At 46.9% G+C, this 57,671-nt stretch carries 59 protein-coding genes and 1 riboswitch (2 of these 60 cut by a window edge); of the genes, 28 read left to right on the top strand and 31 right to left on the bottom strand.

The window, feature by feature from the left end:
* Together M979_RS08295 and M979_RS08290 are read left to right on the top strand one after the other, a co-directional pair.
* Nucleotides 1-1,763, top strand: partial view of a terminase ATPase subunit family protein gene (locus tag M979_RS08295; protein WP_064554424.1) — the 3' portion only. 10 nt of this gene lie to the left of the window's left edge; the window shows 1,763 of its 1,773 coding nt (coding positions 11-1,773); its start codon lies beyond the left edge, outside the window; the stop codon is at nucleotides 1,761-1,763.
* Nucleotides 1,763-2,797, top strand: a complete 1,035-nt coding sequence (locus M979_RS08290; RefSeq protein ID WP_074388634.1) for a phage portal protein — start codon at nucleotides 1,763-1,765, stop codon at nucleotides 2,795-2,797. The genes M979_RS08295 and M979_RS08290 overlap by 1 nt, the downstream gene beginning before the upstream one ends.
* A gap of 35 nt (nucleotides 2,798-2,832) precedes the next feature.
* Here the strand turns inward: M979_RS08290 and M979_RS08285 are convergent, their stop codons facing one another.
* The 10 genes from M979_RS08285 to M979_RS08240 all read right to left on the bottom strand — a co-directional run bounded on the left by M979_RS08285 (nucleotide 2,833) and on the right by M979_RS08240 (nucleotide 10,560).
* Nucleotides 2,833-5,589: an HD domain-containing protein gene (locus M979_RS08285; RefSeq protein WP_083963905.1), complete on the bottom strand. Its 2,757-nt coding sequence runs from the start codon at nucleotides 5,587-5,589 to the stop codon at nucleotides 2,833-2,835.
* Nucleotides 5,590-5,624: 35 nt separating this feature from the next.
* Nucleotides 5,625-5,762 (bottom strand): hypothetical protein, encoded by a 138-nt coding sequence (locus M979_RS23280; RefSeq protein WP_157093217.1) that lies wholly within the window; start codon nucleotides 5,760-5,762, stop codon nucleotides 5,625-5,627.
* Between the two features lie 100 nt (nucleotides 5,763-5,862).
* Nucleotides 5,863-6,048 (bottom strand): hypothetical protein, encoded by a 186-nt coding sequence (locus M979_RS08275; protein WP_064554421.1) that lies wholly within the window; start codon nucleotides 6,046-6,048, stop codon nucleotides 5,863-5,865.
* Nucleotides 6,049-6,162: 114 nt separating this feature from the next.
* Nucleotides 6,163-8,517, bottom strand: a complete 2,355-nt coding sequence (locus M979_RS08270; protein WP_064554420.1) for a replication endonuclease — start codon at nucleotides 8,515-8,517, stop codon at nucleotides 6,163-6,165.
* Nucleotides 8,514-8,741 (bottom strand): TraR/DksA C4-type zinc finger protein, encoded by a 228-nt coding sequence (locus M979_RS08265; RefSeq protein ID WP_064554419.1) that lies wholly within the window; start codon nucleotides 8,739-8,741, stop codon nucleotides 8,514-8,516. Before M979_RS08265 ends, M979_RS08270 begins: the two co-directional genes overlap by 4 nt.
* Nucleotides 8,741-8,968 carry a DUF2732 family protein gene (locus tag M979_RS08260; RefSeq protein WP_064554418.1) on the bottom strand — a complete coding sequence of 76 codons (228 nt, stop codon included), beginning with the start codon at nucleotides 8,966-8,968 and terminating at the stop codon, nucleotides 8,741-8,743. Before M979_RS08260 ends, M979_RS08265 begins: the two co-directional genes overlap by 1 nt.
* A gap of 70 nt (nucleotides 8,969-9,038) precedes the next feature.
* On the bottom strand, nucleotides 9,039-9,422 hold the full coding sequence (locus tag M979_RS08255; RefSeq protein ID WP_064554417.1) for a hypothetical protein: 384 nt from the start codon (nucleotides 9,420-9,422) through the stop codon (nucleotides 9,039-9,041).
* A complete protein-coding gene (locus M979_RS08250) occupies nucleotides 9,419-9,607 on the bottom strand; it encodes a phage filamentation protein Fil family protein (protein ID WP_083963903.1) in 189 nt (62 codons plus the stop codon). Before M979_RS08250 ends, M979_RS08255 begins: the two co-directional genes overlap by 4 nt.
* 10 nt (nucleotides 9,608-9,617) lie before the next feature.
* A complete protein-coding gene (locus M979_RS08245; RefSeq protein ID WP_064554415.1) occupies nucleotides 9,618-10,127 on the bottom strand; it encodes a phage regulatory CII family protein in 510 nt (169 codons plus the stop codon).
* Nucleotides 10,128-10,158: 31 nt separating this feature from the next.
* Complete coding sequence (locus tag M979_RS08240; protein ID WP_064554414.1) at nucleotides 10,159-10,560, bottom strand: hypothetical protein; 402 nt, start codon at nucleotides 10,558-10,560, stop codon at nucleotides 10,159-10,161.
* A 115-nt stretch (nucleotides 10,561-10,675) separates the two neighbouring features.
* Here M979_RS08240 and M979_RS08235 point away from each other — a divergent pair, with 115 nt between their 5' ends.
* The 4 genes from M979_RS08235 (at nucleotide 10,676) to M979_RS08220 (ending at nucleotide 13,968) form a co-directional block, all read left to right on the top strand.
* On the top strand, nucleotides 10,676-11,515 hold the full coding sequence (locus M979_RS08235; protein WP_064554413.1) for a phage repressor protein CI: 840 nt from the start codon (nucleotides 10,676-10,678) through the stop codon (nucleotides 11,513-11,515).
* A gap of 86 nt (nucleotides 11,516-11,601) precedes the next feature.
* Entirely contained in the window at nucleotides 11,602-12,102 is a 501-nt protein-coding gene (locus M979_RS08230; RefSeq protein ID WP_064554412.1) for a PH domain-containing protein, read from the top strand.
* A 77-nt stretch (nucleotides 12,103-12,179) separates the two neighbouring features.
* Nucleotides 12,180-13,121 carry an HNH endonuclease gene (locus M979_RS08225; protein ID WP_245164689.1) on the top strand — a complete coding sequence of 314 codons (942 nt, stop codon included), beginning with the start codon at nucleotides 12,180-12,182 and terminating at the stop codon, nucleotides 13,119-13,121.
* 25 nt (nucleotides 13,122-13,146) lie between these two features.
* Entirely contained in the window at nucleotides 13,147-13,968 is an 822-nt protein-coding gene (locus M979_RS08220; protein WP_064554410.1) for a hypothetical protein, read from the top strand.
* Between the two features lie 471 nt (nucleotides 13,969-14,439).
* Here the strand turns inward: M979_RS08220 and M979_RS08215 are convergent, their stop codons facing one another.
* Both M979_RS08215 and M979_RS08210 read right to left on the bottom strand, forming a co-directional pair.
* Nucleotides 14,440-15,000, bottom strand: a complete 561-nt coding sequence (locus tag M979_RS08215) for a serine acetyltransferase (protein ID WP_064554409.1) — start codon at nucleotides 14,998-15,000, stop codon at nucleotides 14,440-14,442.
* Between the two features lie 2 nt (nucleotides 15,001-15,002).
* A complete protein-coding gene (locus M979_RS08210; RefSeq protein WP_074388633.1) occupies nucleotides 15,003-15,917 on the bottom strand; it encodes a transporter substrate-binding domain-containing protein in 915 nt (304 codons plus the stop codon).
* 309 nt (nucleotides 15,918-16,226) lie between these two features.
* Between M979_RS08210 and M979_RS08205 the strand changes: the two genes are divergently transcribed.
* The 3 genes from M979_RS08205 (at nucleotide 16,227) to M979_RS08195 (ending at nucleotide 19,371) form a co-directional block, all read left to right on the top strand.
* On the top strand, nucleotides 16,227-17,717 hold the full coding sequence (locus M979_RS08205) for a SulP family inorganic anion transporter (protein WP_064554407.1): 1,491 nt from the start codon (nucleotides 16,227-16,229) through the stop codon (nucleotides 17,715-17,717).
* A 426-nt stretch (nucleotides 17,718-18,143) separates the two neighbouring features.
* Nucleotides 18,144-18,671: a GNAT family N-acetyltransferase gene (locus tag M979_RS08200; RefSeq protein WP_064554406.1), complete on the top strand. Its 528-nt coding sequence runs from the start codon at nucleotides 18,144-18,146 to the stop codon at nucleotides 18,669-18,671.
* A gap of 55 nt (nucleotides 18,672-18,726) precedes the next feature.
* Entirely contained in the window at nucleotides 18,727-19,371 is a 645-nt protein-coding gene (locus M979_RS08195) for a metallophosphoesterase (protein WP_064554405.1), read from the top strand.
* Between the two features lie 2 nt (nucleotides 19,372-19,373).
* Here M979_RS08195 and M979_RS08190 read toward each other — a convergent pair whose 3' ends face one another.
* From M979_RS08190 to yebS, 5 genes are all read right to left on the bottom strand, one after another.
* On the bottom strand, nucleotides 19,374-19,565 hold the full coding sequence (locus tag M979_RS08190; RefSeq protein ID WP_064554404.1) for a YdfD/YebW family protein: 192 nt from the start codon (nucleotides 19,563-19,565) through the stop codon (nucleotides 19,374-19,376).
* 105 nt (nucleotides 19,566-19,670) lie between these two features.
* The gene (locus M979_RS08185) at nucleotides 19,671-19,910 is read right to left on the bottom strand and encodes a YebV family protein (RefSeq protein ID WP_034455162.1); all 240 of its coding nucleotides are present in this window, start codon (nucleotides 19,908-19,910) and stop codon (nucleotides 19,671-19,673) included.
* A gap of 111 nt (nucleotides 19,911-20,021) precedes the next feature.
* On the bottom strand, nucleotides 20,022-21,464 hold the full coding sequence (gene rsmF / locus M979_RS08180) for a 16S rRNA (cytosine(1407)-C(5))-methyltransferase RsmF (protein WP_064554403.1): 1,443 nt from the start codon (nucleotides 21,462-21,464) through the stop codon (nucleotides 20,022-20,024).
* A gap of 72 nt (nucleotides 21,465-21,536) precedes the next feature.
* Nucleotides 21,537-24,170, bottom strand: coding sequence for a PqiB family protein (locus M979_RS08175; RefSeq protein WP_064554402.1), 2,634 nt, complete (start codon nucleotides 24,168-24,170; stop codon nucleotides 21,537-21,539).
* Complete coding sequence (gene yebS, locus M979_RS08170; protein WP_064554401.1) at nucleotides 24,139-25,383, bottom strand: membrane integrity lipid transport subunit YebS; 1,245 nt, start codon at nucleotides 25,381-25,383, stop codon at nucleotides 24,139-24,141. The genes M979_RS08175 and yebS overlap by 32 nt, the downstream gene beginning before the upstream one ends.
* Before the next feature lie 171 nt (nucleotides 25,384-25,554).
* On the opposite strand from yebS, the gene M979_RS08165 reads away from it, so the two are divergent.
* The 4 genes from M979_RS08165 to htpX all read left to right on the top strand — a co-directional run bounded on the left by M979_RS08165 (nucleotide 25,555) and on the right by htpX (nucleotide 29,973).
* Nucleotides 25,555-26,043: a GAF domain-containing protein gene (locus M979_RS08165; RefSeq protein ID WP_034455169.1), complete on the top strand. Its 489-nt coding sequence runs from the start codon at nucleotides 25,555-25,557 to the stop codon at nucleotides 26,041-26,043.
* Between the two features lie 104 nt (nucleotides 26,044-26,147).
* Complete coding sequence (gene proQ, locus M979_RS08160; RefSeq protein ID WP_064554400.1) at nucleotides 26,148-26,828, top strand: RNA chaperone ProQ; 681 nt, start codon at nucleotides 26,148-26,150, stop codon at nucleotides 26,826-26,828.
* A gap of 20 nt (nucleotides 26,829-26,848) precedes the next feature.
* Complete coding sequence (prc, locus tag M979_RS08155; protein ID WP_064554399.1) at nucleotides 26,849-28,897, top strand: carboxy terminal-processing peptidase; 2,049 nt, start codon at nucleotides 26,849-26,851, stop codon at nucleotides 28,895-28,897.
* A 194-nt stretch (nucleotides 28,898-29,091) separates the two neighbouring features.
* On the top strand, nucleotides 29,092-29,973 hold the full coding sequence (gene htpX, locus M979_RS08150; protein ID WP_034457026.1) for a protease HtpX: 882 nt from the start codon (nucleotides 29,092-29,094) through the stop codon (nucleotides 29,971-29,973).
* A gap of 45 nt (nucleotides 29,974-30,018) precedes the next feature.
* Here the strand turns inward: htpX and M979_RS08145 are convergent, their stop codons facing one another.
* On the bottom strand, nucleotides 30,019-31,395 hold the full coding sequence (locus M979_RS08145; RefSeq protein ID WP_064554398.1) for an MFS transporter: 1,377 nt from the start codon (nucleotides 31,393-31,395) through the stop codon (nucleotides 30,019-30,021).
* A gap of 179 nt (nucleotides 31,396-31,574) precedes the next feature.
* Here M979_RS08145 and kdgR point away from each other — a divergent pair, with 179 nt between their 5' ends.
* A complete protein-coding gene (gene kdgR, locus M979_RS08140) occupies nucleotides 31,575-32,366 on the top strand; it encodes a DNA-binding transcriptional regulator KdgR (protein WP_034455177.1) in 792 nt (263 codons plus the stop codon).
* Nucleotides 32,367-32,412: 46 nt separating this feature from the next.
* Here the strand turns inward: kdgR and M979_RS08135 are convergent, their stop codons facing one another.
* The gene (locus M979_RS08135) at nucleotides 32,413-32,655 is read right to left on the bottom strand and encodes a YobH family protein (RefSeq protein WP_034455179.1); all 243 of its coding nucleotides are present in this window, start codon (nucleotides 32,653-32,655) and stop codon (nucleotides 32,413-32,415) included.
* Nucleotides 32,656-32,812: 157 nt separating this feature from the next.
* Here M979_RS08135 and mgrB point away from each other — a divergent pair, with 157 nt between their 5' ends.
* The 7 genes from mgrB to rlmA all read left to right on the top strand — a co-directional run bounded on the left by mgrB (nucleotide 32,813) and on the right by rlmA (nucleotide 38,108).
* Complete coding sequence (mgrB, locus tag M979_RS22440; protein WP_072009397.1) at nucleotides 32,813-32,956, top strand: PhoP/PhoQ regulatory lipoprotein MgrB; 144 nt, start codon at nucleotides 32,813-32,815, stop codon at nucleotides 32,954-32,956.
* A 74-nt stretch (nucleotides 32,957-33,030) separates the two neighbouring features.
* Nucleotides 33,031-33,318, top strand: coding sequence for a YebO family protein (locus M979_RS08130; protein ID WP_064554397.1), 288 nt, complete (start codon nucleotides 33,031-33,033; stop codon nucleotides 33,316-33,318).
* Nucleotides 33,319-33,354: 36 nt separating this feature from the next.
* Nucleotides 33,355-34,356, top strand: a complete 1,002-nt coding sequence (locus M979_RS08125) for an MBL fold metallo-hydrolase (RefSeq protein WP_064554396.1) — start codon at nucleotides 33,355-33,357, stop codon at nucleotides 34,354-34,356.
* 531 nt (nucleotides 34,357-34,887) lie between these two features.
* Nucleotides 34,888-35,031: a DUF2627 domain-containing protein gene (locus M979_RS22435; RefSeq protein WP_072009398.1), complete on the top strand. Its 144-nt coding sequence runs from the start codon at nucleotides 34,888-34,890 to the stop codon at nucleotides 35,029-35,031.
* A 13-nt stretch (nucleotides 35,032-35,044) separates the two neighbouring features.
* A complete protein-coding gene (cspE, locus tag M979_RS08120) occupies nucleotides 35,045-35,254 on the top strand; it encodes a transcription antiterminator/RNA stability regulator CspE (RefSeq protein ID WP_001062678.1) in 210 nt (69 codons plus the stop codon).
* A gap of 233 nt (nucleotides 35,255-35,487) precedes the next feature.
* The gene (gene ftsI / locus M979_RS08115; protein ID WP_034455187.1) at nucleotides 35,488-37,233 is read left to right on the top strand and encodes a peptidoglycan glycosyltransferase FtsI; all 1,746 of its coding nucleotides are present in this window, start codon (nucleotides 35,488-35,490) and stop codon (nucleotides 37,231-37,233) included.
* 62 nt (nucleotides 37,234-37,295) lie between these two features.
* Nucleotides 37,296-38,108 (top strand): 23S rRNA (guanine(745)-N(1))-methyltransferase, encoded by an 813-nt coding sequence (rlmA, locus tag M979_RS08110; protein WP_064554395.1) that lies wholly within the window; start codon nucleotides 37,296-37,298, stop codon nucleotides 38,106-38,108.
* Here rlmA and mntP read toward each other — a convergent pair.
* The 5 genes from mntP to manX form a co-directional block, all read right to left on the bottom strand.
* Nucleotides 38,100-38,672: a manganese efflux pump MntP gene (mntP, locus tag M979_RS08105; protein ID WP_034455192.1), complete on the bottom strand. Its 573-nt coding sequence runs from the start codon at nucleotides 38,670-38,672 to the stop codon at nucleotides 38,100-38,102. The genes rlmA and mntP overlap by 9 nt on opposite strands.
* Before the next feature lie 2 nt (nucleotides 38,673-38,674).
* Nucleotides 38,675-38,870: riboswitch (yybP-ykoY riboswitch) on the bottom strand.
* Nucleotides 38,871-39,068: 198 nt separating this feature from the next.
* Nucleotides 39,069-39,527: a DUF986 family protein gene (locus M979_RS08100; protein WP_064554394.1), complete on the bottom strand. Its 459-nt coding sequence runs from the start codon at nucleotides 39,525-39,527 to the stop codon at nucleotides 39,069-39,071.
* A gap of 65 nt (nucleotides 39,528-39,592) precedes the next feature.
* Entirely contained in the window at nucleotides 39,593-40,447 is an 855-nt protein-coding gene (locus tag M979_RS08095; RefSeq protein ID WP_034455196.1) for a PTS mannose transporter subunit IID, read from the bottom strand.
* Between the two features lie 12 nt (nucleotides 40,448-40,459).
* Entirely contained in the window at nucleotides 40,460-41,260 is an 801-nt protein-coding gene (locus M979_RS08090) for a PTS mannose/fructose/sorbose transporter subunit IIC (RefSeq protein ID WP_034455198.1), read from the bottom strand.
* A 75-nt stretch (nucleotides 41,261-41,335) separates the two neighbouring features.
* Nucleotides 41,336-42,304: a PTS mannose transporter subunit IIAB gene (manX, locus tag M979_RS08085; protein WP_034455201.1), complete on the bottom strand. Its 969-nt coding sequence runs from the start codon at nucleotides 42,302-42,304 to the stop codon at nucleotides 41,336-41,338.
* Between the two features lie 593 nt (nucleotides 42,305-42,897).
* On the opposite strand from manX, the gene yoaE reads away from it, so the two are divergent.
* A complete protein-coding gene (yoaE, locus tag M979_RS08080) occupies nucleotides 42,898-44,457 on the top strand; it encodes a CNNM family cation transport protein YoaE (protein ID WP_064554393.1) in 1,560 nt (519 codons plus the stop codon).
* Between the two features lies 1 nt (nucleotide 44,458).
* Here the strand turns inward: yoaE and M979_RS08075 are convergent, their stop codons facing one another.
* From M979_RS08075 to pabB, 4 genes are all read right to left on the bottom strand, one after another.
* Nucleotides 44,459-46,054, bottom strand: coding sequence for an EAL domain-containing protein (locus tag M979_RS08075; RefSeq protein WP_064554392.1), 1,596 nt, complete (start codon nucleotides 46,052-46,054; stop codon nucleotides 44,459-44,461).
* Between the two features lie 148 nt (nucleotides 46,055-46,202).
* On the bottom strand, nucleotides 46,203-47,567 hold the full coding sequence (gene sdaA / locus M979_RS08070) for an L-serine ammonia-lyase (protein ID WP_034455206.1): 1,365 nt from the start codon (nucleotides 47,565-47,567) through the stop codon (nucleotides 46,203-46,205).
* 274 nt (nucleotides 47,568-47,841) lie between these two features.
* Nucleotides 47,842-48,420, bottom strand: a complete 579-nt coding sequence (locus M979_RS08065) for a CoA pyrophosphatase (RefSeq protein WP_064554391.1) — start codon at nucleotides 48,418-48,420, stop codon at nucleotides 47,842-47,844.
* Nucleotides 48,421-48,423: 3 nt separating this feature from the next.
* Nucleotides 48,424-49,779, bottom strand: coding sequence for an aminodeoxychorismate synthase component 1 (gene pabB / locus M979_RS08060; RefSeq protein WP_245164687.1), 1,356 nt, complete (start codon nucleotides 49,777-49,779; stop codon nucleotides 48,424-48,426).
* A 114-nt stretch (nucleotides 49,780-49,893) separates the two neighbouring features.
* Here pabB and M979_RS08055 point away from each other — a divergent pair, with 114 nt between their 5' ends.
* On the top strand, nucleotides 49,894-50,160 hold the full coding sequence (locus M979_RS08055; RefSeq protein WP_034455212.1) for a YoaH family protein: 267 nt from the start codon (nucleotides 49,894-49,896) through the stop codon (nucleotides 50,158-50,160).
* 24 nt (nucleotides 50,161-50,184) lie between these two features.
* Here the strand turns inward: M979_RS08055 and M979_RS08050 are convergent, their stop codons facing one another.
* Complete coding sequence (locus M979_RS08050) at nucleotides 50,185-50,529, bottom strand: RidA family protein (RefSeq protein WP_064554389.1); 345 nt, start codon at nucleotides 50,527-50,529, stop codon at nucleotides 50,185-50,187.
* A gap of 127 nt (nucleotides 50,530-50,656) precedes the next feature.
* On the opposite strand from M979_RS08050, the gene yoaA reads away from it, so the two are divergent.
* The 5 genes from yoaA to rnd all read left to right on the top strand — a co-directional run bounded on the left by yoaA (nucleotide 50,657) and on the right by rnd (nucleotide 57,064).
* Nucleotides 50,657-52,567, top strand: a complete 1,911-nt coding sequence (gene yoaA / locus M979_RS08045) for a DNA repair helicase YoaA (protein ID WP_064554388.1) — start codon at nucleotides 50,657-50,659, stop codon at nucleotides 52,565-52,567.
* 71 nt (nucleotides 52,568-52,638) lie between these two features.
* On the top strand, nucleotides 52,639-53,334 hold the full coding sequence (tsaB, locus tag M979_RS08040) for a tRNA (adenosine(37)-N6)-threonylcarbamoyltransferase complex dimerization subunit type 1 TsaB (RefSeq protein WP_064554387.1): 696 nt from the start codon (nucleotides 52,639-52,641) through the stop codon (nucleotides 53,332-53,334).
* Between the two features lie 45 nt (nucleotides 53,335-53,379).
* Entirely contained in the window at nucleotides 53,380-53,982 is a 603-nt protein-coding gene (locus M979_RS08035; protein ID WP_064554386.1) for a Slp family lipoprotein, read from the top strand.
* A 203-nt stretch (nucleotides 53,983-54,185) separates the two neighbouring features.
* Nucleotides 54,186-55,871, top strand: coding sequence for a long-chain-fatty-acid--CoA ligase FadD (gene fadD / locus M979_RS08030; RefSeq protein WP_122973974.1), 1,686 nt, complete (start codon nucleotides 54,186-54,188; stop codon nucleotides 55,869-55,871).
* A gap of 71 nt (nucleotides 55,872-55,942) precedes the next feature.
* On the top strand, nucleotides 55,943-57,064 hold the full coding sequence (gene rnd, locus M979_RS08025; protein WP_198528559.1) for a ribonuclease D: 1,122 nt from the start codon (nucleotides 55,943-55,945) through the stop codon (nucleotides 57,062-57,064).
* Between the two features lie 158 nt (nucleotides 57,065-57,222).
* Here rnd and minE read toward each other — a convergent pair whose 3' ends face one another.
* Nucleotides 57,223-57,501 carry a cell division topological specificity factor MinE gene (gene minE, locus M979_RS08020; RefSeq protein WP_034455225.1) on the bottom strand — a complete coding sequence of 93 codons (279 nt, stop codon included), beginning with the start codon at nucleotides 57,499-57,501 and terminating at the stop codon, nucleotides 57,223-57,225.
* A gap of 3 nt (nucleotides 57,502-57,504) precedes the next feature.
* Nucleotides 57,505-57,671: the final stretch of a septum site-determining protein MinD gene (gene minD / locus M979_RS08015; protein ID WP_034455226.1), read on the bottom strand. It continues 646 nt past the right edge of the window; only the last 167 of its 813 coding nucleotides appear in the window; its start codon lies beyond the right edge, outside the window; the stop codon is at nucleotides 57,505-57,507.

Below are 57,671 nucleotides of genomic sequence, written 5' to 3'. Positions count from 1 at the left end.
CCACCGACACCTCCCTGATGCTTGACCCACGTCGACAGGCGTCACTGCTTTACTGGCAGGGGTTTTCCGTGCCGCAGATTGCTGAGATGCTCGGCCAGAAACGCCCGACCGTGCAGAGCTGGAAGCAGCGCGACGGCTGGGACGGCATTGCGCCGATCACCCGCGTCGAAAACAGCCTCGAAGCGCGCTTAATTCAACTCATCATCAAGACCAAAAAAGACGGCGGCGACTTCAAAGAAATTGACCTGTTAGGCCGACAGATTGAGCGCCTGGCGCGGGTGAACCGCTACAACCAGACCGGCAGTGAAGCCGATTTAAATCCCAATGTGGCGAACCGCAATAAAGGCGAGCGCAAGAAGCCGAAAAAGAACTATTTCAGCGATGAGGCTATTGAGAAACTCGAGGAGATATTCTTTGCGGAATCCTTTGAATATCAGCTCGGCTGGCATCAGGCAGGACTGCAACACCGTATCCGCAATATTCTTAAATCCCGCCAGATTGGCGCGACGTTTTATTTCTCGCGCGAGTCGCTGCTGCGCGCCCTGAAAACCGGCCATAACCAGATTTTTCTCTCGGCCAGCAAGACGCAGGCGTATGTGTTCCGCGAATACATTATCCAGTTCGCGCGCCTGGTCGATGTTGACCTCACCGGCGACCCGATTGTCATTGGCAACAACGGGGCAAAACTGATTTTTCTCGGCACCAATTCCAACACCGCGCAGAGCCACAACGGCGACCTGCTGGTCGATGAGATTTTCTGGATCCCCAATTTTCAGAAGCTGCGCAAAGTGGCATCGGGCATGGCGTCACAGCAGCACCTGCGCTCGACCTATTTCTCGACACCGTCGACGCTGGCGCATGGGGCTTACCCGTTCTGGTCAGGCGAGTTGTTTAACAAGGGCCGCGCGGATAAAAGCGAGTGTGTGGATCTGGATATCAGCCACGCGGCACTCAAAAACGGCATGGCCTGCGCCGACGGGCAGTGGCGGCAGATTGTGAATATCGAAGATGCGCTCGCCGGGGGCTGCGACCTGTTTAATCTCGACACGCTGAAACGCGAAAACAGCGCCGATGATTTCCGCAATTTATTCATGTGCGAATTTGTCGACGATAAAGCCTCGGTGTTTCCGTTCGAGGAGCTGCAACGCTGCATGGTCGACAGCATGGAAGCCTGGGCGGATGACTGGCAGCCGTTCGCCACGCGCCCGTTTGGCTATCGCCCGGTATGGATTGGTTATGACCCGTCACACACCGGTGACAGTGCCGGTTGCGTGGTACTGGCACCGCCGGTGGTGGCCGGGGGGATATTCCGCATTCTGGAGCGCCACCAGTGGAAGGGGATGGACTTTGCCACACAGGCCGAGTCCATCAAAAAGCTCACTGAAAAATACCACGTCGAGTACATCGGTATCGATGCGACCGGCATCGGCCAGGGTGTCTACCAGCTCGTGCGCGCGTTCTACCCGGCAGCGCGAGAAATCCGCTATAGCCCCGAGGTAAAAACCGCGATGGTGCTCAAAGCCAAAGACACCATTGGCCGTGGTTGCCTGGAATATGACGTGAGTTATACCGACATCACCGCCTCGTTTATGGCTATCCGCAAAACCATGACCAGCAGCGGGCGCAGCGCCACTTACGACGCCAGCCGCAGTGAAGAAGCCAGCCACGCCGATGTCGCGTGGGCGACCATGCACGCGCTGTTAAATGAGCCATTAACCGCCGGTAGCGGTCAGGCATCCACCTCAATTCTGGAGTTCAACTAATGGCGAAGAAACGCAAACATCACGCAGCAAAAAACACCCTCACACCACCGGCTGCGGCACCGCAAAAAATGGAAGCGTTCACCTTTGGCGAACCGTCGCCGGTGCTCGACCGCCGTGACATTCTGGATTACACCGAGTGCGTCGGTAACGGCAAATGGTTTGAGCCGCCGGTAAGCTTTACCGGCCTTGCCAAAACGTTGCGCGCAGCCGTTCACCACAGCTCGCCGATTTATGTGAAGCGCAATATTCTGGCCTCGACATTCATTCCGCATCCGTTACTTTCACAGCAGGATTTCAGCCGCTTTGCGCTGGATTTTCTGGTGTTCGGTAATGCGTTTTTAGAAAAGCGCATGAGCGTGACCGGCAAGCTGTTAAGGCTGGAAACCTCACCGGCCAAATACACCCGCAAGGGCACCGGCGAGGATGCGTACTGGTTTGTGCAGTCGTTTGTCACCCCGCATGAGTTCGCGCCGGGTTCGGTGTTTCATCTGCTGGAGCCGGATATTAATCAGGAGTTGTACGGCCTGCCGGAATACCTCAGCGCGCTTAATTCGGCCTGGCTGAATGAGTCGGCCACGCTGTTTCGCCGCAAGTATTACCAGAACGGCGCGCACGCCGGTTATATCATGTATGTCACTGACGCCGCGCAGAGCAGCACCGACGTGGAAGCGCTGCGCGAGGCGATGCGCAGCTCAAAAGGCCTGGGGAATTTTAAGAACCTGTTTTTCTACGCACCCAACGGCAAACCGGACGGCATCAAGATTGTGCCACTCAGTGAAGTGGCGACCAAAGACGATTTCTTTAACATCAAGAAAGCCAGTGCCGAAGACTTGATGAGTGCGCATCGCGTGCCGCCGCAAATGATGGGCGTCATTCCCAACAATACCGGTGGTTTCGGTGACGTGGTGAAAGCCGCACAGGTGTTTGTGCGTAACGAGCTGACGCCTTTGCAGGAGCGGATTAAAGAGGTTAATGAGTGGATTGGTGCCGAGGTTGTGCTTTTTAAAAATTATACTCTAGGCGCTGACTTTTAATTAAATAAAGGGCGATATATTATCGCCCTTTATTATTACAAACCCAAGTCTTCCCACATGGAAATGTATTTTTTTGTGAATAGATCCACATCTAAGCTGGTAAGACCTCTCTCTTTGTAATACCCATAAATAGCTCTTGCATCATCTGATCTATTTGAGGATGAGTTGTGAGGCATTACTAGGTAATTTTCGAACTCCCAAGGATAGAATAGCTTGAACACCCATGGGGGAGTATCAATAGCACTAAATGAAATGTCGAGATATTTTTTATCAAAGCATGGTGCAAGATATCGATATTCTTTAGATTTTAAACCATATAATCGTTGGATTATGATTTTGTCTATATATTTATCCGTTGGGTATTCATTAATAATCTTGACATTGAAAGAGAAGTATTTATTTTTAAAAGGAGTGTTGTCTTCGAAGTCCCCTTCAAAAGAAAAATATGCTTTCAAATTATGATTTCGTACAAGCTTTGATAAGCAGTAAGTTATTGGGTTCTGCGTGAACTCAATAGATGAATGTTTTATGGTTGTGCTTCCAGCATAAAACTCAATTACATTGCTACCATCAATGTAATCTTTAATGGCTATATTATTAATCATATAATTTTCCCACAACTTATTGCTAATATCATTAAATTGTGAATGAAAGTAAAAAGAAGCCTCGTTTTTATTTTCTGTATTTTGTGTGATGGCATCTTTATGCTTTTGGATTATTGCATCCAGCAAAAAGGCCAAGTCATCATTTTTGTTTTGTTTTAGTTGAGTTCTGTTTATAGTTACCCATTCACCAGCATTTCCAGAAAATATATCTATAAACCCTGCCACTCCCATCATTCCAAATGAGATGCCTTTTGTTTCAAGCTTGCTATTTTTATAATAAACAGATATGGAGTAATTTCGGGCTAGGTCAACTCGAAGATTAAAATCCACACCATTATCAAAGTCTGTTGAGGTGCTTGGTGTTGCTATAGAATCTTCTTCAATGAAAGGAATGTTATTTATTACATTTTCGTTGTTAAAAAGAACTTTTATTGGAGATGTTATAAATGTTTTGGCAAGTGTTTCTTTAATAATTGATGGGGCGATTTCAAATTTATCGTGATGAAAAGGATCAAATTTTCTCATGGCTTCAGTTGCTGAAAATGGCACCGATCGAGGAATTTTTAGTTCACTAATAGTGAGTTTAACCTCCGTCCCGTGGAAAAATTCATCCTCAAATTTCTTAATTATGAAATCTGGATTAGAATTTGTTTGAATAATGGTTATTTGATAGCCAGTGCCATATGGGCAACGTGTTTTGATAGAAACATCGTGACACATTGTAAAGACACTTTGAAGGCCAATTCCGAAAAAGCCTGTTGGTTTTGCCCAATCAGGCATTTTTTCTAGCATTCGCTTTCGTTTAGATCCTGTAGGAGAGCCAACCTTAAGTACTTTTTTAATATCTTCTATTGACATACCTGTGGCGTAATCGCGCACTCGAAAAATGTAGTTAATATATTCATTATCGGACGTTAAAGGTTCTAAATGAATCTCTATCTGCTCTTGAATGAGATGGTTTTCGAACTCACAACGAAGATCGTGCTTATTACAATCATTGATTTCTCCATTTTTCTTATACAATAAATCTCCCCAGCATTTATACATGGTTGCATCAATTGCATTTTGAACAATCTCTCTTATAAAAGGATATTTCTCATTGTAAATAGCAGAGCTAGTTATATATTCATAAACCCTTTTTTCATCCAATGTTATTTTTGGTGGTAAATTATCAATTCCAATATGGTCAATTAACTGGCAGTCTAACTTTGATATAATTGGTAGAGATGAGTGCTTGTTATTCGGGCAAATTTCAAGCCAGTGGTTTTTTTGAAATTCAAACTCCTCTCTTATATAATCAAACCAAGATATTTGCGCATTGTAACTACCATACTCTGAGCATATCGCTTCAATTTCTATAATATCATTGTTAATGAGGAGACTTGTAATGGATGAATGTTTTTTCTTATGATCATGAGATGTTTTTGGGATATCTCCAATAGAAGCGAGAAGTGTTTCACAAAATCGCCCATCATCGATATCTAATAAATCTCCAAGCCTTAAAAGAGCCGCTACATAACGTGGGTGTGCATAATCATTCGCATCCATCCCATCATTGCAATGAGGTAATTTTATTATTTCATCACGCTCTTGACCATGGCAAGCAACGATTTTTGATAATATCCCAAACAATCTGCTTGGGATTAAATAGTTTCTAGGTGAGTTTATATTTGCCATCTGAGGATTACTCACATATCTCCCAGATAATTCAGGATGTTTTTTTCTGAAAAAATCAGCAATTATAAAGGTCATTGAGTCCGATAACGCAATTATTTCAACATAATTATCGATGATATTCTTATCTTTAATGTCAATTGCATGCTTTATCAAATCCGAGTCTGACTCTATATGCTCATCTAAGAAACGTCTAAATTCGGGGCTCTTTACTAATTCCAGCTTTTGCTCTTTAGTAATAATCATACCTGCATCATGCCAGTAGCATGATTCCAGCAGCAACCAACAATCAGTAGCGGATAAACTATCTATGTCAGGTAAGATTATTTTCTCAATTTGTGTCAAAATTGTTGAGGAATGGGATGAGTCATGAAGGCTATAATGTGGGAATGTTGTTGCAACAGAGTTCAGTGCCCGATGTATGAGTTTTTTATCAAATTCCCATTGGGATAATAATAAAGAATAATTTGAGTTTGTTTGCGCAAGCAATCTAAGTCGATCTTCGATGCTCATTTTTTGTTCTCTCTATTTAATGTATTATGAATCACTCAGGATAAACATATCAGCGAGTTGCGCGCAATGCTATCCCCGCCACGCCTGCCCGCTTCATGGGTCGGTTTTAATGCAGGTGCAACAGAGACAACAAAGCCCGCCAGAGCTGGCAGGCTTTGATAAAAACGATCCATTTACGATCATGCGTTTCCATGCACTATATGCATGCACGCGTTTTAGCACGTTAAATGGGGTTTTCTGCAAAAAATGGATGCAAGATTTTCAGCAAAAAAATCACTTCGCTTCGTAGTAAACATCATCGCTTTCCTGATTCACATTTTCACTGTTCGCCAGGTCAGCTATCAGCGAAAGCGCCAGCTTTAAATCTGATGGTTTGCAATTCGCTATCAGTGATACCTCAGCGATAAATTGTACGCACGCCCACTTATGTTGGGTACGCCTGGTCTCTTCCATCAGCATGAGTTCCTCTCGATAAATTCACTGTATGAATATACAGTATCATGTGCTGTTAACATTTGTGAAGGAAATTATCATTCCTTGACTGCATTTATAGTCATGAAAACAATAGACAAATTACTGCGGTCTGAAAGTTGTGCAAATTCGTAGCCTCATTTCATCAGTTCCGAAAAGACGATCCCACGCTAGAGGGTCGGCTTTCTTGAGCATCTGCGCATATTGGCCAAATGGGTCATGAATGACCTTACCTGTATCAACGTTGTGCATTTCGTTCATACTTTTCCAAAGCTTTTTAACCCTCAATGCTGTGGTATCTGGTTTTGTAGCGATTAATTCCCCATTGGATGAGCCTCGATACCAATTGCCATCGATAGATATTTTACTGCCAGCGATAAGATGCAGAGCTGTGCCACGATTTATGGTTTCACCCGTTTGTTTCTTAGCGTTCTCAATGAGTAAGTTCACCGCCTTATCGTTAGATACGTCAGGATAAGGTGATAAATGATGTCGTTTTGGTTTCTTCTCTGTTATTCGCTCCGTTAATTTTCGTCTGGCCGACCGGCTCAGCGGTTTACTGAGGTCTATTTCTGGTGGGGAAGGGGGAGCACCGACATTCTCCCCCGTACAGTTATTGACAGAACTCCGAGAGGGCGAAGGATCGCCCTTAAGGTCAACGTCCAAATCAACGGCACGTTTTGGGACAATCTTCCACTGTATGAGGCGGGTTAAAATCGGAGTATCAATGCCAACGGTGGCATCAAAAACACCTTTAATTCGCGTGCATTCCTCACCGTATTCGTTGAGGGTTTCGCTTTGTTCATACCAGGTGCGCACCTGCAACTCATCACGGCGCACAAACGGGCCACCCTGTGCGTTGACGTATTCCGCCCACTTACCCGCATCAGCCGCATCATGTACGGCGGCAAACTCAATACTGAGCGCGTGGGCTGTCTCGCTGTCAGCCATTTTTCGCAGTTCGCGATAAACCGTTACAGGCGCACCGCCCACAAACTGAAACTGACGGATACGCCAGCGAGCCGCCCAGGCTGCAACTGCCGGAGCCGTTTCTTTTAACAGCTCACCGCTTTCGTCATCGCGTTCACCGTCCAGCGCAAAACCATCAATGTTTTTACTGATGTATTTCGCCACATAGCCGGTGGCGCTACCTTTTTCCGGGTCGATAGCTTCGGCATGAAAGCGAGCTTTGCGGGCTTTATCACTCACCAGCTCTGCGGCATCTTCCTGATGTGCATATTTCAGCATAACGGCACGCACGCGAGATACATCCTCCGGGCGCATGAATATCAGCATGTGCCAGTGTGGTGTTCCATCGTGATGAGGCTCTGCAACCCGGATACCAAAAATGCGCAATTCAGCTCGGTGGAGTTTGGCGCGAATACGCGACCAGACGGAGGTTAAATAACTCTGCGTTTCTGCGGGGCTGGCACCGTTCCACTTGCTGTTGCGATAGCCTGCTTTCGTTGTGGCGTGGTATTTCGACGGCGCGGTCAGGGTGTAAAACTCTCCCACATAACCCAGTTCAGTTGAGATCTTTTCAAACCCGCTGATACGCGTCATTAATTCGCCGCGACGAATGGCCGGATTAGCCACACTGCCATCGTATTTATCGATAAGGCTGATGCGGTTTCCTTCTTCGTCCTCAAGATCCATGCCCTTGAGAAATTCACGCGTGCGCCGTCTTTGTTCGCGCCATTCCGCAACACAGGATTTACTGGCATACGGGGTGTGTTTTTTACTGACATTGCCCAGGGCAATTTGCAGGTGTTCACGCCATTCAGAGGCGACACGGCGCAAGCGGCCACGCCACCATTTTTCATTGACCATGCGCAGCACGGCAGGGCCGATATCATCAAGGGAAACTAACTTAGTAGTGACGCGCTCCCACAGTGGCGGCTGGCATTTAAAATGACGGGCTATCTGTGCCGCTCGCATGTAAATCGCGTGCAATATTTTTAGCCTGCTGACATCGCCGTCTATGGTTCCAATCTCGCCATTAATGTAATTGGCAATATCAGCGGCCAGCAGTTCAATATCGGCTTTGGACATATCCTGGAGACGGTTATATCGGGCGGTCAGATTCACAAGTTTTGAGGCAAGAAAGCGGATATCTGGCGCATCAAAATGACCGCCAAACAACTGATGTGAAAGATGACTGTCGATGCCGGTGATTTGATAAATACCGGCGACCTGTTCAAGCCGTGGCAATGCCCGCCTGACAAACGTGACGAGGTGAGCATTGGCTCGTTGAACACCAAAATTACGCTCTAAATAATCAACCCGGCGATTAATATCGTAACGCACGCAATCCGGCTGTTTCGCCAGTGCATCACGCGCACGCAGCAACGCCGCAATCTCTCGATCACGGCGGTGCTGTTCTTTATAGGTCTGATATGGGCTGGCAATCGCCTGCCGTGGTGCGTTCCACGGCCAGGCGAATTTAATCCCGTTCATATCGCATTCTTGTAATGCTGATTTTTCAGCTCTGCGATTTCCTGACAGGTAATGCAGTGCGTGACACCCGGCACGACAGCACGACGCGCCTGAGGGATAGCAGTGTCACATTCTTCGCAAAAGAATGCGCTGGCGGCACGCTGAGGCTGTCGGCGGGCCTGCTTGATATTACGCGCCAGTTCTTCATCCACGCGCAGTTGTACTAAATCCATTGAGTCAGCCATTAGTGCAACTCCTGAGATTCGTTTTCATAGCGCAGTGCTTCGCGGCGCAACAGTTCAGCAGCTTCTTTCCCGTCCATACCTTCGCGCGTGATGTGTACAGCCAGAGCCTCAAGGCGCAATGAGACAGCCAGGGCGCGGTCTTTTCGTTCTTCGTTTTTTGCTTTATTCAGCAGAGAAACCAACGCGGTGTTGTCAGTTTCAAAATTGTGGTTTTCGATGTTTCGCATATCTCTGTTTCCTTATTTTGGGCAAAAGAATGCCCGGCGGGTTTACGCCTGATTTTTGGGAATGAATTAATTACTCGGTTAAATAACAGTCGTGCTTTGAAAACCGCGCCGGGAGCAGTGTTCCCCAACGGGTAATTTCATTCATTGAGCGGATAATCAGTAAGCGGCGCGCCTGTTCGAAATATTCAAATGGCTTGCCGATTTCATCGGGTTTAAATGATGAAGGCTCCAGGCGGTTAGCCAGGGTCAGAACAACGAATTTAAAGTTGTTGTCGAGCTTATTAAAATTACGCAGCGCCGTGTTGTTGGTGGCTTTTAATTGCTGGCGAAAACGAGCGAGACATTCGTCACCGGTCATTTTTATCGGGCCATCAATACGCGCGTGAATTAAGTACACATTGTTAAATGTCGCTTGTGGTGCCTTTACGGATTTTGCCAGAGCAGCACTTTTCATTTTGTCTTCCAGCGGTTAATCAACCTGGTAACGAGTGATGGCTTGTGAGCACTCAGTCCATTTAACAATGCAGACTGGTCGCGGCTCGGGTGCCAGCGATGATTGTTTTCACCCATAATCCAACCGTGGCCGTAGCTCATGGACGGGCTTTGACGTTTCAGTAATGAAGCGAATGACGGTTCCATGTGCATCACCTCAAATCAGACCGAATGAAGCACTTAACCCACTGACTGTATCAACCACGCTATTCATGGCAGGGTTGGTCTGTAAGCGTGCATGCATCGTTAGTGCGGCAAGAGATAAATATCGAATGCCTGAATTGACACTCTCAACCATTGAGTGCTTTCGGCTCGCGGTCAGCTTTTCCTCAGATACCGCACCCGCAGCAATCTGACCAACTTCGGCAGTGGCTTTCAGCGCGTATAACTGGAGTTTGTCATCGGCTAATTCGTTAGTCGGCACACAGGGCAAGCAATGCAATTGCGCCAGAAACCCGTCAACTAACGATGGATCTTCGGTCACATCAGTGAGAGCCATCAGCTCAGGAATATTCAACTGATGAGGTTGCTCTGGATTGAGCTTGTTGCGCAGCACCTGAGGGCGCATGCCGAGTTTTTCCGCCAGTTCAGCCAGATTGTGCTTAGTTGCGAAATTACGGCATGCATCTTCGTAGTGGGGCTGTTTAGAAACTTGATAATCAAACATGGTTGCTCATCCTTAAACTTGCATAATCAAGTTATCGTTTGATGTAGCGACAATTAACCGCATGTTGGCGATTCTTTTCACGCCATGCAGCAACGTTAATCAATGCGTTACCATGTTTTTCCATCACGTCTTTACGTGATTTACCGGTCTCTTTGCAGGTAATAGTTCTTGTGACTGTCGAGGTTGGCGTAGGAGCGAGAAGCACCACGCCATTTGCAATCCACTTTTCCAATACAGAACTACTGATGCCATTGGCAGCGCAGAAGTTTTCTTTAGACATGGTAGGGGAGTTAGCCAGTGCAGCGGCTTTTTCCAGAGCCTGATCAAGAGCAGTATTGATGGCTGGAACTAACTGAGCTGCAATACTTGCAATGAAGTCAGGGGAGGCCAGCATCTGAGATGTGAGCTGAGAATTTGCATTTTCAGTATGCATAACGCAGTATCTCCGTATTAATGGTTCTGTTCTATGGTGTTACATGTGGTGTGAAACATCATAGATCAACAAATGAATTTATGTAAACAACAATTGTTTATTTATTTGGTGGTTTATGGACTTTAGCGAAGGCACTGCCCTAGAAATTGTCGAGCGTTTATGCTCTGCGTATGGGGTTACAACACAGAAAGCATTAGCTGAAAGCATTGGTGTTCCAGCCGCTAACGTAAGTAATTGGGTACAGCGTGATAGCGTTCCTGGCAGTGCCTTTGTGAAATGTGCACTTGATACCGGTAGTGATCTTTATTGGCTAACCACTGGAAAGTTTGCAAATGCAAGTTTAAAAGAAATGAGCGTTTCCGTGCAGGGCAAAGCTCTCTACGATGAGATCATGTCAAACGGCGGTAAGCCTGTGTTACGCCGGATAATGGAGGCGTATGGCTTTACATTGCAAAAACAGTTATGCGACCTGCTAGATATTTCTTCCGGTACAGTAAGTACTTGGGTACGTAGAGGCTATTTTCCTGGCGATGTAGTTGTGGCTTGTGCTCTCGATACTGGAGTGTCATTACAGTGGTTAGCTACGGGTAAAGGGCTGCAACATCAAGATATAATGATTAGCAATAATTTTTATATTCCTAGAAAAAAATTAATTGCAGGTGTTCTAGAGGATTCAGGAACCTGGAATATTGATTTAAGTTTCCTCCCTCATAAAATTATCGAGCCTGTATTTATTGTTAGCAATGCTATTTCATGGGTAATCGATGCTAGTGTGAATGAAATCAGTAATGGACGTTGGTTACTTGGTGTAGATGATAAATACGATATCTATGATGTTGCTCTTTTACCAGGGCGAAAAATCACTGTTACAAGTAAAGCCTCCGCTTTCACTTGCGGAGCTGATGAAGTAAAGGTTTCAGGTAAGGTAGTGCTTACCATGCAAGATGATTTTTAGATGTAAATTAATTATATTTCAATGTTGATAAGTTGTGTTTAAAAGAAAAATATGGATTGCGAAAATACTTATAAGGGATGTTTCAAATGAAAACAAATAAGCATGTAGATAAATTCAAAAATAGCCATTTACAAAGTGGTGAGTCGATTGTTTCATGGGGCGAAGGGTATATCGGTAAAATGATGGGTAAGGGAAAAGATACCCAGCATAACGGTGTATTACTCGTCACTGATGTAAGAGTTACTTTTTATAGAAAGGGCTTCATTGGAGAAGTAATCGAAAGTATCCCTTTGAAATCCATTACGTCTATTGAACGAAAATCTACTATGGGACATCGTTCGCTTAGAATTCATACTAGCCATGATGATCTGGAATTCAAAACATTTAGCAAGGATACCGAAATATCTCTAATTAATGCAATAGAATCGGGTAGAAATTTAAAACCTGAAGATAGTATTAGCATGATTTCTCAAATAAATAGCGACCCATTCGAACAGTTAAAGAAGCTTGCAGAACTGAAAAATGCAGGTGTGCTATCAGAAGAAGAATTCCAATCGAAGAAAAATAAGCTAATGGAACTAATTTGAGTAGTCAGCAGGCTAGATAATTAAATCGCCCTTGAAAATAGGGCGAGTAAAATAATGGACTTTAAGGATGTGTACTGATGCAGCAAGCATGGTCTTTTAAAACAATCAAGCATGATGATTTAAGGTATCATGGAAATGACGGATATGATGATGATTACTCTAAGCATTATAGATATAATAACTTCGTCGCTAATCACAAAAATGTGAAGGTTGGGGATGTTGTAATAATTACAGATAGAAATGCAGTGTTAGGGGTTTCTTTGATAACCCAATTAACAACTCGCGGTGTAGAGAAAAGTAGTAATAAATGTCCGTATCCTGAATGTAATGCAAAGAAATTATTGATTCGAAAAACACTTCAACCAAAATGGCGTTGCAGCAATAATCATACATTTGATAGCCCCCTAATTATTTCTGGACCTGCTACGGAATTTACAGCTGAGTATGGTGATAATTATAGGCAGGTTAATTCTATTAATATGGCTCAGCTCAAAGAAAAAACCCTCCGTTATAACGTTCAGAGCTCTATACAAGAAGTTGATTTAAATTGGGTTTCTTCAGTATTTGGCTTGGCATCATTCTTAGGGCCAACAATCAATATACATGATGCTGATGAAGATGTTGAAAGAAGTTCATCGGATGAAAGAAAAATTGTTGAACGCTCAATAAAACAAAGAAGAGGGCAAAGAAGTTTCAGGAATTGCTTGATCACCAAAAATGCAAAATGTGCCATCACAGGTTGTGAATTAGTTGATATTCTCGAGGCTGCGCATATTGATGCATATAGAAATGACAGCCATAATAATGTTAGAAATGGTATCCTATTAAGGAGCGATATACATACACTTTTTGATTTAAACCTTATGGCAATTCATCCACATCATCTTACGATTCATTTCTCTAAACTAGTCAAAGAAAAATATTACCTAGAATTTGAAGGTAAGAAAATATCTATAAATCATTCGTTGTCTATTGAAGCTTTGAAAGATAGGTGGACATTATTTGATGCCTGTTTTTAGTTACTTTTAATGATAGGTTTATTTTATGCGCTCAGAGTCCTTTAAAATACGTAATGGGATTGCTTCTGTTGTCAGAATAATTCATGATTTTCGTGAGAGATTAGATGTTCGACAAAAGCTATATTTTAATCTTCTGTTACTGTTACTACTTCTGCCAATTTTTGGGTTTTTATTTGGCTCATTTATAAAGAAAGGTCTTTTATTAATATTTATATTTTATTGGAGTGCCGTGGTCATTTATGACCTAACTAGAGCTTATAATATCATATATTCTCATCTTGTTGGGAAAGCATTGTTATTATTAGGGTTTACACTATGTACTAACGTGGCTTTATCAATAGCTGGTATTGTCGTAAATGATATTACGACTGTATCACCTTCTAATTTCCCACATGCAGTAATACTAATATCTATAGGTGTTATACCTATGATTATTGCTATTGTTATGCTGCTTATGTACTTCGCAATTTTGGTTACATCATCACTATGGGCATTATTTGTACTGCTTTATGATCATGGATTTAAAACATTTATTTTCCCGGAGTATGATGTAAGGAAGAAAAAATTCCTTCATAAAACAACACGGTTAGTACAAATACTTTCAATATCTTTATATTGTGTGTATGTATATTCATTCTTTCAAAATACCCTTAATGAGTACTCTAATTTTCTATATAAGAATTCAAAAAGTTTCATTTATACGTTTGAAATGTATTCAAAGTCTCCTTGCAAGGATATCCCTGAGGGGAAAGTGGCATTTATAGGGGATGATAAAATATTACATGCTAAACGGAATGGGGAAATTATGACATTTAAAATATATACTTGTGATTATAAAACCAACTAAAAGAATAATGGCTTCAAGGCACTAGGTTGTAGCAACCATATGGCATGTAGACAATTTTGCGCCAAGATGCCATTTAACATATTGATTTATAATAAATAGTTTAGTATTCGGTCTTTTTTTATCTGCCTTTCTATACAAAGACTTAGCTCGGCTTGTCTGAACGTTCCCGAAAAAATTTCAACTTTCCTTATTGGATCTTGCGTGAACGCCGTAACAGACTCATAACAACATAAACTTCTTTTGGGCTGAATCCAAATACTTTTCGGGCGTTTTCTTGATGAAGGCAGGAGATTTTGAGTCAATAAATCCCAAAACACTCTTGGAAGTTCCTGTTCACCCAATGTCAGAATAAATTAATATATTGAGTTTTATAAGAAATATAACTTCATTGAAAACAGTCTCAGAAAAACCTGCAATGAATTTTCATCAATATTTAGAAAAGCTATACTTTTCCTCGATGAGCAGGCCAATTTACTTTAATCTCATTATTTGTGTTTTCTCAGTATAGACAACAGTATCATCAGGGATATCTTTATTAATAAATGACATGGCGCCAATGGTAACATTATTTCCAATAGATAATTCATGCCCAAGAATACAGCAGCATGCACCGATTTCAACATTGTTGCCGATAGATATTGTTGGCGAGTTGAATTTTTCACCCACGCTGCCACCAAGACCAATTGTGGTGTTTTGCCGGATTTTGAAATTAGAACCAATGGTTGAGCAACCATTAATCACAACGGATAAAAAATGTGTAACGTTCAGGCCAGGCCCGATTGTTGCGGACAATTGAATTTCGGTATTGTATTTTTTGATCAGGTTTCTGTTGATTTTTCTGGCAATGATTTTATTGAGATTTTTTTCCGTCTTATAAAGATATGATGCAATTCGCCACCAAAAATTGAATCGTCTCTCTGGGCATTTAAACGCTTTATGGATCACTCTTGACCATGAAAATGGCTTATTAGTCATCATTACTTCTTTATGCAAACACTCTTGTAGGTGTTCTTTTAAAATTCCTCTTTTCATTTTTAGTTTCCGACAAGAGTTTTTGGTGTAGGTAGATAGCTATTTTTTTCTTTGATGAGTTCTTTTGACATGGGCTGTCGCATGTTTTCACCACTAGGGGAGATAGGGGACATAAACCATTTATTATATAACTCATCAAATTTCTGTGAGATAAATAGATATTTTAATTCATCATTGATGATGGACTCTATTTCACCTGCGTCTTTAGCTACCACCATTCCATAGGGTATTACGTCACCAAATCCTTCGGTGCTCATTTGATAGTCATCTCTGTCAGTCATTTCAGATAATTTGCTATGTATGATAATGTCATCAGTAACGAATGCTGAGATGTGCCCTTGTTCTAGTAAATCAAATCCTTCATCCAAACTTCTCATCAGCTTAACTGAGATCGAATAGTTAATGTTTTGATTCATTGCAGATAGTAATAATGCAGATGTTCCGCCACTAATGGCACCTACGGTCCGCCCCGAAAGCATCTCGAAGCTATTTATATGCTGCGATTTTTTAGCCAGAAAATTTGTTCGGGTAAAAAACCATGGCTTTGAAAAAGTCACGAATTTATTACGTTGCGCTGTATTTCCGGCAATGGCGCAGAGAATATCTGCTTTATGGTGAGATATATATTCAAAGCGAGCAGCTGAGGCAACTTCTACCCATTGTATATTTATATTTGTGTTGTAGCGTTTTTTTATACTATCGACAACACCCTGGCAGATATCCACCGCCATACCGGTCGGTTTTCCATTTAGCTCCCAGGAAATAGGTTTAGCACTACCCACCCAGGCTAATGTAATACTATGTGTGCTAAGTATTTTATTAAGCACAGGATCGGCAACAGCATTGTTGCAAAAGAATATCATTGAAGCTAACAGAAAAGAACCAATCGTTTTACAATGAGTCAAATGACTAAACAAAAGCAAGCCTCCATTAATGAAAATGGCTAAAGTATAATTATATAATTAGAAAGTCTCAGTGGTATTGTAATTGCTTTTGTGTAGGTTTACTAATTATTGTCTTTCCAGTAATAGCCATTAATATCTATATTCCTGGCATGTCTCAATATACCTCTCCCTGAAATCATCCACTTGAAACCAGCAAAAGCTCAGAGGATAGATCTGCGATAGGGATCACATTAATTAGCATCCTTACTATCCTCTCTGTACAATCACGCCCGGCCTGAAGGTCGCCCCAACTAATAACGATAAACCTGCAAAGACAAAACTATGACCACAACTCAAACTGAAACACATCGTCGGGAAAACTCTCTCGCATCGGTTCTGCGTAGCCCTCGCTTGCTTGCTCGCGAATCCCTTGCGGGAGTGGTAACGGCGTTGGCACTCGTACCTGAAATCATTTCATTCTCAGTAATCGCTGGAGTTGACCCGAAAGTCAGCCTCGTCGCCTCTATTGTTCTTTGTTTATCAATGTCACTGCTCGGTGGACGTCCTGCAATGGTGACCGCTGCTGCCGGCTCAGTAGCATTAGTTATCGGTCCGATGGTTCATCTACATGGAGTTGAATATATTTTCCCTGCGGTGTTGCTGGCAGGGCTAATCCAGATCTTGTTCGGCGTCGTAGGGCTTGCACGTATGATGCGCTATATACCATTGTCGGTGATGACTGGGTTTGTGAACGCGTTGGGCATTCTCATTTTCTTTGCCCAGGTACCCCATATTTGGGGGGATAACCCGTTGGTTTGGGGACTGTTTGCGCTCACCCTGGCAATTGTGCTGTTTCTCCCGCGGGTATTTAAAATGGTTCCGTCGCCGTTGGTGGCGATTATTGTGATTACCGCCGCATGCAGTGGGATGGGGTTATCCGTACCAACAGTCGGTGAGGCGGGACCAATGGCTGCTGGATTACCTGGACTGACAGAGTTGTTGGTACCCTTGAATCTGGATACTTTACGAATTATCTGGCCATGTGCTTTGAGCATTGCCTTTGTTGGTTTAATGGAGTCGTTGTTAACCGCCAAACTGGTTGATGACCTGACTGACACACCTTCGAGTAAACGTCGTGAATGTTGGGGATTGGGAATATCTAATATCTTTGCAGGTTTCTATGGCGGAATTGCAGGTTGCGCCATGATTGGCCAGACCATGGTAAATGTGGAATTAGGCAAAGGGCGCACTCGCATTTCAACAATTGCTGCTGGTTTGGTGTTGTTGCTTTTGGTAACAGGCTTAAGTGACCTAATGTCAAAAATTCCAATGGTCGTTTTAGCGGGAATTATGGTGATTGTGGCGGTGAAAACACTTAACTGGCACAGTATCAAACCTGCGACGTTAAAGAGAATACCGCTTCCCGAAACGCTGGTGATGGTGACGACCGTTGTTGTCACAGTTGCGACGGGCAACCTGGCCTTGGGAGTGGTCGGTGGGGTTATTTTCGCGATGATTTTGTTTGCTCGTCGTCTTGCACACGTGGTGATTGCAGAAAGGACATTAGCTGATGACGGGCGATCCGTAATATATAAAGTGACTGGGCCGTTGTTTTTTGCCAGCAGCAACGACTTGGTTGAGCATTTCCAGTATGCCGACGATCCGCAAAACGTGATTATTGATTTGTCTGAGGCTCAGATTTGGGATGTATCGACAGTTGCCGTGCTTGATGCTATTGAAACCCGCTATCAACGCTATGAAAGTAAGGTGCAAATTGTCGGTCTTGATTTACGCAGCAGCGATTTCCATGAGCGCCTTAGCGGCAAGGTCTGAACAACGCTTTCGATAATAAATTGGCGTGTTTGAATTCCAGATGACAAAACTGTGAATCTGCCGTTACTTTTGAAGTTTCAAGAGTGCTAGATTTCCAGTAGTTCCAGAGTGAAACGGAGGTGCCAGAGAAATTTGAAACTGTTCCTCGATAGTAAACTGGTGGGGTGCGTGGTAGGACTAATGACCACGATACTCTTTGGTATAAGCCATATTGAAACGCTTGAAGAAGCGGAAAAATTTGCCAGATAACTCGTATCACATCTTCTAAAGGCTGCATATTTGCAGCCTTTTCTATTTTATCGTATCCACTTTTCATATTTGTAACCTATCTGATGGTTTCCTCTCGTGGTGTTTATTGTGTCGTGGTCCTTGAGACGGCAGAATGGTTAAAAAATCATTTACATGACTACATCGAAGGATATGAGCATGGTTAATGCAGCACCTCGTCTGGAAACTGAACGTCTAATTCTCCGCCATTTTACACTGGATGATTTTCCGGCATTAGCTGCCTGTTGGGCGGATCCCGAAATGGTGAAGTTTATTGGTGGTGGACAACCGCAAGGCCCTGAAATGACCTGGGGAAGATTGCTGCGTTATATCGGTCACTGGCAGGCGCTGGGTTATGGCTATTGGGCTGTCTTTGAAAAAGATACCGAGAGTTATATTGGTTCGTTCGGTTTTCAGGACGCCCACCGTGAGTTAACTCCGGCGCTTGAACTTCCGGAGGCAGGATGGTCACTGATTCCGGCTGTGCACGGTAAAGGCTACGCCAGTGAAGCGCTAAACGCTATCCTGCAATGGGCTGACCGTGAGTTTGCGACACCAGTTTGTTGCATTATTGATGATGATAACCTGCGTTCTATCTATCTTGCTGAACGGTTTGGTTTTCAGTTTCAGCACTTTGTTGAATACCACGGCAAGCAAATCAAAATGTTCATTCGTCCTGTCCGCTAACCATTGCCGCCCACTGGTTTATAATTGAGCAATAAATAAACAAAGTGGGGTCGGTATGTATCAGCGAATAGACGGAGAGGAGTGGCGGCATGTGTTTATTGTTGGTGATTTACACGGCTGCCTCTCTGAATTAATTAGCCAGCTTAAACTTCATCATTTTGACTACCATCAGGATTTACTTATCTCGGTGGGTGATCTTATCGATCGCGGAGCAAACAGCCCGGGATGCCTGGCTCTACTCGGCAATAAGTGGTTCAAAGCAGTGAAGGGCAACCATGAAGCGATGGCTTTAGAAGCGCTCGATGAAGGTGAGGGGATCCTCTGGCAGATGAATGGCGGAGAGTGGTATCGAGAGTTGCCAGAACAGCGTCAACATGATGTGCGGCTAGCTTTATTGCAGTGCCGCAATTTGCCGTTAGTTATTGAACTTCATACACATGACAAGACGCTGGTTATTGCTCATGCAGACTACCCTTCAGCGCATTACAGCTGGAATCAGCCCGTTGATGAACATTTACTGGTCTGGAGTCGGGAGCGGCTCAATAAGAATTTACAGGGGCGAGGCGAAGATATTGACGGAGCTGATGAGTTCTACTTCGGTCATACACCGCTCAAAGAAGTGAATCATTTTCATAATCAATTCTATATTGATACCGGTGCGGTGTTTGGTAATAAGCTGACTATGGTGCAGGTTCAGTAACACTATAAAGAGCTGTATTCTTGCGCCGGGCGCCAAAAACTATCAATAAAATCTTCAACCGGGAAACAGCCACCGGAGCGTATCCGCTGCTCATCCATAGCGAACAGGCACTGCTGTTCAGTATTAAAGACATCTACTACGATATCTTCACAGCCGCCGTCCAGATAGCAAACAAATAAAACCAACGCAAACATGATTGCCTTTAAGTTGCACCGTTTGGCTTAATTGTAGGGTAAGTCACGAGAAGAGGGTAATAAGGGGCAATTAATTAACCCGTCTGGGCGACGGGTCACTTTGAGTTATGCAAGGCGCATGACCCAGGCATCAGATTTTTGGTCGTAATGTTGACGGTAGAGGACTGAATGTTCGCCATCGAGGACGGCGGGAATGCTTGTTTCATCATCCCAGGCATCAAGTTGCATGCACAGGTCCGGGTCGGATTTACAAGGGATGCTCAATGTGCGGTCCCCTTGCTGCTCGCCATGTAATTCAGCATCATCAATTTCGAAGATGCCTATTCGTACGCTAGTTTTCGTCATCTCGCTCTCCTTGGGTCTGAGTACGTGTGGTATGACCAGTAAGGTCTCCCACAGTAGAGCGTAGACAAACGTACAAAAACTGCAAACTACATGGTGACTATTTTTTACACATCAGCCCCTGGCTGCAAACAGTTTTCCGTCGCGAACCAATTCACGCGGGTAGCTATTTTTCAGGCGAGAGCCCACCTTTCTTGCCAGACCAAGAGGTTGACCCTGGTATGTCACGACAACCTCATTTAGCGCGGGGGGCAATTCGGGGTAAATATCGCGACCGTGATACCACTCGTCCGCTTCAAATTCAGTAAGTGCAAATCCTAGCGGTGAATCGCCAGGCACCAGGGCTATGACGGCCTCATGCTGCCAGCGGTAACCTTTGTTGTATTGCTCTGCAAGGCGCAAACCAATGCGTGAGAAACGAACCTGGCCGAACAAAGAAACGATCTCTTTCGGGAATAACCAAATTTCTTTGTCTCGTTGCCAAAGCTGTTGGTCATCCTGCCAGATTATTCCCGATTGTTTTGCTGCCGCGCGGACTTCCGCAGCTTGCTTCCCATGCATGGGTACAAACGGGAATTTCCCCACTTTATAACCGGGGGCCGGGAGCGCTTCTACGGACGCAGTTTTACGCAGACGCGCAACGAAGAATCCTTCGCAATCGTAAATTTGCGGGAAAACATGCAAGTAGCCTTCGGCAGTAATAGCTTTATTCGCCTCCGGGAACAGATCGTTAAGCGGGGCGATTTCAACTGCATCAGGCCACTCATCCAGTAACCACTGGCAAATCTGCTGATTCTCTTCACGGTTTAAAGTGCAGGTGGAATAGATCAATGTACCCCCGGGGCGCAACGCATGGAAAGCACTGGCAATCAGTTCACGCTGCGTATCGGCAATACTGGAGGTGCTTTCTGGTGTCCAGTTTCGCAGGGCGTCAGGGTCTTTACGTACCACACCTTCACCTGAGCAGGGCGCATCCAGCAAAATTGCATCGAAACACTCCGGGAGCGCAGCACCAAACACGCGGCCATCGAAATGCGTCAAAGCGACGTTGCTGATACCACAGCGGCTGATGTTAGCGTGCAGCACTTTCACCCGGCTGGCGGAATATTCATTGGCTAGAATCGCGCCATGATTGTTCATACGCGCTGCAATTTGTGTAGTTTTGGAGCCAGGAGCCGCGGCGACATCCATAATCCGATCCGGTTGATTACCGTCAGCAAACAACGCCGCAACGGGCAACATTGAGCTTGCTTCCTGGATGTAAAATAAGCCACTCAAATGTTCGGCAGTACTACCCAGTGGCAGGCTTTCTTCATCATCACGTTCAATCCAGAACCCTTCTGCGCACCACGGAATGGGTGTCAGATGCCAGTCATAAGAGGCGACCAGCGCAAGAAAATCGCTGACCGAAATCTTGAGGGTATTAACACGCAAGCTGCGACGCAGCGGGCGCTGGCAATACTCAATAAAGCTCTCGAGCGTTTGATCTGCCGGGAGTGCGTCGCGAATAACATCAAGAAAAGCTTGCGGGAGAAAGGCGGTGTGAGAGTGAGCCACTAAGGAAGTCCAGAAAAAAATGAAGGAGGGATTGTAACACAAACGCCCCGGTGAGACACCGGGGCGAAGGTATTAGCGAGGCAGTGCGGTGCCCCATTGACGCCACTCTTTAGGTTCACTTTCCTCTAAAAGGAAGTGTTTACCCGTTTCCGCTTTCGGTGCCAGTGGTATACCCGGCGGTGTGGCGAATGCGATACCACCGCGGATGAACTGGTTGAAGGTACCGGTTTTCACTACACCACCCGTCAGACCGAAATCGAGACTATAACCAGAGGCCAGCCAGAATACGGAGCTATCACGCACCAGATGCTGGAAGCGTTTGCTGATACGCAGGCCGACCATCACACGGTCAGAAAGATTGCCGAGAGTTAATCCGGTTACCGTACCGACTTCGATGCCACGGAACAGTACTGGCGTGCCGATGTTTAGTGCGCCTGCTTCAGTCACTTCGACAACGATATTCAGACCGTCTGAATAGCGGGAGTCAGTAATAGAGGCTTCCTGCAATTCGAAGTCACGGCGTGCTGCGCCGCGACCTGGTTCAACGTTTATGTACGGCTGGAGAATAGTATCGAGATTATCCACGCCGGAGGCCGAAATTTTCGGAGTGACAACAGAGAAGCGGGTGCCGCTGCGAGCAAATGTCTCTACAAACTCAGGGTAGAGCACCGCTTTGGCTTCTACTTCACTGCGAGAAGCTGTCAGGTTCAGCGACTCAAGCTGCCCAATATTTATGCCTAGATAACGGATTGGCATACCGGCAGAAAGTTTACCGGCATCGAAAGTGTGCAGCGTGATCTGACTCCCTACCGCACGGGCGGCAGTTTCAGAGGCGTACAGCATTCGTTTGTCGCCTTTTTTCAGGCCGACGCTGGCGCCACTTAAGTTGTCGAAACTGATAGCCCCTTTTAAGGCACGCGAAAGCGGGGAGGCCTGGACGGTCAGACCGCTGCCATTGAGCTGCACACGAGCACCACCTTCAGCCCAGAACACGCTATTGGAGGTCAGCAAGCTGCGGTATTCCGGTTTGATGTTTACATCAATGTCAAAACTGTTAGCCCGGGGACGTACGCTGATGATTTCCCCAACCTGGAATTTACGGTACAACACCACGGAGCCGGTCTGAATATCAGGTAGGCTGGCCGCCGTTAACGTCAACGTGGTTGTTGGTAGGTCGCTCAGGCTGTTTTCCACCGCCTTTTCAAGGTTGGCATAGAGCGGATAGCTCTCTTTCATAGCGCCTTTGTTACCTGGAATGACTCTGACACCGCCGTTGATCCACTCGCTGGCACTGGCACCTAAAAGTTCAACGCCATCGATACCCATTTTCACATCAATACGGCTGTTGACGACGAATTTGCTGTCGCCCTGAATCAAATGCCGATATTCAGGATCAATGGCTGCAGAGAAGGTTACGCCTTTGGCCGATAATGTGCACTCAAGAATCTGCCCCACCTGCACGCCATGCAAAATAATCGGCTGACCTGCATCTATGCCATAGCTTTCCGGTGCCGTCAGGTTGAGAGTCAGAACATCAGGCTGCTGCAAGAGCGTTTTATCGCTTGGGAAAACCACAAAATGGTTTTGTGGTTCACCTTCACCGGGCACCAATTCAAAGGTACTTCCCGTTAACAGGCTGCTGATATTCGGGTTGCTGAGGGAAATCTTAGGGCTGCGTAACTCAATGCGTGTTCCGCTCCGCATCAGATTGACCACGCTTGGGTCTACCGTCATTTGGCCGGTTACCGTGCTGCCTGGATTGAGGTTTAGTTTGGTCAGCGTTCCGACTTCAAGTCCTTGATACATCAGAGCAGTTGAACCCGCGTTTAAGCCTTGTCCGCTTGGCAAATCAAGATCGATGATTACGCCGCGCTGGCTATGCGCCAAATCTTCATACAGACCAAACTCATCATCCGCTTTGGCTACGGCTGAGTTTTCCGGTGAGTCGAAGGCGATAGCGCCGTTGACCAATGCCGCCAGGCTTTCTAGCTGAACCTGCGCACCGGAAAGGCTTACGTTAGCTTTTACGCCGGATACATTCCAGAAACGGCTGCCTTTTTTCACCAGTTGGGTGAAGCGGCGTTCAATAAGCACATCAATGGTAACTCCCTGCTTATTGTTATTAATGGTGTAGTCATACACACGGCCTACCGGGATTTTGCGGTAATAAACTAGCGATCCACTGTTAAGCGAACCTAAGTCAGGAGCATGAAGATGAATCATCAACTCGCCGTTATTCAGGCGATATTTCGGTTGGGTATCGAGCGCGGAAAAATGCTCCTGCGGCTCGCCTTTACCTGGCATCATGCCAATATAATTCCCGCCTACTAACGCATCTAGCCCAGAAACCCCGGCCAGCGAAGCTTTCGGTGTCACCAGCCAAAATTGCGTATCTTCACGTAGCGCGTCTTTCATATCGCTTTTGACGCTAATTTTAACTTCTATTTTGCGCAGATCTTTACTTAGGCTGACGCTTTGCACCGTGCCCACTTCAACACCCTGGTAGCGTACAGGGGTGCGCCCGGCGACAATGCCGTCGGCTGAAATAAAATCAATGGTCGCCGTGGTACCTCGCTCTTCCCAGGTTGTCCAGATGAGCCAACTGGCAATCATCAGGGCGATAATTGGCAGTAACCAGAAGGGCGAAATTCGGCGTTTTGTTTTAATTCGCGCTTCAGTCGGTGAAGCGGGCATTTCCTGACTCATGTGCGTCCCAAAGTAGTCGGCTATCCAGCCATTCGACTGCAAGAATAGTTAAAATAACCGCTGCGCCAAAATAAAACGCAGCAGGTCCCATAGTAAATGCCAGTAATTGATCGCGGTTAACCAGCGACATCGTTAGCGAAATAACAAAGAGGTCTAAAATTGACCAGCGGCCAATCCAGGTAATAAAGCGTAGCAGTAAAATTCGTGTTCTAAGTCCTCGCTCGCATTTGAAATGAATGCTTACCAGCAATGAAATCAGTACGATGACCTTAGTGAAAGGCACCAGAATACTGGCAATGAAAACTACTGCGGCAACGGCAACATTACTGCTGGCGAGGGAGATAATACCGGAAAGGATCGTATCTTCCTGACGTGAACCATTGACGTAAAGAATCGAAATTGGCAGCAAGTTGGCAGGCAGTAGGAAAATTAACGAACCAATTAATGCTGCCCAGGATTTTTGTAAGCTGTGGCGACGGCGAGCTCTTAACGGTACATGGCAACGCGGGCAGCGCCCACGGTTGTCAGGCACTCCTGTGAAATGGCATCCCAGGCAAACTCGTAATTGGGGACTCCATGCTCGAGGAGGTCGCTGGGGATAAAAGCGAGCCCATAACTGTTCTACATTCAGGTGAATTAGCGTCAATAGGCTCAGCACCACTAATGCGATAAATGCCACAAGACCCACGCCTGGTTGAATAAATGCAAACTCTCTGACTTTGATGCAGGCCACACCGATAGCGACCAGATAAATATCTAACATTACCCATTCTTTGAGCTTATCAAGCATGAGTAATACCGGGCGTAAATTCATCCCAAGAATATTACCAAAGTAGAGGTAAACGATAGCGGCAACTAATGTTGCAGGCGCACCCACCGCACAGAACAACACCATTGCGGCTGTGAGGGGATCACCCTGGCTAGTCATCTGCCATATGCCCTGAAATAAGTTGGCATCTATTCGCGTCCCCAATAAATAGATGCGTACCAGAGGCTCGGAAAAAGCGACAGGCATCAGCAATAGCATGGCAATTGCCATAGCGGCCAGACGAGTAAGTGACCAATCGCGCCCATGGTAAACTTTGGCATCGCAGCGCGGGCAATACGCGCTCTGCGAGGATTTAACCGACGGTAACGAGAAAAGTGTATCGCATTGGGGGCAACGCTGATAACGTGCCTGCGGTACAGCATGGCTAATGGCGTGTATTTTCATGTGTCATCGTAAACAGGGAAAACCGCTGGTGCATGGGGTATCTCAATGAGTTATGAAATATTCGTTAAGCGTATAGTAATTCATTGAATGATACACCTTGTGGCATAAGGCATTTAATGCTTATTTTACTATGCTATGCAGTTGAGTAAGACAACATACTATGGTTAATCAATGAACAAAGAACAATTTTACGCGGACTTGAACCGCGATTTCAGTGCATTAATGGCAGGTGAAACAAGCTTTTTGGCGACGTTGGCAAATACCAGCGCGTTGCTGTTCGAACGTCTCGAAGGCGTTAACTGGGCAGGTTTTTATCTATTAGAAGGCGAGACTCTGGTTCTGGGACCTTTCCAGGGCAAGATTGCTTGCGTCCGTATCCCGGTAGGAAAAGGTGTTTGCGGTACAGCGGTTTCCACTAAAAGCATCCAGCGCATCGAAGATGTGCATGCTTTTGATGGTCACATCGCTTGTGACGCTGCCAGCAACTCCGAAATTGTCCTGCCACTGACGGTAAATGGCGAGTTAATAGGTGTTCTGGACATTGATAGCACGGAGTTCGGGCGCTTCACACCTGAAGACCAACTCGGCTTATCTCAACTGGTAACGCAGCTTTCGCTGACGCTTGCCGATACGGATTTTAAAAAATTCTTCACTCGTTAGCATGATAAACAACGGATAACGTGGCATTTGCCGATAGCGTCATTATAATGTCGCCTGTTCATGCCTGCGGATTGTTGGCAACTCCGTTGTAATCAGGAAATTTCATGGAAAATCAACCTAAGTTGAATAGTAGCAAAGAAGTCATCGCCTTTTTGGCAGAGCGTTTCCCACAGTGCTTTAGCGCTGAAGGTGAAGCCCGCCCCCTGAAGATTGGTATCTTCCAGGATTTGGTCGCGCGCGTTGAAGGGGAGATGAGTCTCAGTAAAACTCAACTTCGTTCCGCGTTACGTCTTTACACTTCAAGCTGGCGTTACCTGTACGGTATCAAAGTCGGCGCAATCCGTGTTGATCTCGACGGTAACCCTTGTGGTGAACTCGATGAGCAGCACGTTGAGCATGCTCGTAAGCAGCTTGAAGAAGCAAAAGCTCGTGTTCAGGCACAGCGTGCAGAGCAGCAAGCGAAAAAACGTGAAGCGGCTATTGCTAAGGGCGAAACCGTTACTGATAAGCCTCGCCGCGAACGCAAGCCTCGTCCTGCTCCGCGTCGTCCAGAAGCTACAGAACGTAAACCTCGTGTAGAAAAACCGGCGCCGCAAGCTCCGCGTGAAGAAAAACGCACTCCGGTTACAGACATTTCTGCTTTGCAGGTGGGTCAGGCAATCAAAGTCAAAGCGGGTAATAACGCGATGGATGCCACCGTACTGGAAATTACCAAAGATGGCGTCCGTGTACAGCTGACTTCTGGTATGGCAATGATCGTACGCGCAGAACACTTGCAGTTCTGAAACGGAGGCCAGACCCGGGCATGAACAAATTCTTTAAGCGTACGGCTGTCGCTAGTCTGTTGTTTCTTGCAGGTAGCGCACTGGCCGTCGAAAACATCACGCAAGTTTCTCAAATCCCGCAGTTAAAGGAAGAGACACAGCATGCAACAGTGAGTGAGCGTGTAACTTCACGCTTCACCCGCTCGCATTATCGTCAGTTTGACCTGGATGAAAATTTTTCCGCAAAAATTTTCGATCGCTACCTAAACCTCCTCGACTATAGCCACAACGTGCTGCTTGCCAGTGACGTTGAGCAGTTTATGTCGCGGAAAAAACAGATTGGCGATGAATTGCGCACTGGGAAACTGGACGTATTTTACGATCTCTACAATCTGGCCCAACAACGTCGTTTTGAACGTTATCAATACGCGTTAAAGGTGCTGGAAAAACCAATGAATTTCACGGGTAACGATACCTTTAACGTCGACCGCAGCAAATCGCCGTGGCCTGCAAACGTTACAGAGTTAAATTCCCTGTGGGATAGCAAAGTTAAGTTTGACGAGCTGAGCCTGAAACTGACCGGCAAAACCGATCAGGAAATTCGCGAAACGCTGACCAAGCGTTATCAGTTCGCCATTCGCCGTCTGGCTCAATCCAATAGCGAAGATGTTTTCTCGCTTGCGATGACCGCCTTTGCCCACGAAATCGACCCGCATACCAATTACTTATCGCCACGTAATACAGAACAATTCAATACCGAAATGAGTTTATCTCTGGAAGGTATTGGTGCCGTGCTGCAAATGGACGATGACTACACGGTTATCAACTCGATGGTAGCGGGTGGCCCTGCTGCGAAAAGCAAAACGATTACCGTTGGTGACCGTATTGTTGGCGTCGGCCAAACAGGCAAACCTATGGTTGATGTGATCGGCTGGCGTCTTGATGATGTTGTTGCGCTGATCAAAGGGCCAAAAGGTAGCAAGGTTCGCCTGGAAATCTTACCTGCAGGTAAGGGGACTAAAACACGTGTAGTTACGTTAACTCGTGAACGCATTCGCCTTGAAGATCGCGCCGTCAAATTGACGATAAAAACGGTTGGTAAAGATAAAGTGGGTGTGTTGGATATTCCGGGCTTCTACGTTGGTCTGACAGATGATGTCAAAGTCCAGCTTCAGAAGATGGAAAAACAGAACGTGAAGGGCGTGATCATCGATTTACGCTCTAACGGCGGCGGTGCATTAACCGAAGCTGTCTCACTTTCTGGCCTGTTTATCCCAAGTGGCCCAGTTGTTCAGGTACGTGATAACAACGGTAAAGTGCGTGAAGATAGCGATACTGACGGCGTTGTCTACTACAAAGGTCCGCTGGTTGTAATGGTTGACCGTTTCAGTGCTTCAGCTTCTGAAATCTTCGCAGCAGCAATGCAAGACTATGGTCGTGCGCTGATTGTAGGTGAGCCTACCTTCGGTAAAGGCACTGTTCAACAGTACCGTTCTTTGAATCGTATTTATGACCAGATGCTGCGTCCGGAATGGCCTGCGCTTGGTTCTGTGCAATACACTATCCAGAAGTTCTACCGTATTAATGGCGGAAGTACTCAGCGTAAAGGTGTAACGCCGGACATCATGATGCCTACCGGTACTGAAGAGACTGAGACTGGTGAGAAGTTTGAAGATAATGCGCTCCCCTGGGATAGCATTAACGCCGCTACCTACGTTAAGTCAGGCGATCTGACTCAGTTTGAGCCGCAGTTGCTTAAACTGCACCAGGATAGAATAGCAGCCGATCCTGAGTTCCAGTACATCATGAAGGATATTGCTCGCTTCAATGCCCTGAAAGATAAACGTAATATTGTTTCCCTGAATCTTGCTCAGCGCGAGAAAGAGAATCAGGAAGATGATGCTACGCGCCTGGAGCGGATTAATGACCGCTATAAACGAGAAGGAAAAGCGCCGTTGAAGAAACTCGACGACCTGCCGAAGGACTATCAGGAACCTGATCCTTATCTCGATGAAACGGTTCATATCGCGCTGGATTTTGCAAAAATGCAGCAAGATAAACCAGCTGAGCAACCCGCTCCTGCTAAGTAACTCCTCCAACGGGCACAAAATTTTGTGCCCGTTTTTTTTATCTCCATCAAGCCGCGTAAATCAACCTCTTCTTAAATGTAAAGTTATGTATTATTAACTACTTGGCAACGATGAATGCTTGAAAATAGCAAGCTTGCCCCTACGATGTGGGGTAACGCAGAATGCGTATTTTTAACCGAGGTAAAAAGAAAATTATGATGCGTATCGGGCTTTTCCTGTTGACCAACCTGGCAGTCATGGTCGTTTTCGGGCTAGTGCTAAGCCTGACGGGGATCCAGTCGAGCAGCGTACAGGGTCTGATGATCATGGCGGTGTTGTTTGGCTTTGGTGGTTCAATCATCTCCTTACTGATGTCCAAATGGATGGCATTGCGTTCAGTGGGCGGGGAAGTGATTGAGCAACCACGTAATGAAACAGAGCGCTGGCTGATGGAAACAGTGCGCCAACAGTCTCAGCAAGCGGGTATCGCGATGCCGCAGGTGGCTATTTACCATGCGCCAGATATTAATGCGTTTGCCACTGGCGCTCGTCGTAATGCATCGCTTGTTGCAGTGAGCACCGGCCTTCTGCAGAACATGAGCCGTGATGAAGCAGAAGCGGTTATCGCACACGAAATCAGCCATATCGCGAATGGCGACATGGTAACCATGACGCTTATTCAGGGCGTGGTGAACACCTTCGTAATCTTTATTTCTCGTATCATCGCGCAAGTCGCTTCTGGCTTCTTGTCTGGTAATCGGGATGAAGGTGAGAGCAACAACGGCAACCCGTTTGTCTATTTTGCTATTGCGACCGTACTGGAACTGGTATTTGGTATTCTGGCGAGCATCATCACAATGTGGTTCTCACGTCATCGTGAATTCCATGCTGATGCCGGATCTGCAAAGTTGGTCGGTCGTGAAAAAATGATTGCCGCACTGCAGCGCCTGAAAACCAGCTATGAACCGCAAGAAGCCAGCAGCATGATGGCGTTTTGTATCAATGGTAAGGCGAAGTCTATGAGTGAATTGTTCATGACTCACCCGCCGCTGGATAAGCGTATTGAAGCGCTGCGTAACGGCGAATATTTGAAGTAGTCGTAAGTCGCAATGAAAAAGCGTGCCATCGCTGGCACGCTTTTTTTATGCCTGTGATGGCGTAGGTTGGGACATGCGTAAACTGCTGACAATAGCCGCGATGGTTGCAAAGCTCCCTGCCAGTAACAGCGAGGCATGCGTTCCGTGAGTCGCGAAAAGGTTGAACATCAGAGCCACCAGAGCTGCACCGCAACTCTGGCCTAACAATCGAGCCGTGCCTAACATGCCACTGGCACCGCCGCTGCGGTTACGCGGTGCTGAAGAAATAATGGTGTGGTTATTCGGTGACTGGAACAAACCGAAACCAGCGCCACACAAAAGCATGCGCCAGATGATATCGATATCGGTAGGGTTGTGCGGTAACAACGCCAAAGCAAATAAACCGAATGCCATAACAACAAGCCCGAGTCCACCCAGCAGCCCTGCATGTACTCGTCCAATCAAATGACCAGCAACAGGTGCCATTATCATTGTTGCAATTGGCCATGGTGTGAGAAGCAGACCCGTTTCTACTTCGCTGCGTCCTAACGTTGATTGCAAGAAAAAGGGAAGCGAAACCATCGCTAACATTTGAGCGGCGAAGGAACATACGGACGTTCCTATAGATAATGAAAATACTGGAATACGCAATAAATCTACGGGTAACAGAGGGAAGGGGAGTTTCAATTGGCGGCGAATAAAGAAGAAGCCAATCACACTTAATGCAACGAGTTCTGAAATGATCAGCCAGCCTGACTGCCCTTGGGCAAAACCACTAATTGCCGAGATCAACAGGCCGAACGTCAAGGCATTCATAATCGCGCTGGGAATATCGAAGCGTTGGCCCTGTGATTTTTGTTGATTGGGAGGCAGAAAACGAATTGCTAACAATAGCGCGAGAATGCCAATTGGCACATTAATCAAAAACAGCCATTTCCAAGACGCAACAGAAAGAATAGCTGCGGCAATAGTTGGCCCGGCAGCTGAGGATACGGCGACAATAAACGAGTTTATCCCCATTCCACGACCGAGATATTTTTGCGGATAGATAAGCCTAATCAGAGCAGTATTGACGCTCATTAATGCGGCACCGCCAAAGCCCTGAAGCACACGAGCGAATGTTAACATGGGCAATGAATTCGACAGCGCACAAAATAGTGAAGTCATGCAGAACAAAACTAGCCCGCATTGATATATCCGGCGATAGCCAAAAATGTCACCTAAGAAAGACATCGACAGTAACGAAACAATTATTGCGATTTGATAGCTATTCACTATCCAGATTGATTCTGCCGGGCTGGCGTTTAGTTCTCGGGCAATAGTTGGAAGTGCTACGTTTGCGATCACGCCATCCAGAACTGCCATTGTGATACCCAACGCAATGGCCAAAATAGCACCATAGCGCTGTGGTATTGGAAGCCCATCAGCAAGGGTTTTATCCATAAGGGAAATTTAAATTCATGGGTGATTTATTCGAAGAGCAATAATAATAGCACTAAATTTAAGGGATATGTCGCAGATTTGTAACGAAATAGAATAGATTCATTGCGATGACATGGTAGTCAACTTATACTAAAAACCAGTTCTGATTTTTATAAAACAAATGCGATCGAGGTGATTTAATGGCTATCGCAGATCTGGATAAACAACCTGATTCTGTCTCTTCTGTCCTGAAAGTTTTTGGCATTTTACAGGCGCTTGGCGAAGAACGCGAAATTGGTATTACTGAATTATCGCAACGCGTAATGATGTCAAAAAGCACCGTCTATCGCTTTTTGCAGACTATGAAATCCCTGGGTTATGTCGCTCAGGAAGGCGAATCTGAAAAATACTCGCTTACCCTAAAGCTGTTTGAGCTTGGTGCGCGTGCATTGCAGAACGTTGATTTAATTCGTAGCGCAGACATTCAAATGCGAGAGTTATCGCGTCTGACGAAAGAAACCATCCACTTGGGTGCGTTGGATGAAGACAGTATTGTCTATATCCATAAGATTGACTCTATGTACAACCTGCGCATGTACTCGCGCATCGGTCGTCGTAACCCGTTGTACAGCACCGCGATTGGTAAGGTGCTTCTGGCGTGGCGCGATCGCAATGAAGTGCGTGAAATCCTTGCTGATGTGGAATATAACCGCAGCACTGAGCGCACTATCATGAGCACTGACGAATTGTTGGACGTTCTGGATACCGTGCGTGAGCAGGGCTACGGTGAAGATAACCAAGAACAGGAAGAAGGTTTACGCTGCATCGGCGTCCCTGTTTTTGACCGATTTGGTGTCGTTATTGCTGGTTTGAGTATTTCATTCCCGACACTTCGTTTTTCTGAAGACAGGCTCCATGAATATGTAGCGATGCTTCATGACGCAGCCCGAACTATTTCTGAACAAATGGGTTATCACGAGTACCCATTTTGATGAAATAGAAAACGCCGCTATTTAGCGGCGTTTTCTTTATACATTCCTAGTTACCTGTATCGATAACTTCATCACTTTTACGCAATACTGGGCAATCGCTAAGTCCGATAATTCCACTACTGGTATGAACAAATTGTGCTGTGGTGACATTTCGAGCGGTCAGGTATTTGCATTGAAGCCCCATACCAGCAGCATTTTCATGACTTCCAATCAAAACTCCATATCCCGAGAGGAGCAAACCGATCCACAAAAGCGCTATTACAATAATAGTGCGGATCACAATACGCATAGATACCTCTTATTATTAAGTAATTAGACTTCTAAGCGTAGCGGATTGCACTGTAGTAGCAATATGATGATTCTTAAATAATATGAGTGAGAGTTATGTGTGGTTTAGGCTGTATATGTAAGACTTTACAATAAATAGGAAAGAGGTGGAGAGTGTAGTGAGAAAGTACAGATGGCTTATACTGATTGCGGTTTTTTTCGTCTGTTTGCTGCTGTGGACCCAAATGGTCAATGTAATGTGCGATCAGGATGTACAATTTTTCAGCGGCATTTGTACCATTAATAAATTTATTCCCTGGTAGTGTGTTTTTATCCACATAGTGCTTACCTTAAGGCCCGGCAGGTGTAGAATAGCGCGTTTTGCTGAGGTGGTAATATGAACGAATTAAGTGTTGGCGCGTTGAATATCGTGTCCCTGACAGTTTCCCTGGTGGTACTGGTTATTGGCCTCGTAATGTGGTTCTTTGTTAACCGTGCGAGTAGCCGCACCAATGAACAGATCGAGCTTCTTGAAGAGTTGCTGGATCAGCAAAAGCGCCAGACTGCTCTGTTACGACGTTTGTGTGAAGCGAACGAGCCTGAAGTCGTTAAGGAAGAACCAGACGTAGCAAAGGAAGATGAAGAAGTGGAAGACGATTTTATTCGTCTGGTCGCTGAGCGCTAATCCTGATTAACCTGTTTGTGTTGCTGTGGAGTAACCATGCGGTGGAAAAATCCCTGGTTTGATCCTCTAAAATCTCATCACCAAATCGACGGTTTTCGTAATCTGGAGTCAAGCCTACGAAAACCGGGTGATGTTGAACGCTGGCGAAAAGAGCGAAAAGCACAGGGGTTACCTCATCCTCCGAGCGATGGTTATGCCGCTTTTACGGAGCGGTGGTGTCAGAAGGTTGAGCTTAAAGGACAGGATGACCGGTTATGGTGGCTAGGACATGCAACAGTATTATTGCGTATTAATGGCAAATATTTACTGACAGACCCTGTATTGTCCCGACGGGCTTCACCTTTATCATTTGCTGGCCCCATACGTAAGACTCCGACCCCAATTCATATCAATGAGTTGCATCAGCTTGATGCGGTTTTGATTTCACATAATCATTACGATCATCTGGATCACTCCACGATTCGACAGATTTCCCGTCATTTCCCCGACACTCATTTCTTTGTCCCATTGGGCTTAAAACCATGGTTTACCCGTCGGGGCATTCACCATGTCACAGAGCTTGATTGGTGGCAGAGCTTTAGCTGGCAGGAAATGATTTTTACTTCGGTACCGGCGCAGCACTGGAGCATGCGCTCATTCTGGGATCGTAACCGGAGTTTGTGGTGCGGATGGATTATCGAAAGTAGCCATTTACGGATATGGTTTAGCGGTGATACGGGTTATACAGCAGGCCTTGCTGATATTGCTTTGTTCAGAGGCCCCCTGGATGCTGCATTGATACCAATAGGTGCTTATTCTCCACGCTGGTTCATGAGTAGCCACCATATGGATCCGCAGCAGGCCGTTAAGCTTTGGCAGCAGTTGGGCAGGCCTTTTACGGTTCCTATCCATTGGGGGGTCTTTGAACTGGCTGATGAATCTCTGGATATGCCACCGCAAGAGCTACAAACCGCACTTGCTGATGAAGGTGAGGAAAGTCGGCTCTTTTCGCCGTTGTGTATTGGTCAAAGTTCACACTTAATTAAAATTAAGACCTAAACATTATTGAAAAATTTTAAGACAGTATTATGCGCTATCTTTTGGTTACTTTATTACATCGAAAATATAGCGAAACGTTTTTATTGCCTCATCATGAAGCATGGGTTGATTAAACTTTCATTTTTTTGGTGCAATATAAACAAACAATTGCTCAAGCTTTATTCATTTTACTATTCTCGTTATTTCTTATACCAATTACATTGTTTTCATAGCAATGTGAGATTGTTCATTTTTTGCATAGCTATGCTAAAAAAATCATAAGCATAATGCGGATGATATCGACTTTTTTGCACTTAACCTGGACGAATAGATATCTTTGGGCTATGGTAAAAACGTTGTCCGTGGTCGTCATGTAAATGTACGGAATCATCTTTGTTCACTGTTAATCTATGCACAAATTGTGCATTTCATTTTCGTGACAATATGAGTTTCGGAATTTGTGCGGCAGATCGATACATGCCGAAAAATGGCTTGCCATTGATTGCGTTGTATGTGATAACACGTTGGGTTAAACGAGGTACAGTTCTGTTTATGTGTGGCATTTTCAGTAAAGAAGTTCTGAGTAAACACGTTGTCGTTGAATACCGCTTCTCTGCCGAGCCTTATATTAGTGCCTCATGCAGTAATGTCTCTGTTTTAGCTAAGTTATGCCTTCGGGCAAAGAAAACAATCTAAGGAATTTTGCAAAATGGCAAAGATTAAAGGTCAAGTTAAGTGGTTCAACGAGTCTAAAGGTTTTGGCTTCATTACTCCTGCTGACGGCAGCAAAGACGTGTTCGTTCACTTCTCTGCAATCCAGGGTAACGGCTTCAAAACTCTGGCTGAAGGCCAGAACGTTGAGTTCGAAATCCAGGACGGCCAGAAAGGCCCTGCAGCAGTTAACGTAACTGCTATCTAATTCGTCTGAATTAGACCTGGCGCGAATAACGCCAAATTTTGATGAAAGCCTCGCTCTTGTAGCGGGGCTTTTTCATGTCTGAATTTTGACCATGATTTTTCTATGTGTTTCTGAAAAGCCCTCCCAGTTATGTCTTGTAGCAAAGCAGCGCATCTTGTAGCACTGTTCCTGTCCGGTTAACTTCCTCATTATGTTTAAATTTTCAATCGCTTAGTTGTGGTTAAGGATTGAATGTGAGAAAAATTGCCCCTGGAATCGTGGGTAACTTTATTCAGTGGCGTTTTGCTCTTCTTTGCATCGCTATCTTCATGTGTCTGGTGTTTTTGCTGGGCCGTGTTGCCTGGTTGCAAATCATCTCGCCCGAAAATCTGGTTAAGCAGGAAGACATGCGTTCTTTACGTGAAGAACCCATCGTCGTACCCCGCGGAATGATAGAAGATCGCAATGGCAGACCTTTGGCGGTTAGCGTCCCGGTAAAAGCAATCTGGGCTGACCCGAAAACAGTAATGGAAAAAGGTGGCGTGCAAATCAGTAGCCGCTGGCAGGCTCTGGCAACAACCTTACACATGCCACTGAATGAAATTGCCGCCCGTATTCGCCGTAATCCAACCGATCGCTTCATTTACCTCGCCCGTCAACTTGATCCACAACAAGCGCAGTACATCGAGAGCCTGAAACTGCCAGGAATTTCATTGCGTGATGAATCACGTCGGTTTTATCCCGCCGGCCATGTTGCTGCGAACTTGCTCGGTTTTACCAACATTGATGATCAGGGAATTGAAGGTATTGAGAAGAGCTTCAATCGCCAGTTGACGGGTAAGGCGGGTGAGAGACTGGTCCGTAAAGACAGACACGGGCATGTCATAGAAAATATCACGGAAACGGCTGCAAACCCTGCTCATAATCTCATGCTAAGTATTGATGAACGGCTGCAAACGGTGACGGAAGATGCACTGAGTAATGCTGTCTCCTGGAACAAAGCTGAATCTGCCGCCGCAGTTATCCTTGATGTGAATACTGGCGAAGTGTTAGCAATGGCGAGTTGCCCGACATTTAACCCAAATAATCGTGATGGTGCTACGCTGAACGATTTCCGCAATCGGGCAATCAGTGACACTTTTGAGCCAGGTTCAACTGTTAAACCGATGGTCGTCATGACCGCTCTGCAACAGGGAATTGTTCAACCTGATAGCGTGGTGGATACCCGTCCTTACACCATTGATGGTCACCGTATACGCGACGTGGGTTACTACCCGCAACTTACGTTGACCGGAATCCTGCAAAAATCGAGTGATACAGGGGTTTCACGCCTTTCACTGGCGATGCCCATCCAAAAATTGTTGGATACCTATAAGAACTTCGGTTTTGGCATGCCAACAGGATTGGGGCTGACAGGGGAGAGCAGCGGGCTGTTACCACACCGTAAGTTCTGGGGAGAGTTGGATCGCGCCACGTTTTCCTTTGGTTATGGTTTGATGGTTACACCTCTGCAACTGGCACATGTTTATGCCACCATCGGCAGCTACGGTATTACCCGCCCACTTTCGATAACCCGTGTTGATCCACCAGTCGTCGGGCAAAGGGTGATGTCTGAAACCATTGCCCATCAGGTTGAACATATGATGGAAAGTGTGGCACTGCCGGGCGGCGGCGGGATTAAAGCCGCGGTCCGTGGCTATCGAGTTGCCATTAAAACCGGAACGGCCAAGAAAATTGGTGATGATGGCAAATACATCGATAAATATATTGCCTACACCGCAGGTGTCGCTCCGGCAAGTAATCCACGCTTTGCGCTGGTGGTGGTAATTAACGATCCGGAAAATGGCGCTTATTACGGTGGTGCAGTTTCGGCGCCGGTCTTCAGCCAGATAATGAGCGATGTGTTGCGCCTGGAGAATATTGAACCTGATGGTTTGCCACAGGGGGATACCAATTTAACGGTGTTAAATAAAGCTGTTGTAGAGGGTCCTGCAGGTTAGTGGCTTTTCGAAGCGGGGAGTAAGCGGTACACTTGCGCCCTTTACGATTGCCTGGAGTTCTTATGTCTTATCTTTGCCCGCTTTGTCATGCACCGCTTGATCCCAAAGGGAAGAGCTTTGTTTGCCCGCAAGGCCACCAATTTGATAAGGCAAAAGAGGGATATGTGAATTTGCTGCCGGTTCAGCATAAGCGTTCAAAAGACCCCGGTGATAGCAGCGAAATGATGCAGGCCCGCAGAACATTCCTTGATGCCGGGCACTATCAGCCGCTGCGTGATGCTATCTGCCTGATCTTAGAACAAACCGCGCCGGTTACGTTGCTGGATATAGGCTGTGGGGAAGGGTATTACACGGCTGGTTTTGCACAGATTGTTGCAAAACATGAAGGAATGACCTGGGGATTAGATGTTGCAAAAGTAGCGATTCGCTATGGGGCAAAGCGCTATCCGCAGGTGCAGTTCTGTGTGGCATCAAGCCACCGTTTGCCATTTGATGATAATAGTCTGGATGCCGTAGTGCGTATTTTTGCTCCATGCAAAGCGGAAGAGCTTGCGCGGGTGGTTAAACCTGGCGGCATCGTCATCACTGCCACGCCGGGCCCACGCCATTTAATGCAGCTGAAAGGTTTAATTTATGACAATGTGGTACTGCATAGCACGGAGTCTGAATCCTTACCCGGTTTTATTGCAGAACAGACGCAGAGCATTGGCTGGCCAATGACGTTACAGGGAAATGAAGCGGCTGCGCTATTGCAAATGACGCCGTTCGCCTGGCGTGCCCGCCCGGAAGTGTGGCAGGCTTTGACGGCTGAAACGGCATTTGTTTGTGAGACAGATTTTGTGATCCGCGTCTGGCGACGCGAAGCATCAGTTTAGTGCGCTGAAGTGGCTATAAAGAATCTGACAACCAATCCCAATTAATACCACTCCGCCGAGGATCTCGGCGCGCTTACCGAGCAGCGGGCCGATAAAGCGGCCCAGCATCATACCCAGCGTGGACATAATCATGGTCGCGCAACCAATGGCCAAAGCGGTTTCAATGATATTGACTTGCAGGAATGCGAGGCCGACACCAACTGCCATAGCATCAAGACTCGTGGCGATAGCCGTGGTGACTAATAGCCAAAATCCATGACGTTGTAGCTTTGGCGCTTCTTCATCATCATTGCCGCGCACACCTTCATAAATCATACGAATGCCGAGAAATACGAGCAGGATGAATGCAACCCAATGATTCCATTCCAGTACAACCTGGCTTGCCAGAAGACCGAGGCACCAGCCGATAAGCGGGGTGATAGTTTCGATTACACCAAAGATAAGCCCGGTTCGTAAGGCTTCGGAAAACTTAGGTTTATGGAGAGAGGCACCTTTCCCGATTGACGCAGCAAAAGCATCCATCGACATGCCAAAAGCGAGAATAATAGTAGCGGAGAGATTCATGCAAACGCCTCAGTTGGGAATATCCATATACACGTCAACCATCCCCAACTTAAATGATGGTTACGTGCCTATGGTCTCGCCTACTCAGTATTTGAGTCGTACATGCCACGTTATAATTCTTGCTTAAACAAGTAACGAGTATGTTGACATGTACATTTTCGCAATCGCGAAAATCGGCTACTCCCCAACGACGGGCGCAACCTTAACATATTCTTTAAAGATAAAACAATAATTGAAGTTGTTATTCTTAATGTTTAAATGATAACGATTTTCATTTGCCTTAATTGATGAGCGAATTGTTATAATAAGAGCACACTAATTGTGCGAAATAGCAGTGGCTATATTTTATACGTCGTTCAATAAATATATGAATATAGACTTTGCTATGTTGGTAACTTATTGAGTAACCACCATAAACTTATAAATCTTCTCCAGGTCATCAATGTTTTTCACCCGGACAAGCAAGCGGCGTTGTTCTAATTGCAATACCAGAACACCATCCTCAGATAAATTAATTTCTTTAATTCGGGAATATAAAACCCACACATTCGCGAAGAAGAAGCCTTCAGCTTTAAACAGTAATTTAGGTTGTCTAATCCACGAAATATAAATAGCAATGAGTGCCAGCGCAGATAATAACCATGTAGTGACCGGAGCGCCGCCAGAGGTGACGTTGTTGTAGATGAGGATAGCAACCAACCCGAAGAAAATGGTTCCGTCGATACGGTTACGGCGCAGAAGGGGCACTTTAAGTAGAGTCTTGCCTTTGAGTTTATCCATGATGAACTCATCGTAAACCGCCCAGGCAAGCAACAGCACAATAAATACCAGCAGAACTACATCCGTCAAAGTCATAACACTACCTTCACTCTAAACAATAAAAAACCGGGGCAAAGGCCCCGGTTCGTATAAAAAACTAATTAAAGACCTAGCAGGCCGATAGCATAACCGACAATACCGATAACGAAGAAGCCCATGATGATCCACAGCGCGTTGACTTTCTTACGCAGCAACCACATACAAGCGAACGTTAACAGCAGTGGCACAAGGCCCGGCATCAACTGATCAAGAATAGTTTGAACAGTGGTCACTTTCACCGCGCCAGTCTGGTCGGTAATCTTCGACACGACTAGCGGTATATTAACGTGTGTCCACTTGTTAACCAGCGCCCCCATGACAAACAGGCCGAGAATTGACGCCCCCTCAGTCAGTTTTTGCAGGAAGCCGCCACCCATATCCTTAACGATATCGATCCCTTTGCGGTACCCGTAAGCGACGCCGTAATAACGAGTCAGCAAACGCACGGCGTTAAACAGGATGAAGAACAACAGTGGGCCAAGTAGGCTACCGCTCATTGCGATACCAGCACCAAGTGCTGCAAACACTGGACGTACAGTGCCCCAGAAAATTGGGTCACCTACACCAGCCAGAGGCCCCATCAGACCCACTTTGATACCGTTAATGGCACCATCGTCAATCTCTGCACCGTTTGCACGTTGTTCTTCCATCGCAAGCGTAACGCCCAATACAGGAGCCGCAACGTATGGATGGGTGTTAAAGAACTCCAGGTGACGTTTAATCGCTTGTTTACGGGCATCGTTATTTTCAGGATACAGGCGTTTAATTGCCGGAATCATGGAGAAGCAGAAGCCCAACGCTTGCATACGTTCGAAGTTCCAGGAACCCTGGAAAAGGTTTGAACGCAGGAACACGCCACGAATATCACTTGGGGTGAGTTTCTTCTCGGTAGTCGTTGTTTTGGTGGTATCAACCATTTCGCTCACCTATTAATCTAATTCGTTATCGAGATCGTTAGCACCGGCAGCAGGCGCTGGAGCACCGGCAGAACGGTTGTATTTCGGGCTCAACTGGATGTACAAAATTGCCATCACAGCACCAATCACACCCAGTGCAACCAGGTTGAAGTTGGTGAAAGCCGCGGTAACGAAGCCCAGATAGAAGAATGGCATCAGGTAGCCTGCGCGCATCATGTTGATGACCATCGCATAACCCACCACAACAATCATGCCACCGGCGATGTTCAGGCCACTAGTTACCACTTCAGGAATGGCATTGAGCATGTTCTGTACTTCGCTAGTACCGACGGAAACTGCGACGATAACGGCAGGAATTGCGATACGCATTGCTTGCAAGAACAGGGAGGAAACGTGAATCCAGGAGAGCGCCGATAGGTTGCCATTTTCGGCGGCCTTATCTGCTGCGTGCTGGAAGCCCACGGTGATAGTACGAACGATAATGGTCAGAACCTGGCCTGCTGCAGCCAGTGGAATGGCCAGAGCAATACCAGAACCGATGCCCTGATGCCCGGCTATAACCAGTATGGTTGAGATAATTGACGCTAGTGCTGCATCGGGAGCAACTGCCGCACCGATGTTCATCCAACCCAACGCGATCATTTCAAGCGTACCACCGATAATAATACCGGTTTTCATATCACCGAGTACCAGACCAATTAAGGTACAAGCGACCAGCGGACGGTGGAACTGAAATTCATCGAGCACCGACTCCATACCGGCAATACAGGCTACGACAAACACCAGCACAATCTGAAGAGTGGTAATCTCCATTGTACTTCTCCTTAAACGTATGGCTTATGTGTGAAAACTGAGCAAAACGTAGAATTAAGCAAATCACATCAGTAATTAGCTTTTCACCTTCGCGATCAGATCCATCATTTTCAATTTTTGATCGGTTGAAACTTTACGGGCTTCGAGCTCAATGCCGCGCTCGTTAAGTTTCTTGAAGGCTTCAATATCTTTTTCATCGACAGAAATCGCGTTGTTAACCTGGGTTTTACCCTGGCGGAACGCCATACCACCGATGTTAACTGACTTAATGTCCACTCCACCTTCCACAACGCGTTCAACATCGGTTGGGTTGGTGAACAGCAGCATCACACGGTCGCCTGCATATTTCGGGTTATTCCACACGCGGATCATTTTAGCGACGTCAACGACGTGAGCCGTCACACCCGGAGGAGCAACTTGCGTCAACAGTGTTTTACGCACGGTATCGGCTGCCACTTCATCACTGACAACAATAATGCGTGATACGTTGGTTTCTTTGGTCCAGCGGGTAGCGACTTGGCCATGAATTAAACGGTCATCGATACGCGCAAGACCGATATTCATATAGTCATTTGGACCCATTGGCTTGAGCGGTGCTGCGGCTTTAGGTGCAGCAACAGGCGCAACAGGAACATCTTTTTCAACAGGTTTAGCTTTCAGGGCTTTAACCCCTTCACGGCCTGTTTCAACAGCAATTGCCACTAACTCATCAAATGAAGGGTTATCATCACGAGCCATCAAGGTTTCAACCAGCATCGGAATATTGACCCCGGCGACGACCTCGTAATGCTCTTTATCGACGACAATACGGCTGGCTGCATTAAACGGGCTACCACCCCAAGTATCGACGAGAAACAGCACACCTTTGTCGGTGTTCAGGTTTGCCAGTTGAGCGTTGTATTTTTCAATCAGAGTTTCGGCGTTTTCACCAGGAACGAAATCTATCCAGCCAACGTTTTCTTGTTCGCCTAATAGCATTTCAGCGGTTTTCAGCAATTGTTCTGCTGCCCAGCCATGCGTGCCTATGACAATAGCAATGGTCACTTGCTACCTCCTGTGTTGGTATACCCGTCATACTTCAAGTTGCCTGTGCTTTGACTTTTCTCGCTTATCCCTGTCATCTACTTGACGGGGGATTCACTGTGTCGCCGCCTTCATGCAACTCGAACTATTTTGGCTATTAACTACACCCTTAAATGGGTGTTTTGTAGATTATCCGTTTCATGAGCGAATCGATTCAGATAACGGTATGAGTAAAGATGTGCAACTTGAGACGGATTTATTTTAGACAGTGAAAAAATTATTTTATGTGATGAAGATCCGTAATTTAGCTTTGTTACAAACATATTGTTTCGCGGTGCAAATTATAGGCGAGGTCAATGACAGTAAAATTGCAAAATCAGGTAAATCTTTGCAAAAGGGTATTTTGCTCTGATATTGTTTGCGTCTCGTTTAATTGCTCAGGAGTAAAGGGCAGTAGCCCACCGTATGGACCGTCACCGACGTCTTTTCAATTTCAGGTCTGAAAATTCAGTCCTTCACACTGGCGTTTCACGCCCCTTTAATACCTCAATTTGCCTCTTTGCGTCCGCATTGCGCGCGATGCCGATGAGTTATTCCCAAAGCAGGAGCCTGTCATGGAACTCTTAATGGATCCCCAAATATGGGTGGGTTTATTGACGCTGATTGTGCTGGAAATAGTGCTGGGTATTGATAACCTGGTCTTTATTGCCATTCTTGCGGATAAACTTCCACCAAAACAACGAGATAAAGCCCGACTTATCGGTTTATCCTTGGCTTTGGTAATGCGACTGGGCTTATTGTCGTTAATTTCATGGATGGTGACACTAACGCAACCGCTGTTCAGCGTTGGCGAAATGACGTTCTCCGGGCGTGATCTCATTATGCTATTTGGTGGCCTGTTCTTGCTGTTTAAGGCAACGACAGAGCTGCATGAGCGGCTGGAAAACCGCCAGCATGATGATGGACATGGCAAAGGCTATGCCAGTTTCTGGGTTGTGGTATTGCAGATTGTGGTACTTGATGCAGTGTTCTCACTTGATGCGGTTATTACCGCGGTGGGGATGGTAAATCATCTGCCAGTGATGATGGCGGCGGTAGTCATTGCGATGGGTGTGATGTTGTTGGCATCGAAACCGTTAACGAATTTTGTTAACCAACATCCTACGGTCGTTGTGCTGTGCCTGAGCTTCTTGCTAATGATTGGTCTGAGCCTGGTAGCAGAAGGCTTTGGTTTCCATATTCCGAAAGGTTACCTGTATGCGGCAATCGGTTTCTCGATAATCATCGAGTTTTTCAACCAAATTGCGCGTCGTAACTTTATTCGCCATCAGTCAAATGTACCGTTACGTGCCCGTACTGCTGATGCGATTTTGCGTTTGATGAATGGCAAACGCCAACAGCGTTCTTCAAATGAAGACAACAAAACCATCACACCAATTGAAGCTGAATCTTTTGCTGAAGAAGAGCGTTATATGATTAACGGTGTGCTGACTTTAGCATCTCGTTCGCTCCGCAGCATTATGACGCCTCGTGGTGAAATATCATGGGTGGATGCTGATAAAACCACTGCTGAAATTCGCGAGCAACTGCTGGAATCTCCGCATAGTTTGTTCCCGGTTTGTCACGGTGAGCTTGATGAAATCATCGGAGTCGTGCGTGCCAAAGAGTTGCTGGTAGCACTAGAAAATGGTGGCGATGTGGTTTCTATTGCTGCTCGGTCACCTGCGATTGTGGTTCCGGAAACGTTGGACCCGATTAACTTGCTGGGTGTGCTTCGCCGTGCTCGCGGTAGTTTCGTTATCGTTAATAACGAATTTGGTGTGGTTCAAGGCCTGGTCACGCCGCTGGATGTTCTGGAAGCTATCGCTGGTGAATTCCCTGATGCCGACGAAACGCCAGAAATCGTACGTGATGGCGATGGTTGGTTAGTTAAAGGCTCAACCGATCTGCACGCGATTCAGCAGCATCTTGATATCAACACTCTGGTTAACGATGAGGAAGATATTGCCTCTATCGCCGGTTTAGTTATCGCGGTGAATGGCCAAATCCCTAAAGTGGGTGATGTCATTGAGATGGCTCCGCTTCGAATCCAGATTGTGAAGGCTAACGATTACCGTGTGGACTTGGTTCGTGTGGTAAAAGAACGCTCTGAACATGAAGATGAAGAAGAGTAAATTAGCGTAGCGGGACAATGGGAATAACATGACCATTCCGCCGCGGGGGCGGCGTGCTGCCCCCTAACCATCGTGGAAACTCCTTCAAAGGCATTGGCCGCGCATACAAAAATCCTTGTAGTACATTTACGCCGTGGCTACGCAGATACGCTGCTTGCTGCGGCGTTTCCACTCCTTCAGCCACTAAACCAATATCCAGCCGCTGCGCCAGCGCAATAATAATGTCAGTGACTGTCGAATTGACTGCGTCGGTCCCAATCGCTGCGGTAAAAGATTTATCGATTTTCAGCACGTTTGGATTTAACGTTTCAAGATAAGCCAGCGAGCTCTGACCTGTACCGAAATCATCAATAGCCAAATCAACCCCCATGCGATGTAAATCTCGTATCACCCGCAGATCGACATCCGGTAAAGCATCACGTTCCGTAAGTTCAAGAGTCAGTTTCTGGATAGGGTGGGCAGGAAACCAGTGGTGGCGTAAATCTTCGATAATCTCCCCATTGTGGAAGTGAATAGCCGCGATATTGATTCCGATATTGAAATCAGGGGATTTCGGAAAGATATCAATATTACGTACTGTTTCCGCTAGCACAAAACGTGTTAATGGTGCTATCAAATTTTGCTGTTCAGCAAGCGGGATAAAGACCTCGGGTGAAATCCAGCCCTGGCGGGGATTATTCCACCGCAAAAGTAGCTCCACACCAACACATTGAAGATTGCGTGAGCTGACGAGTGGCTGGCAAAAAACTTCGAACTCATTCAGGGCAAGCCCAAGATTAATTTCCCAGGAAAAACTCATTCGGTTTGCTGTGGCAAGCCATGTTATATAGCCGAGCAACATGCTGAGAATAAGTGCCAGGGGCAGTTGTGTTGGCATATTTTGTAATGCCAGTTGACTGGAGGATGGGCCAATTATAGTGACGGAAAAAGGAAAAACATCGGATGCCAGCTCATGACTGACTTGCCCTTGGTCAACCGTTATTCGGGGTAGTAGGCCTTTACCATATTCATAATGCGAATCAGCGATATTTAGCATCGCGCGGGATACCCAGGGACGTCTGGGTTCAAGCATAAATCCCGCTAGCAATTCAATATTAATAATTTGCAGGACTCCGTCGTGCTGACTATTGCGCACAGGATGCCAGGACAGAAGAATCGGCGTGCCTTTAAGTAACGTATGGTCTATCGAGAGAAATAAGAGTGGTAATGGTGATGGCAAGCGGGGTTGCACCAGGTCAACCGGTATTGAACGCGGGCCGAAAATACTTGAACAATAAAAGATATCATCCTTAATTAGACCAATATCTCGTACTGTTTGCATACGCGCCACTAATTCACGCATCTTCAGTTGTGCGGCTTCACATGACAACCCCATTAACTGCATAGCATCTTTGCTTGCCAGATCAAGCGGTATCAGGACGTTTTCAAGTGAACTGACTGCTCTTTGGTTAAATGCGTGCATGCGTTGTTCATTCGAATCACGATCGGCAATATAGCGCGCACTGAGTGTCAGCAGCAGGGCTAATACGGCTAACGCAACGCAGACAATTAAACGTCTGCGGCGATAATCTCTTAATATGCGTTGTGCCGTCTGCATCCGCGATCACCTTGTTTAGAACCGTGACCGAAATCGGCACACAGAACATTCCAAGTGTAGTGGGGGATTGGATACACGATGGTAAAATCATACTTTAAGATGAATGCCGGTGAGTAGGTTAGCCCTCTTTGCAGAGGGCCAGAAAGGATTAGTCACACTGTACTTTGATAGCCAGACCACCACGTGAAGTTTCACGATATTTGGCGTTCATGTCTTTGCCTGTCTCGTACATGGTTTCGATAACCTTATCGAGTGAGACACGCGGTTCACTGGTACGGCGCATCGCCATACGGGTAGCATTAATCGCTTTTACCGAGGCAATGGCGTTACGTTCGATACAAGGTACCTGAACCTGACCTGCAACCGGGTCGCAGGTTAAACCCAGGTTATGTTCCATACCGATTTCCGCTGCAACACAAACCTGCTCCGGGCTTGCGCCTAAAATTTCAGCAAGACCTGCGGCAGCCATAGAACAGGCCACGCCCACTTCACCCTGACAGCCGACTTCTGCACCAGAAATAGACGCATTCATCTTGTAGAGCGCACCAATTGCACCTGATGCGAGGAAGTAGCGGATATAGGTATCCGGGCTGACTGACTCGATAAAGTGGTCATAGTACGCAAGCACAGCAGGAACGATACCGCACGCACCGTTAGTAGGCGCAGTTACCACACGCCCACCTGCAGCGTTTTCTTCGTTAACTGCCAGCGCAAACATGTTCACCCAATCGACCACGTTCATTGGGTCGTTGGAGAGTTTGTCGCTAGAAACCAGCATACGGCGCAATGCAGAAGCACGGCGTGGCACACGCAATGGTCCAGGCAGAACGCCTTCGGTGTTCACTCCACGGTCAATACAGGCACGCATGGTCTGCCATACGTTGGCAAAATACTCTTCAATCTCTTTACGACTATGCAAAGCCAGCTCGTTCTGCATGATCACGCCAGACAAGGACATCCCCGTCTCTTTACAGTGCTTAAGCATCTCTTCGGCAGAATTGAACGAGTAAGGCACAACAATTTCGTTGGCTGCTTCTTTACCGAAATTTTCTTCATCAACGATAAAACCACCGCCGATGGAATAGTACGTTTTGGTGTAGATCTCTTGATCGCCACTGAACGCATGGATAGTCATGCCATTTTCATGCAGCGACAGGTTGTCGTTGCGGAAACACATACCGGAATCTTTTGGGAAATCAACCTCATGACGTCCCTGGGCCAGCCACAAACGGCCACGGGTTTCTACATCACGGATAAACGCAGGGATTGAATCAATATCAACGGTGGCAGGTTCGTTACCCGCAAGACCCATGATAATAGCGATATCGGTATGGTGCCCTTTACCTGTCAGAGACAGGGAGCCGTAAACATCGACCGCAATACGCGTCGTGCTTTCCAGTAATCCTTTTTCGACCAGATCATCGACAAACAACTTACCGGCCTTCATCGGACCGACGGTATGGGAACTGGATGGCCCAATGCCGACTTTGAACATGTCGAATATGCTAATCACACAAAACTCCTTCCAAGGCACCAGATAAATAAAATTTGCTGCTGCAAAATCGCAGTCAGCTAGTTTAAAAATTTATTGCTCACTGTTGTAAACTATTCACATGAATTAAACTAATGGTTAACGGTAACTTGACTAATCCGGCCTGCGAATGCGGTTGTAGGGGATAAGCATAGGGTCATTCACCATTTATTATTACCCATGACACATACAAGGGAATAAAACTGCAGCAAGACACTCTGCTAAATATAGACGTTTTTACAGGATTAAAGAGTGATCAGGGTTCCACGCTTATCTGTAAGGCTAATTCACGGATGATTCCGGCCGTCATGCCCCAGACAAAATAGTGTTGATACCATGAAAGCCAGACTCTATGGGCGTTGCCACGACGGTGAATATCCAGCGGATGGTAACGGCCAAGTGTCAGGGCCTCCATCAATGGCATTTCAAATACTGCCGCGACTTCATCCTCGCTGGCATGGTAGGGCAGGTTGGGCGGAATGATGCCTACGACAGGGGTGACCTGAAATCCTGTAACGCTATCAACCGGCGGCAAAGTACCAATCACTTCGACGCTGTCAGGAGAAATAGCGACTTCTTCCCAGGCTTCGCGCAGCGCGGCCGCAATTAACGACTCATCGGTGTCATCAACCGCTCCACCGGGGAAGGCCACCTGGCCGGCATGTTTGCGCATCGTAGCTGAACGTTGTGTCAGCAACAGCCCTGGTTGCGGGCGGCGTACGACAGGAATCAATACGGCGGCCTGGCGTTTATTACCGCTCATCCGCGTTGAGGGCGGTTGCAGCAGTTGAAAACGCGATAAAAAATCGTTCATGGTCAAGGCGGAACCAGACATTCATCAACTCTCTAATTGCGGCAGAATACGATTAACTTTATCAAATGTTTCCTGATATTCCGCTGATTCAACACTATCGGCAACTATGCCACCACCTGCAGAGCAGTACAGTTTGCCGCCTTCGGCGGTGAGTGTCCTGATGGTAATACTGGTGTCCATATTGCCGCAGAAGCTCAGATAACCAATGCTGCCACACCACGCATTGCGCCGTTGCGGCTCCAGTTCTTCGATGATTTCCATGGCTCGTACTTTTGGTGCTCCGGTAATAGAACCTCCCGGGAAGCACGCACGCAGTAAATCTGTTGCCTGAAGATATTTTGGCAATTGTGCTGTGATCGTACTGACGAGGTGATGAACTGCCGGGAAGGGCTCGACAACAAACAGTTCTGGTACTTTTACGCTGCCCGGTACGGCAACCCGGCCAATGTCATTACGCAATAGGTCGACAATCATCAGGTTTTCGGCACGATCCTTTGGCGAATTGGCGAGTTTTTCAGCTTGATGCGCATCAGCAATCGGATCGGCAAGGCGCGGCAAAGTGCCTTTAATTGGGCGCGTCTGGATATTCTTGCCTTCGAGCAAAATAAAACGCTCAGGAGACAGGCTAAGAATTACGCTTTCCGGTAGACGAATAAAGGCGCTAAATGGAGCACGATTAGCGGCGTTAAGTTGCTCGAATGCTTGCCATTCATCACCTTCGTAACAGGCGTTAAAGCGCTGCGCGAGATTGACCTGGTAACAATCCCCGCTTTTGAGATATTCCTGTACCTGGCGGAATTTAAGTCCATACTGCTCGCGGGTCATACTGGAGCGCCACGCGCTCGTCAGGCGAAACGGCTCTACAACCGGAGCTATTTGCGCTTCCAGCCAGTTAAGTCGTGCAGAACATTCACCCCAGCAAATAAGCGTGAGCTTTTTAAGTTTATGGTCGGCAATCAAAGCCCAGTCATAAATGCCAATTGCCATGTCCGGAGTGTTGAGATCGGCCTGGGCAATTTCTGGTACTTTTTCGAAATGACGACCCAGATCATAACCAAATAACCCCAACGCACCGCCTAAGAAAGGTAATTCAGGGTGAGTTGCTGGCCGGTAGCCAAAACTGTCCAGCGTTTGCTGCAACAGTTGTAGTGGGTCGCTATGATAAGTCGAGCTGACTCCTTCCACGCAGATTGTCGTTTGAGCGCCACGGGTGACTAACGTTGCACGCGGCTCGGCCACCAGAATATCAAAGCGATTATGGGGATGCTCAGCAAAGCCAGAATGCAGCAGCATGGCCCAGGGTTGCTGTGCAATCGCTTTGAAAGTGTGTTGAACGGCATTCGGATGCCATGGCAAAGTGCGAAAAGTTAGAGTTTGCAACGTCATAAACCACAACTAAAAAAGAGACAGATCATCCTGCTTACCTGGAAACCCTCTGGAATCAATGAAAGCAGCGTGAAATAATTAACCCAGGCAATGTAACAGGAGTCGAAAATGTTTTCAGGTTTACCAGCATTATCCCACGAGCAGCAGCAAAAAGCCGTTGAGCGAATTCAGGAGCTGATGGCGAACGGCATGAGCAGTGGTGAAGCCATCACTATGGTCGCAGCAGAAATTCGTGCCAATCATACCGGTGAAATGGTCGCAGTCCGTTTTGAGGATGATGATGTCGGCGATGCGGAAAGCGATGAAGACACCGCTAACGATGATGACGAAGAAAGATACGTTGACCATTACGAAGAAAACGACGACGACAAATAACGCGGGCCGTAACCCGCGCATGGCTTACACCGCCGCAATAATCTTAATTTCTACTTTGTAGCGCGGGTTCATTAATTTTGCCTGCACGGTACAACGTACCGGCGCATGGCCCGCGACAACCCACTCATCCCAGGCCTTATTCATCGCGGCAAAGTCAGTACTTTCTGGCAGGAAGATCGTGGCGTCCAGGATCTTACTCTTATCGCTGCCTTGTTCGAGCAGTACTGCGTCGATCTGCGCAAGGGTGTTTGCGGTTTGTTCGTAAGCATCCGCATCCAGATTTCCCGGCACACCGGTGTAGTACAGGGTGTTGTTATGAATCACCGCATCAGACCAACGTGCTTCCGGTTTTATACGCACAATACTCATCACTGTTTCCTTTTCAGCTCACTGATATTGCGCTACAGCCTGCCACAATCCGCAAGTGGCTTCCACAGGCTTGCTGGATTAACACCGCCTGGGCTGACATAATCGCGCTCATAACCCAGGGGGTATTGTGATAGACGATTTTGCAGCAGATGGTCAACTCGCCACGGCGATAAAAGGTTTTAAACCGCGTGAACCGCAACGGCAGATGGCGCAAGCCGTCACCAACGCTATTACTTCCGGACGAGAGCTGGTGGTTGAAGCAGGTACAGGCACCGGTAAAACCTACGCTTACCTGGCCCCAGCTCTGCGTTCAGGCAAAAAAGTCATTATCTCAACCGGATCAAAAGCACTTCAGGATCAGCTCTTTTCTCGCGATCTACCAACAGTTGCTCGCGCGCTCGATTTTAAGGGGCGACTGGCGCTGCTAAAAGGGCGATCTAACTATTTGTGCCTGGAGCGTTTAGAGCAACAGGCGCTGGCGGGTGGTGATCTTCAGGTTCAGACGTTAAGCGATATCGTTAAACTGCGTGGCTGGGCGATTGAAACCGTTGACGGAGATATCAGCACCTGCGCAAGTGTTGCTGAAGACTCAGCCGTTTGGCCGATGGTCACCAGTACGAACGATAACTGTCTTGGGCAAGATTGCCCGCTCTACAAAGATTGTTTCGTGGTTAAAGCGCGTAAAAAAGCCATGGATTCGGATGTGGTGGTAGTGAATCACCATCTCTTTCTGGCCGATATGGTGGTGAAAGAGGGCGGTTTCGGTGAACTCATTCCCGAGGCCGAAGTGATGATTTTCGATGAAGCGCACCAAATTCCGGATATCGCCAGCCAATATTTCGGCCAGTCTGTTTCAAGTCGGCAGTTGCTCGATATTGCCAAAGACATCTCTATTGCCTACCGCACAGAAGTGCGAGACGCGCAGCAGCTGCAAAAAAGTGCTGACCGCCTGGCGCAGAGCACACAAGATTTTCGCCTGCAAATGGGCGATCCCGGCTATCGCGGTAACCTGCGTGAATTGCTGGCTGAACCGTCGATTCAACGTGCGTTGCTGCTACTCGATGATGCACTGGAGCTTTGCTACGACGTGGCGAAACTTTCACTAGGTCGTTCGGCATTGCTGGATGCGGCATTTGAGCGGGCAGTGATTTTACGCGGGCGTATCAAACGATTGAAAGAGGTTGATACACCGGGCTATAGCTACTGGTATGAATGCAACGCGCGCAACTTTACGCTTGCTCTGACGCCGTTGTCGGTTGCCGATAAATTCCAGGAAGTGATCAGCCAAAAAGCAGGAACCTGGATCTTCACCTCGGCAACGCTTTCAGTAAATGATCAGCTTAGCCACTTTACTGAACGTCTGGGAATCGCCAACGCAGATACGCTGTTACTAGCCAGTCCGTTTGATTATGCCAGTCAGGCATTATTGTGTGTTCCGCGTGGGCTACCCACCCCGAACCAACCGGCTGCAGGCAGGCACCTTGCCAAAATGCTCAAACCGCTAATTGAAGCCAACAACGGTCGTTGCTTCATGCTGTGCACATCTCACTCGATGATGCGGGATTTAGCAGAACAATTTCGCGCCACCATGACGCTGCCTGTTTTACTACAAGGTGAAACCAGTAAAGGCCAGTTATTGCAGCAGTTTGTTGATGCGGGCAACGCCTTGCTGGTTGCCACCAGCAGCTTCTGGGAAGGTGTTGATGTGCGCGGTGATACGCTCTCCCTGGTGATTATCGACAAACTGCCGTTTACCTCCCCGGACGATCCGTTGCTCAAAGCCCGTATGGAAGATTGCCGTCTACGTGGGGGCGATCCTTTCGAAGATGTGCAACTCCCCGATGCGGTGATCACCTTAAAACAGGGGGTAGGCCGCTTAATTCGTGACGTTGACGATCGTGGCGTGCTGGTAATTTGCGATAACCGCCTGGTGATGCGCCCTTACGGTGCTGTGTTCCTCAATAGCCTGCCACCAACCCCGCGTACGCGGGATATAAATCGGGCAGTTGAGTTCCTTAACTTCCGCCCGGCGCAGTAATTTGTGCCAGGCTATGGTATGATGCGCGCCGATTTTTGACCCTACTTTTTACCGCCAGAGGTTGGCAAATCATGCGAATTTTAGCCATCGACACCGCGACAGAAGCTTGTTCGGTTGCCCTGTATAACGAGGGGACTTCCTGTGCCCGTTTCGAACTCTGCCCACGTGAACATACCCAACGCATATTGCCGCTTGTCCGCGATATTCTCAATGAAGGGGGCGTTGGTCTGACCGCATTGAACGCCCTTGCTTATGGCCGTGGTCCTGGTAGTTTTACCGGCGTGCGCATAGGCATTGGTATTGCGCAAGGGTTGGCGCTTGGGGCTGAATTGCCGATGATTGGCATATCTACACTTGCCACCATGGCGCAAGGTGCATGGCGTGTGACGGGCGCTACCCGTGTGCTGGCCGCAATTGACGCACGTATGGGAGAGGTTTATTGGGCTGAATATCAGCGTGATGAAAATGGTGTCTGGCACGGTGAAGAAACTGAAGCGGTGTTAAAACCAGAAGCGGTTGCTCAACGGTTGAAACAACTACAGGGTGAGTGGGCTACTGTGGGAACTGGTTGGCAGGCCTGGCCGGATATGGCGCAGGGCAGCGAGCTGGTTATCCGTGATGGAGAAGTTACCTTGCCTGCGGCGGAAGATATGTTGCCTTTGGCGATTCAGGCATTAAATGCCGGAAAGACAGTTGCGGTTGAAAATGCCGAACCGGTTTATCTGCGTAATGAAGTGACCTGGAAGAAACTGCCTGGCAGAGAGTAGTTCCCGACGTTTTCGTAAAGCGAAATTGCGTTAAGGAGAAAGGATATGGCTGGTTTAAATGTCAGGATTGTTACCCGGGTTTTAGCCATCGCGGCAGTCATTGTGCTTAGCGGTTGCGTCAGCATACCTGATGCCATAAAAGGTACCAGTGCCATGCCTCAACAAGATTTAGTCCGGGTGATGAATGCACCACAGCTCTATATCGGGCAAGAAGCACGCTTCGGCGGGCGTGTGGTGAATATTGATAATAAGCAGGGCAGAACACGGCTGGAAATTGCCACCGTTAATCTCGATGAAGGTGCGCGTCCAGTGTTAGGGGAGCCTTCTAAAGGACGTATCTACGCGGATGTGAACGGTTTCCTCGACCCTGTAGATTTCCGCGGTCAACTGATTACCGTGGTTGGCCCAATTACCGGTGTAGTTGAAGGTAAAGTGGGTGAGAGTGCGTACAAGTTTATGGTAATGCAGGTGAATGGCTATAAACGCTGGCGCGTCACTCAACAAGTGGTAATGCCACCACAACCGATAGACCCGTGGTTCTGGGGCGGGCCGTATCCTTATCGTGGTCGGTATGGTTATGGCGGTATGTGGGGCGGTGGATGGTATAATCCAGGCCCGGCACAGGTGCAGACAATCGTAACTGAGTAACAAAATGCTTTACTGAAACGAAGAGGCAGCGGCATGTACGCTGTCTCTTCGTTTTATCATGGAATAAAAATAATTAGTGATGCGCTTCGCAACCTTAAATCAGTCTAATTAATAAACTGGTACGCTGAGTTAATATTATGTTAACGGCGTGTTTATATATTGGGGTTGTGATGACGACGAATATTAAATTCAGAGGTGGATCCTTGAAGAAGGTTTGGCTTAACCGCTACCCAGCCGATGTTGCGGCTGAGATAAATCCTGACCGTTATCAGTCCCTGGTTGATATGTTTGAGCAAGCAACGGCACGTTATGCCGACCAGCCTGCATTCATGAACATGGGCGAAGTGATGACGTTCCGTAAACTGGAAGAGCGGAGCCGTGCGTTTGCTGCGTATTTACAACAGGGTCTGGGCCTGCAAAAGGGTGACCGTGTTGCGTTAATGATGCCGAACCTGTTGCAGTATCCGGTCGCGCTATTTGGTATTTTGCGTGCAGGTATGGTGGTGGTGAATGTTAACCCGCTGTACACGCCGCGAGAGCTTGAGCATCAGCTTAATGACAGCGGTGCCAGTGCGATTGTGATCGTTTCGAATTTTGCTCACACCCTGGAAAAAGTGGTAGATAAAACCCAGGTAAAACACGTTATTTTGACGCGTATGGGCGATCAGCTCTCTGCGGCAAAAGGTACGTTGGTTAACTTTGTTGTTAAGTACGTCAAACGTCTGGTGCCGAAATACCATCTTCCTGATGCCATTTCATTCCGTAGCGCTTTGCAACACGGATACCGTCTTCAGTACATCAAACCTGAAATAATCAACGATGACCTCGCATTCCTGCAATATACCGGCGGAACGACGGGTGTTGCCAAAGGGGCGATGCTGACTCACCGCAATATGTTGGCGAATCTTGAACAAGTTAGAGCGGCCTACAGCCCGTTACTGTTTGAACGCAAAGAGCTGGTGGTTACCGCATTGCCGCTCTATCACATCTTCGCTTTGACTATGAACTGCCTGCTATTTATTGAACTTGGCGGCCAGAATTTACTGATTACCAACCCGCGTGACATCCCGGGACTGGTCAAAGAGTTGGCTAAATATCCATTCACCGCCATGACTGGCGTAAATACGCTGTTTAATGCGTTGCTCAATAACAAAGAATTCCAGCAGCTCGATTTTTCGAGCCTGCACCTTTCTGCTGGCGGCGGTATGCCTGTGCAGCAAGTGGTAGCCGAGCGTTGGGAGAAACTAACAGGACGCTTCCTGCTTGAAGGTTACGGCCTGACCGAGTGTGCCCCATTAGTGAGCGCAAATCCCCACGATATGGATTACCACAGTGGCAGTATCGGTTTACCTGTACCTTCCACTGAAGTAAAACTGATCGACGATGAAGGTGAAGAAGTCCCGCCAGGCGAACCTGGGGAGCTATGCGTCAAAGGCCCACAGGTGATGCTGGGGTACTGGCAGCGTCCGGATGCAACGGATGAAATTCTGCAAGATGGTTGGTTGCGTACCGGTGATATTGCGGTGATGGACGACGAGGGTTTTATGCGCATCGTCGATCGCAAAAAAGATATGATCCTGGTCTCGGGCTTTAACGTCTATCCGAACGAAATTGAAGACGTCGTTATGCAACATAGTGGTGTGCTTGAAGTGGCAGCCGTTGGTGTTCCTAATGGAGCATCTGGTGAAGCGGTAAAAATCTTCGTGGTGAAAAAGGATGCATCACTCACCGAAGAAGCACTGATTGTTTTTTGTCGTCGTCATCTTACTGGCTACAAAGTGCCTAAGCTGGTGGAGTTCCGCGAAGAGCTGCCAAAATCGAACGTTGGCAAAATATTACGACGAGAACTACGTGACGAATCGGTCAGTAAAGGCAACAATAACGCCTGAGCTCCGAGTCAGTCGCCCTAACGCCGGTTCTGCCGGCGTTTTTTATGGGCGCAAACCTAAGAGAACTGAATTTGACTTACCAAATGATTACTACCGACGAAGGCCTGGCTACTGTTTGTGAGGCTGCACGTCAATTTCCGGCCATTGCGCTGGATACTGAATTTGTTCGTACGCGGACATACTACCCGCAACTGGGTTTAATCCAGTTGTACGACGGTGAAACCGCTTCGCTTATCGACCCGCTGACGATTTCTGATTGGTCACCGTTCAAAACGTTGTTGCAAGACACTGCGGTGATTAAGTTCCTGCATGCAGGTAGCGAAGACCTGGAGGTGTTCCTCAATGCGTTCGGCATGTTGCCTGATCCGTTCATTGATACACAAATTCTGGCGGCTTTTAGCGGGCGTCCACTCTCCTGTGGTTTTGCCACTATTGTTGAGTCGTTTACCGGGATTGCACTGGATAAAAGTGAATCCCGCACCGACTGGCTGGCTCGTCCTCTGACTGAGCGTCAGTGTGATTATGCTGCTGCTGATGTGCTCTATCTTTTGCCTATTGCGCACAAGTTGATGGAAGAGACACAAGCCGCTGGCTGGATGGATGCGGCCCTGGATGAATGCAACCTGATGGCTTCACGCCGCCAGGATGTTCTCGATCCTGAAGAAGCCTGGCGTGAAATTGGTAACGCATGGCAGTTAAGAACGCGCCAGTTGGCTTGCCTGAAGAAACTCGCATCGTGGCGTCTGCGTAAAGCACGCGAGCGTGATATGGCGGTTAATTTCGTCGTGCGTGAAGAACACCTCTGGCAGGTTGCACGCTATATGCCGGGATCGTTAGGTGAACTTGAACATCTGGGCCTGAGCGGCAGTGAAATTCGTTTTCATGGTAAAACGCTGTTGGCATTGGTTGTTGAAGCCCAGGCATTATCGGATGATGAACTACCTGAACCTCTGAGTAATCTTGTCGATATGCCGGGATATCGCCGCGTATTTAAAGCTATCAAAGCGTTGGTGCAGCAGGTGAGTGAAACTTGCGGTTTGAGTGCAGAATTACTCGCTTCACGCCGACAAATTAACCAGTTGCTGAATTGGCACTGGCAATTAAAAACCCAGACTACACAGCCGGAATTAATCAGTGGCTGGCGTGGACGCGTAATGGGTGAAGCTTTAAAAACGTTGTTGGCAGATTTTTAATATTTACCGAAAGTCACTGGGAATAATTACAGGGTTCTACTTGGTAATAATAGAATATTTCCATTAACTTTTAAGAATAGTCTGTTTTAAACGTGGTTATTGCGTAAAAATAAATAAGCCTCCGGGATAATTCCAGGAGGCTTATTACGTAAAGTGTATTACGCGGATTTTGTTGTTGCTTCCTGAGTTTCTGGCAACGTTACGTTAAGCTCCAGAACAGAAATATCGTCATCCTTTTGATCAAGAACGACAGTTAACATCTCTGGGTCAATTTTTACATATTTGCAAATGACTTCCAGAATATCGCGTTTTAGTTGCGGCAAATAATGAGGTTCACTATCACCACGACGACGTTCTGCGACGATAATTTGCAGACGCTCTTTTGCAATGTTGGCGGTATTCTTTTTCCGCGAGAGAAAAAAGTCTAGTAATGCCATAACTTATCCTCCGAACAGGCGTTTGAGGAAGCCTTTCTTCTCTTCTTCAATGAAGCGGAAAGGGCGATCTTCGCCAAGCAGGCGCTCAACAGTATCTGCATAAGCTTTACCAGCGTCAGCTTCCTGGTCAAGAATGACCGGCTCACCCTGGTTTGAAGCACGCAGCACAG

This window comes from Buttiauxella noackiae ATCC 51607, assembly GCF_001654865.1.
Classification (GTDB): domain Bacteria; phylum Pseudomonadota; class Gammaproteobacteria; order Enterobacterales; family Enterobacteriaceae; genus Buttiauxella; species Buttiauxella noackiae.
This window is presented reverse-complemented; position numbering and strand designations above follow the sequence as displayed.

Bases quoted from the DNA above. Each gene is read 5' to 3' on its own strand.
- M979_RS08290 (WP_074388634.1), top strand. From the start codon at position 1,763: ATGGCGAAGAAACGCAAACATCACGCAGCAAAAAACACCCTCACACCA.
- M979_RS08285 (WP_083963905.1), bottom strand. From the start codon at position 5,589: ATGAGCATCGAAGATCGACTTAGATTGCTTGCGCAAACAAACTCAAAT.
- M979_RS23280 (WP_157093217.1), bottom strand. From the start codon at position 5,762: ATGGATCGTTTTTATCAAAGCCTGCCAGCTCTGGCGGGCTTTGTTGTC.
- M979_RS08275 (WP_064554421.1), bottom strand. From the start codon at position 6,048: ATGCTGATGGAAGAGACCAGGCGTACCCAACATAAGTGGGCGTGCGTA.
- M979_RS08270 (WP_064554420.1), bottom strand. From the start codon at position 8,517: ATGAACGGGATTAAATTCGCCTGGCCGTGGAACGCACCACGGCAGGCG.
- M979_RS08265 (WP_064554419.1), bottom strand. From the start codon at position 8,741: ATGGCTGACTCAATGGATTTAGTACAACTGCGCGTGGATGAAGAACTG.
- M979_RS08260 (WP_064554418.1), bottom strand. From the start codon at position 8,968: ATGCGAAACATCGAAAACCACAATTTTGAAACTGACAACACCGCGTTG.
- M979_RS08255 (WP_064554417.1), bottom strand. From the start codon at position 9,422: ATGAAAAGTGCTGCTCTGGCAAAATCCGTAAAGGCACCACAAGCGACA.
- M979_RS08250 (WP_083963903.1), bottom strand. From the start codon at position 9,607: ATGGAACCGTCATTCGCTTCATTACTGAAACGTCAAAGCCCGTCCATG.
- M979_RS08245 (WP_064554415.1), bottom strand. From the start codon at position 10,127: ATGTTTGATTATCAAGTTTCTAAACAGCCCCACTACGAAGATGCATGC.
- M979_RS08240 (WP_064554414.1), bottom strand. From the start codon at position 10,560: ATGCATACTGAAAATGCAAATTCTCAGCTCACATCTCAGATGCTGGCC.
- M979_RS08235 (WP_064554413.1), top strand. From the start codon at position 10,676: ATGGACTTTAGCGAAGGCACTGCCCTAGAAATTGTCGAGCGTTTATGC.
- M979_RS08230 (WP_064554412.1), top strand. From the start codon at position 11,602: ATGAAAACAAATAAGCATGTAGATAAATTCAAAAATAGCCATTTACAA.
- M979_RS08225 (WP_245164689.1), top strand. From the start codon at position 12,180: ATGCAGCAAGCATGGTCTTTTAAAACAATCAAGCATGATGATTTAAGG.
- M979_RS08220 (WP_064554410.1), top strand. From the start codon at position 13,147: ATGCGCTCAGAGTCCTTTAAAATACGTAATGGGATTGCTTCTGTTGTC.
- M979_RS08215 (WP_064554409.1), bottom strand. From the start codon at position 15,000: ATGAAAAGAGGAATTTTAAAAGAACACCTACAAGAGTGTTTGCATAAA.
- M979_RS08205 (WP_064554407.1), top strand. From the start codon at position 16,227: ATGACCACAACTCAAACTGAAACACATCGTCGGGAAAACTCTCTCGCA.
- M979_RS08200 (WP_064554406.1), top strand. From the start codon at position 18,144: ATGGTTAATGCAGCACCTCGTCTGGAAACTGAACGTCTAATTCTCCGC.
- M979_RS08195 (WP_064554405.1), top strand. From the start codon at position 18,727: ATGTATCAGCGAATAGACGGAGAGGAGTGGCGGCATGTGTTTATTGTT.
- M979_RS08190 (WP_064554404.1), bottom strand. From the start codon at position 19,565: ATGTTTGCGTTGGTTTTATTTGTTTGCTATCTGGACGGCGGCTGTGAA.
- M979_RS08185 (WP_034455162.1), bottom strand. From the start codon at position 19,910: ATGACGAAAACTAGCGTACGAATAGGCATCTTCGAAATTGATGATGCT.
- M979_RS08175 (WP_064554402.1), bottom strand. From the start codon at position 24,170: ATGAGTCAGGAAATGCCCGCTTCACCGACTGAAGCGCGAATTAAAACA.
- yebS (WP_064554401.1), bottom strand. From the start codon at position 25,383: ATGAAAATACACGCCATTAGCCATGCTGTACCGCAGGCACGTTATCAG.
- M979_RS08165 (WP_034455169.1), top strand. From the start codon at position 25,555: ATGAACAAAGAACAATTTTACGCGGACTTGAACCGCGATTTCAGTGCA.
- proQ (WP_064554400.1), top strand. From the start codon at position 26,148: ATGGAAAATCAACCTAAGTTGAATAGTAGCAAAGAAGTCATCGCCTTT.
- prc (WP_064554399.1), top strand. From the start codon at position 26,849: ATGAACAAATTCTTTAAGCGTACGGCTGTCGCTAGTCTGTTGTTTCTT.
- htpX (WP_034457026.1), top strand. From the start codon at position 29,092: ATGATGCGTATCGGGCTTTTCCTGTTGACCAACCTGGCAGTCATGGTC.
- M979_RS08145 (WP_064554398.1), bottom strand. From the start codon at position 31,395: ATGGATAAAACCCTTGCTGATGGGCTTCCAATACCACAGCGCTATGGT.
- kdgR (WP_034455177.1), top strand. From the start codon at position 31,575: ATGGCTATCGCAGATCTGGATAAACAACCTGATTCTGTCTCTTCTGTC.
- M979_RS08135 (WP_034455179.1), bottom strand. From the start codon at position 32,655: ATGCGTATTGTGATCCGCACTATTATTGTAATAGCGCTTTTGTGGATC.
- M979_RS08130 (WP_064554397.1), top strand. From the start codon at position 33,031: ATGAACGAATTAAGTGTTGGCGCGTTGAATATCGTGTCCCTGACAGTT.
- M979_RS08125 (WP_064554396.1), top strand. From the start codon at position 33,355: ATGCGGTGGAAAAATCCCTGGTTTGATCCTCTAAAATCTCATCACCAA.
- M979_RS22435 (WP_072009398.1), top strand. From the start codon at position 34,888: ATGTGTGGCATTTTCAGTAAAGAAGTTCTGAGTAAACACGTTGTCGTT.
- cspE (WP_001062678.1), top strand. From the start codon at position 35,045: ATGGCAAAGATTAAAGGTCAAGTTAAGTGGTTCAACGAGTCTAAAGGT.
- rlmA (WP_064554395.1), top strand. From the start codon at position 37,296: ATGTCTTATCTTTGCCCGCTTTGTCATGCACCGCTTGATCCCAAAGGG.
- mntP (WP_034455192.1), bottom strand. From the start codon at position 38,672: ATGAATCTCTCCGCTACTATTATTCTCGCTTTTGGCATGTCGATGGAT.
- M979_RS08100 (WP_064554394.1), bottom strand. From the start codon at position 39,527: ATGACTTTGACGGATGTAGTTCTGCTGGTATTTATTGTGCTGTTGCTT.
- M979_RS08095 (WP_034455196.1), bottom strand. From the start codon at position 40,447: ATGGTTGATACCACCAAAACAACGACTACCGAGAAGAAACTCACCCCA.
- M979_RS08090 (WP_034455198.1), bottom strand. From the start codon at position 41,260: ATGGAGATTACCACTCTTCAGATTGTGCTGGTGTTTGTCGTAGCCTGT.
- yoaE (WP_064554393.1), top strand. From the start codon at position 42,898: ATGGAACTCTTAATGGATCCCCAAATATGGGTGGGTTTATTGACGCTG.
- M979_RS08075 (WP_064554392.1), bottom strand. From the start codon at position 46,054: ATGCAGACGGCACAACGCATATTAAGAGATTATCGCCGCAGACGTTTA.
- M979_RS08065 (WP_064554391.1), bottom strand. From the start codon at position 48,420: ATGTCTGGTTCCGCCTTGACCATGAACGATTTTTTATCGCGTTTTCAA.
- M979_RS08055 (WP_034455212.1), top strand. From the start codon at position 49,894: ATGTTTTCAGGTTTACCAGCATTATCCCACGAGCAGCAGCAAAAAGCC.
- M979_RS08050 (WP_064554389.1), bottom strand. From the start codon at position 50,529: ATGAGTATTGTGCGTATAAAACCGGAAGCACGTTGGTCTGATGCGGTG.
- tsaB (WP_064554387.1), top strand. From the start codon at position 52,639: ATGCGAATTTTAGCCATCGACACCGCGACAGAAGCTTGTTCGGTTGCC.
- M979_RS08035 (WP_064554386.1), top strand. From the start codon at position 53,380: ATGGCTGGTTTAAATGTCAGGATTGTTACCCGGGTTTTAGCCATCGCG.
- minE (WP_034455225.1), bottom strand. From the start codon at position 57,501: ATGGCATTACTAGACTTTTTTCTCTCGCGGAAAAAGAATACCGCCAAC.